This is a genomic window from Thiomonas delicata (genome assembly GCF_900088825.1).
Taxonomy (GTDB): domain Bacteria; phylum Pseudomonadota; class Gammaproteobacteria; order Burkholderiales; family Burkholderiaceae_C; genus Thiomonas_A; species Thiomonas_A delicata.
In genome coordinates, this window is the sequence record NZ_LT592170.1 from 165,482 (window position 1) to 221,714 (window position 56,233).

58 protein-coding genes and 1 pseudogene (1 of these 59 only partly in view) are annotated in these 56,233 nt (G+C 62.4%); 31 read left to right on the plus strand and 28 right to left on the minus strand.

All coding sequences use genetic code 11. From position 1 onward, the window contains the following. The first annotated feature begins 110 nt into the window (after positions 1–110). The 8 genes from THIARS_RS18490 to THIARS_RS00985 all read left to right on the plus strand — a co-directional run bounded on the left by THIARS_RS18490 (position 111) and on the right by THIARS_RS00985 (position 6,050). Positions 111–257 (plus strand): hypothetical protein, encoded by a 147-nt coding sequence (locus tag THIARS_RS18490; protein WP_186436634.1) that lies wholly within the window; start codon positions 111–113, stop codon positions 255–257. Between the two features lie 234 nt (positions 258–491). Next, positions 492–749, plus strand: coding sequence for an AbrB/MazE/SpoVT family DNA-binding domain-containing protein (locus THIARS_RS00955; RefSeq protein ID WP_094159098.1), 258 nt, complete (start codon positions 492–494; stop codon positions 747–749). After that, entirely contained in the window at positions 746–1,072 is a 327-nt protein-coding gene (locus THIARS_RS00960) for a type II toxin-antitoxin system PemK/MazF family toxin (protein ID WP_094159099.1), read from the plus strand. The genes THIARS_RS00955 and THIARS_RS00960 overlap by 4 nt, the downstream gene beginning before the upstream one ends. Before the next feature lie 614 nt (positions 1,073–1,686). Beyond that, on the plus strand, positions 1,687–2,256 hold the full coding sequence (locus tag THIARS_RS00965) for an HAD domain-containing protein (protein WP_245845418.1): 570 nt from the start codon (positions 1,687–1,689) through the stop codon (positions 2,254–2,256). A gap of 288 nt (positions 2,257–2,544) precedes the next feature. Then, complete coding sequence (locus THIARS_RS00970; protein ID WP_094159100.1) at positions 2,545–2,952, plus strand: hypothetical protein; 408 nt, start codon at positions 2,545–2,547, stop codon at positions 2,950–2,952. 193 nt (positions 2,953–3,145) lie between these two features. After that, positions 3,146–4,672, plus strand: coding sequence for an IS21 family transposase (istA, locus tag THIARS_RS00975; protein ID WP_094158949.1), 1,527 nt, complete (start codon positions 3,146–3,148; stop codon positions 4,670–4,672). Next, entirely contained in the window at positions 4,665–5,480 is an 816-nt protein-coding gene (gene istB, locus THIARS_RS00980; RefSeq protein ID WP_094158948.1) for an IS21-like element helper ATPase IstB, read from the plus strand. The genes istA and istB overlap by 8 nt, the downstream gene beginning before the upstream one ends. 201 nt (positions 5,481–5,681) lie before the next feature. After that, complete coding sequence (locus THIARS_RS00985; RefSeq protein WP_094159101.1) at positions 5,682–6,050, plus strand: hypothetical protein; 369 nt, start codon at positions 5,682–5,684, stop codon at positions 6,048–6,050. A gap of 191 nt (positions 6,051–6,241) precedes the next feature. On the opposite strand, the gene THIARS_RS00990 is transcribed toward THIARS_RS00985, so the two are convergent. Beyond that, positions 6,242–6,502: a type II toxin-antitoxin system RelE/ParE family toxin gene (locus tag THIARS_RS00990; protein ID WP_094159102.1), complete on the minus strand. Its 261-nt coding sequence runs from the start codon at positions 6,500–6,502 to the stop codon at positions 6,242–6,244. After that, entirely contained in the window at positions 6,499–6,696 is a 198-nt protein-coding gene (gene relB, locus THIARS_RS00995) for a type II toxin-antitoxin system RelB family antitoxin (protein ID WP_094159103.1), read from the minus strand. The genes THIARS_RS00990 and relB overlap by 4 nt, the downstream gene beginning before the upstream one ends. Positions 6,697–7,288: 592 nt before the next feature. Between relB and THIARS_RS01000 the strand changes: the two genes are divergently transcribed. Together THIARS_RS01000 and THIARS_RS01005 are read left to right on the plus strand one after the other, a co-directional pair. Beyond that, complete coding sequence (locus THIARS_RS01000; RefSeq protein WP_094159104.1) at positions 7,289–8,086, plus strand: hypothetical protein; 798 nt, start codon at positions 7,289–7,291, stop codon at positions 8,084–8,086. A 94-nt stretch (positions 8,087–8,180) separates the two neighbouring features. Continuing rightward, positions 8,181–9,383 (plus strand): IS4 family transposase, encoded by a 1,203-nt coding sequence (locus tag THIARS_RS01005; protein WP_094159105.1) that lies wholly within the window; start codon positions 8,181–8,183, stop codon positions 9,381–9,383. Between the two features lie 737 nt (positions 9,384–10,120). Here THIARS_RS01005 and THIARS_RS01010 read toward each other — a convergent pair. From THIARS_RS01010 to petA, 6 genes are all read right to left on the minus strand, one after another. Next, the gene (locus tag THIARS_RS01010; protein WP_031406910.1) at positions 10,121–11,770 is read right to left on the minus strand and encodes a hypothetical protein; all 1,650 of its coding nucleotides are present in this window, start codon (positions 11,768–11,770) and stop codon (positions 10,121–10,123) included. Next, on the minus strand, positions 11,767–13,518 hold the full coding sequence (locus THIARS_RS01015) for a TnsD family Tn7-like transposition protein (protein WP_081857905.1): 1,752 nt from the start codon (positions 13,516–13,518) through the stop codon (positions 11,767–11,769). The genes THIARS_RS01010 and THIARS_RS01015 overlap by 4 nt, the downstream gene beginning before the upstream one ends. A gap of 11 nt (positions 13,519–13,529) precedes the next feature. Beyond that, positions 13,530–15,155: an ATP-binding protein gene (locus THIARS_RS01020; RefSeq protein WP_222423015.1), complete on the minus strand. Its 1,626-nt coding sequence runs from the start codon at positions 15,153–15,155 to the stop codon at positions 13,530–13,532. Beyond that, positions 15,139–17,313 carry a Mu transposase C-terminal domain-containing protein gene (locus THIARS_RS01025; protein ID WP_031406916.1) on the minus strand — a complete coding sequence of 725 codons (2,175 nt, stop codon included), beginning with the start codon at positions 17,311–17,313 and terminating at the stop codon, positions 15,139–15,141. Before THIARS_RS01025 ends, THIARS_RS01020 begins: the two co-directional genes overlap by 17 nt. Further along, the gene (locus THIARS_RS01030; protein ID WP_051849130.1) at positions 17,313–18,161 is read right to left on the minus strand and encodes a heteromeric transposase endonuclease subunit TnsA; all 849 of its coding nucleotides are present in this window, start codon (positions 18,159–18,161) and stop codon (positions 17,313–17,315) included. The genes THIARS_RS01025 and THIARS_RS01030 overlap by 1 nt, the downstream gene beginning before the upstream one ends. Before the next feature lie 269 nt (positions 18,162–18,430). Further along, positions 18,431–19,015, minus strand: a complete 585-nt coding sequence (gene petA, locus THIARS_RS01035; protein WP_031406920.1) for a ubiquinol-cytochrome c reductase iron-sulfur subunit — start codon at positions 19,013–19,015, stop codon at positions 18,431–18,433. Positions 19,016–19,396: 381 nt separating this feature from the next. Here petA and THIARS_RS01040 point away from each other — a divergent pair, with 381 nt between their 5' ends. The 14 genes from THIARS_RS01040 to THIARS_RS01110 all read left to right on the plus strand — a co-directional run bounded on the left by THIARS_RS01040 (position 19,397) and on the right by THIARS_RS01110 (position 31,438). Then, positions 19,397–19,936, plus strand: coding sequence for an arsenate reductase (azurin) small subunit (locus tag THIARS_RS01040; protein WP_031406922.1), 540 nt, complete (start codon positions 19,397–19,399; stop codon positions 19,934–19,936). Between the two features lie 27 nt (positions 19,937–19,963). Continuing rightward, a complete protein-coding gene (locus tag THIARS_RS01045; RefSeq protein WP_094159106.1) occupies positions 19,964–22,489 on the plus strand; it encodes an arsenate reductase (azurin) large subunit in 2,526 nt (841 codons plus the stop codon). 146 nt (positions 22,490–22,635) lie between these two features. Continuing rightward, the gene (locus tag THIARS_RS01050) at positions 22,636–22,947 is read left to right on the plus strand and encodes a c-type cytochrome (protein WP_013107015.1); all 312 of its coding nucleotides are present in this window, start codon (positions 22,636–22,638) and stop codon (positions 22,945–22,947) included. Between the two features lie 114 nt (positions 22,948–23,061). Further along, positions 23,062–23,418 (plus strand): ArsR/SmtB family transcription factor, encoded by a 357-nt coding sequence (locus tag THIARS_RS01055; protein ID WP_013107014.1) that lies wholly within the window; start codon positions 23,062–23,064, stop codon positions 23,416–23,418. A 37-nt stretch (positions 23,419–23,455) separates the two neighbouring features. After that, complete coding sequence (locus THIARS_RS19160) at positions 23,456–24,661, plus strand: nitroreductase family protein (RefSeq protein WP_342747710.1); 1,206 nt, start codon at positions 23,456–23,458, stop codon at positions 24,659–24,661. A 28-nt stretch (positions 24,662–24,689) separates the two neighbouring features. Next, on the plus strand, positions 24,690–24,986 hold the full coding sequence (locus THIARS_RS01070; RefSeq protein WP_013107011.1) for a hypothetical protein: 297 nt from the start codon (positions 24,690–24,692) through the stop codon (positions 24,984–24,986). Beyond that, positions 24,983–25,324 carry an ArsR/SmtB family transcription factor gene (locus tag THIARS_RS01075; protein WP_031406935.1) on the plus strand — a complete coding sequence of 114 codons (342 nt, stop codon included), beginning with the start codon at positions 24,983–24,985 and terminating at the stop codon, positions 25,322–25,324. Before THIARS_RS01070 ends, THIARS_RS01075 begins: the two co-directional genes overlap by 4 nt. Positions 25,325–25,365: 41 nt before the next feature. Continuing rightward, positions 25,366–26,502 carry a GTP 3',8-cyclase MoaA gene (gene moaA, locus THIARS_RS01080; protein WP_094159107.1) on the plus strand — a complete coding sequence of 379 codons (1,137 nt, stop codon included), beginning with the start codon at positions 25,366–25,368 and terminating at the stop codon, positions 26,500–26,502. Positions 26,503–26,506: 4 nt separating this feature from the next. Beyond that, positions 26,507–27,802, plus strand: a complete 1,296-nt coding sequence (gene moeA, locus THIARS_RS01085) for a molybdopterin molybdotransferase MoeA (RefSeq protein WP_031406939.1) — start codon at positions 26,507–26,509, stop codon at positions 27,800–27,802. A gap of 136 nt (positions 27,803–27,938) precedes the next feature. Beyond that, positions 27,939–28,433, plus strand: coding sequence for an Rrf2 family transcriptional regulator (locus THIARS_RS01090; RefSeq protein ID WP_031406941.1), 495 nt, complete (start codon positions 27,939–27,941; stop codon positions 28,431–28,433). Positions 28,434–28,567: 134 nt separating this feature from the next. Next, positions 28,568–29,326: a Crp/Fnr family transcriptional regulator gene (locus THIARS_RS01095; protein ID WP_186436528.1), complete on the plus strand. Its 759-nt coding sequence runs from the start codon at positions 28,568–28,570 to the stop codon at positions 29,324–29,326. A gap of 22 nt (positions 29,327–29,348) precedes the next feature. Next, a complete protein-coding gene (gene moaD / locus THIARS_RS01100) occupies positions 29,349–29,606 on the plus strand; it encodes a molybdopterin converting factor subunit 1 (RefSeq protein ID WP_031406945.1) in 258 nt (85 codons plus the stop codon). A 4-nt stretch (positions 29,607–29,610) separates the two neighbouring features. Continuing rightward, positions 29,611–30,162: a molybdenum cofactor biosynthesis protein MoaE gene (locus THIARS_RS01105; protein ID WP_051849132.1), complete on the plus strand. Its 552-nt coding sequence runs from the start codon at positions 29,611–29,613 to the stop codon at positions 30,160–30,162. 475 nt (positions 30,163–30,637) lie between these two features. Further along, positions 30,638–31,438: an oxygen-binding di-iron domain-containing protein gene (locus THIARS_RS01110; protein WP_031406949.1), complete on the plus strand. Its 801-nt coding sequence runs from the start codon at positions 30,638–30,640 to the stop codon at positions 31,436–31,438. 324 nt (positions 31,439–31,762) lie between these two features. Here THIARS_RS01110 and THIARS_RS19205 read toward each other — a convergent pair whose 3' ends face one another. The 5 genes and pseudogenes from THIARS_RS19205 to THIARS_RS18155 all read right to left on the minus strand — a co-directional run bounded on the left by THIARS_RS19205 (position 31,763) and on the right by THIARS_RS18155 (position 34,234). Beyond that, positions 31,763–32,173 (minus strand): CZB domain-containing protein, encoded by a 411-nt coding sequence (locus tag THIARS_RS19205; RefSeq protein WP_369792827.1) that lies wholly within the window; start codon positions 32,171–32,173, stop codon positions 31,763–31,765. A 48-nt stretch (positions 32,174–32,221) separates the two neighbouring features. Further along, a pseudogene (locus THIARS_RS19210) lies at positions 32,222–33,028 on the minus strand (methyl-accepting chemotaxis protein); the annotation flags it as partial. Positions 33,029–33,056: 28 nt separating this feature from the next. Continuing rightward, positions 33,057–33,428, minus strand: coding sequence for a plasmid mobilization protein (locus THIARS_RS19215; RefSeq protein WP_371412895.1), 372 nt, complete (start codon positions 33,426–33,428; stop codon positions 33,057–33,059). Then, positions 33,415–33,981, minus strand: coding sequence for a c-type cytochrome (locus THIARS_RS01125; protein ID WP_158540851.1), 567 nt, complete (start codon positions 33,979–33,981; stop codon positions 33,415–33,417). Before THIARS_RS01125 ends, THIARS_RS19215 begins: the two co-directional genes overlap by 14 nt. A gap of 40 nt (positions 33,982–34,021) precedes the next feature. Beyond that, positions 34,022–34,234, minus strand: a complete 213-nt coding sequence (locus THIARS_RS18155) for a hypothetical protein (protein ID WP_141202306.1) — start codon at positions 34,232–34,234, stop codon at positions 34,022–34,024. A gap of 660 nt (positions 34,235–34,894) precedes the next feature. On the opposite strand from THIARS_RS18155, the gene THIARS_RS01130 reads away from it, so the two are divergent. Together THIARS_RS01130 and THIARS_RS01135 are read left to right on the plus strand one after the other, a co-directional pair. Continuing rightward, positions 34,895–35,458 carry an SRPBCC family protein gene (locus tag THIARS_RS01130; RefSeq protein WP_031406958.1) on the plus strand — a complete coding sequence of 188 codons (564 nt, stop codon included), beginning with the start codon at positions 34,895–34,897 and terminating at the stop codon, positions 35,456–35,458. A 53-nt stretch (positions 35,459–35,511) separates the two neighbouring features. Then, entirely contained in the window at positions 35,512–35,850 is a 339-nt protein-coding gene (locus THIARS_RS01135) for a thioredoxin family protein (RefSeq protein ID WP_245845420.1), read from the plus strand. Between the two features lie 120 nt (positions 35,851–35,970). Here THIARS_RS01135 and THIARS_RS01140 read toward each other — a convergent pair whose 3' ends face one another. From THIARS_RS01140 to THIARS_RS01180, 9 genes are all read right to left on the minus strand, one after another. Next, positions 35,971–37,257 (minus strand): arsenic transporter, encoded by a 1,287-nt coding sequence (locus tag THIARS_RS01140; protein WP_094159108.1) that lies wholly within the window; start codon positions 37,255–37,257, stop codon positions 35,971–35,973. 4 nt (positions 37,258–37,261) lie between these two features. Continuing rightward, positions 37,262–37,744 (minus strand): CBS domain-containing protein, encoded by a 483-nt coding sequence (locus THIARS_RS01145; protein ID WP_031406964.1) that lies wholly within the window; start codon positions 37,742–37,744, stop codon positions 37,262–37,264. After that, the gene (locus tag THIARS_RS01150) at positions 37,731–39,155 is read right to left on the minus strand and encodes an FAD-dependent oxidoreductase (protein ID WP_141202307.1); all 1,425 of its coding nucleotides are present in this window, start codon (positions 39,153–39,155) and stop codon (positions 37,731–37,733) included. The genes THIARS_RS01145 and THIARS_RS01150 overlap by 14 nt, the downstream gene beginning before the upstream one ends. An 88-nt stretch (positions 39,156–39,243) precedes the next feature. Then, positions 39,244–39,756 carry an arsenate reductase ArsC gene (locus THIARS_RS01155; protein ID WP_031406968.1) on the minus strand — a complete coding sequence of 171 codons (513 nt, stop codon included), beginning with the start codon at positions 39,754–39,756 and terminating at the stop codon, positions 39,244–39,246. A gap of 1 nt (position 39,757) precedes the next feature. Beyond that, complete coding sequence (gene arsA / locus THIARS_RS01160; RefSeq protein ID WP_094159109.1) at positions 39,758–41,542, minus strand: arsenical pump-driving ATPase; 1,785 nt, start codon at positions 41,540–41,542, stop codon at positions 39,758–39,760. Positions 41,543–41,559: 17 nt separating this feature from the next. Further along, a complete protein-coding gene (gene arsD, locus THIARS_RS01165; RefSeq protein WP_094159110.1) occupies positions 41,560–41,904 on the minus strand; it encodes an arsenite efflux transporter metallochaperone ArsD in 345 nt (114 codons plus the stop codon). Next, the gene (locus THIARS_RS01170; protein ID WP_094159111.1) at positions 41,904–42,416 is read right to left on the minus strand and encodes an arsenate reductase ArsC; all 513 of its coding nucleotides are present in this window, start codon (positions 42,414–42,416) and stop codon (positions 41,904–41,906) included. The genes arsD and THIARS_RS01170 overlap by 1 nt, the downstream gene beginning before the upstream one ends. Before the next feature lie 3 nt (positions 42,417–42,419). Further along, entirely contained in the window at positions 42,420–42,791 is a 372-nt protein-coding gene (locus tag THIARS_RS01175; protein ID WP_031406976.1) for an ArsR/SmtB family transcription factor, read from the minus strand. Positions 42,792–43,103: 312 nt separating this feature from the next. Beyond that, positions 43,104–44,138, minus strand: a complete 1,035-nt coding sequence (locus THIARS_RS01180) for an IS630-like element ISCARN25 family transposase (protein WP_031406978.1) — start codon at positions 44,136–44,138, stop codon at positions 43,104–43,106. Positions 44,139–44,489: 351 nt separating this feature from the next. Between THIARS_RS01180 and THIARS_RS01185 the strand changes: the two genes are divergently transcribed. Next, positions 44,490–44,882 carry a hypothetical protein gene (locus THIARS_RS01185; protein ID WP_031406984.1) on the plus strand — a complete coding sequence of 131 codons (393 nt, stop codon included), beginning with the start codon at positions 44,490–44,492 and terminating at the stop codon, positions 44,880–44,882. Positions 44,883–45,010: 128 nt separating this feature from the next. On the opposite strand, the gene glmS is transcribed toward THIARS_RS01185, so the two are convergent. The 5 genes from glmS to THIARS_RS01210 all read right to left on the minus strand — a co-directional run bounded on the left by glmS (position 45,011) and on the right by THIARS_RS01210 (position 51,766). Next, entirely contained in the window at positions 45,011–46,819 is a 1,809-nt protein-coding gene (gene glmS / locus THIARS_RS01190) for a glutamine--fructose-6-phosphate transaminase (isomerizing) (protein WP_094159112.1), read from the minus strand. Positions 46,820–46,822: 3 nt separating this feature from the next. Next, the gene (glmU, locus tag THIARS_RS01195) at positions 46,823–48,217 is read right to left on the minus strand and encodes a bifunctional UDP-N-acetylglucosamine diphosphorylase/glucosamine-1-phosphate N-acetyltransferase GlmU (protein ID WP_094159113.1); all 1,395 of its coding nucleotides are present in this window, start codon (positions 48,215–48,217) and stop codon (positions 46,823–46,825) included. 119 nt (positions 48,218–48,336) lie between these two features. Further along, positions 48,337–49,137 (minus strand): hypothetical protein, encoded by an 801-nt coding sequence (locus THIARS_RS01200; protein ID WP_094159114.1) that lies wholly within the window; start codon positions 49,135–49,137, stop codon positions 48,337–48,339. A gap of 166 nt (positions 49,138–49,303) precedes the next feature. Next, positions 49,304–50,326 carry a cytochrome d ubiquinol oxidase subunit II gene (locus THIARS_RS01205; RefSeq protein ID WP_186436624.1) on the minus strand — a complete coding sequence of 341 codons (1,023 nt, stop codon included), beginning with the start codon at positions 50,324–50,326 and terminating at the stop codon, positions 49,304–49,306. Positions 50,327–50,368: 42 nt separating this feature from the next. After that, the gene (locus tag THIARS_RS01210; protein ID WP_094159116.1) at positions 50,369–51,766 is read right to left on the minus strand and encodes a cytochrome ubiquinol oxidase subunit I; all 1,398 of its coding nucleotides are present in this window, start codon (positions 51,764–51,766) and stop codon (positions 50,369–50,371) included. A 243-nt stretch (positions 51,767–52,009) separates the two neighbouring features. Between THIARS_RS01210 and THIARS_RS01215 the strand changes: the two genes are divergently transcribed. From THIARS_RS01215 to THIARS_RS01225, 3 genes are all read left to right on the plus strand, one after another. Continuing rightward, on the plus strand, positions 52,010–53,404 hold the full coding sequence (locus THIARS_RS01215; RefSeq protein ID WP_094159117.1) for a chloride channel protein: 1,395 nt from the start codon (positions 52,010–52,012) through the stop codon (positions 53,402–53,404). A gap of 89 nt (positions 53,405–53,493) precedes the next feature. After that, positions 53,494–54,795, plus strand: a complete 1,302-nt coding sequence (locus THIARS_RS01220) for an MFS transporter (RefSeq protein ID WP_094159118.1) — start codon at positions 53,494–53,496, stop codon at positions 54,793–54,795. A gap of 77 nt (positions 54,796–54,872) precedes the next feature. After that, positions 54,873–55,391 carry a Dps family protein gene (locus THIARS_RS01225; RefSeq protein ID WP_094159119.1) on the plus strand — a complete coding sequence of 173 codons (519 nt, stop codon included), beginning with the start codon at positions 54,873–54,875 and terminating at the stop codon, positions 55,389–55,391. A gap of 40 nt (positions 55,392–55,431) precedes the next feature. Here the strand turns inward: THIARS_RS01225 and THIARS_RS01230 are convergent, their stop codons facing one another. Continuing rightward, positions 55,432–55,824: a hypothetical protein gene (locus THIARS_RS01230; protein ID WP_094159120.1), complete on the minus strand. Its 393-nt coding sequence runs from the start codon at positions 55,822–55,824 to the stop codon at positions 55,432–55,434. Positions 55,825–55,940: 116 nt separating this feature from the next. Between THIARS_RS01230 and ubiA the strand changes: the two genes are divergently transcribed. Then, positions 55,941–56,233 carry the 5' portion of a 4-hydroxybenzoate octaprenyltransferase gene (gene ubiA, locus THIARS_RS01235; RefSeq protein WP_094160546.1) on the plus strand. 565 nt of this gene lie beyond the right edge of the window, so the window shows 293 of its 858 coding nt (coding positions 1–293); the start codon lies at positions 55,941–55,943; its stop codon lies off the right edge, out of view.

Here is a 56,233-nt window from a genome sequence, read left to right on the forward strand (position 1 = left end):
GCCCTTCGCAGCTCACCGCGCGCCGGTCGTCCCTGGAGATGGGGTGGCCATCGTGAAGTCCGGATAAGGTTGAGGTGCGACCCACCAATCCTTGTCTGAAGGAAACCACGATGACTAACGCCACTATCGCATTGACCGAGCTCGCCGAGAAGGGGGCCGATGTCGACGTGCTGCGCCAGATGGTGCAGTTCATGGCCCAGCGCCTCATGGATGTTGGCGCCGATGCCGATTTGAGCCATGCGCCGGGTTTGCAGTGAGCCGGTTAGAGCGCGACGAATTCAAGCCGGACGCCCCGCGCAGTTCGTTTTCCATGGCCTAGTCGCCGATCGGCATGTGGCTCAAATCGGCATCGGCGCCAACAGTGCAGGGGACTCATCAGCAATTCCGACCCCTCATGGCAGGTCAGCAGTGCAAACGCTGCCTGAAAGTAGATTGCAGCCTAAACAATAGGAGTTATACTTTTATATAATTCACTCCATGAGAGGTTCATCATGCACACGACGAATCTGCGCAAGGTCGGTGGTTCGATCATGCTGGCGGTGCCGCCCGCCTTCCTTGACCAACTGCATCTGCAAGCTGGTGCGACGGTCGGCCTGGCCGTCGATCATGGCTGTCTGGTGGTCGATCCCCGCCCGCGACCGCGCTACACGCTTGCCGAACTGCTGGCCGACTCGGACTATTCGCAGCCGCAACCGGCTGCGGAACGCGAATGGGTCGATGCGCCCGCCGTGGGTGGCGAGCTGCTATGAGGCGCGGTGACATCTACATGGTGTCGCTCGACCCGACAGCCGGGCACGAGCAAAGCGGCAGCCGCCCCGTCCTGGTCGTATCGCCCGTCGAGTTCAATGAAGCCACCAAGCTGCCGGTGATCCTGCCGATCACCAATGGCGGGGAGTTCGCCCGCCGCCTGGGCTTCGCTGTGCCCTTGACCGGCATCAAGACCACAGGCGTTGTGCGCTGCGACCAGCCGCGCGTGATCGACCTGACAGCCCGCCATGCCCGCAAGGTAGATACGCTGCCAGCGCCGCTCATGGATGAAGTGCTGGCGAAGGTCGCCACACTCTTCGAGTGAGCAAACCGATGAATGGGACGAACGCAGCCTCCATCAATAGGGAATAGGGCGGTCACGGAAGGTCAGGCAGACCCGACGGGCTTTGCCGAAATCCCGACGGACTTTATTACCGCCCGACGGACTTTATTTCCCACAATCATTAATGTGCGCGGGAAATAAAGTTGCTTACAGGCTACGCGCCAGCGCCTTGATTTTTCATGGCTGCGCATTGCCGCCATGCGGCCTCTCGTGAACCGCCGCATCCCAAGCATGCTCCGGGAACCTTGATCCAGGACGGTCGCGCAAACAAAGTCGCTTACTGCCATTAAGAAGGATCGGCTTGCGGCAGCATCGCGATCAGCGGACCGGAGGCCTTGCCGCGGCCGGTATGGCATGCACGCAATACCGCCGAGAGGACGCTGTCGGTGCCTCGCAGTGTTGGCGCCGATGCCGATTTGAGCCACATGCCGATCGGCGCCAACAGACTGGCCTCACTTCCATCGTCTGCGCCTCCACGTCGACTGGACGCAATGACTGTAGTTGGCTATATTCAGGGTGACAACAAAAATGGCATAACTCCTTGTTAACTAACGGTATTTTTCGATTAACAGCCAGTATCGCCTCGGTCCCGAACGATGTTTTCTGATGGGGCCAACCTCTCTCATGAAACCAGTGGGATGCAAGCTATGAAACGTCCAACTGGCCGCGGGGAGCTCGTCCTTTATCTTGATTTTGACGGCGTTTTGCATCACGAAAACGTGCATTGGCATCCCAGGAAAGGGGCCTATCTGGACGCACCGGAGGGCTACTCGCTGTTCCAGCATGCAGCGCTGCTTGAGACCCTGCTGGCTCCATACCCAGCGGTGCGCATCGTGTTGAGCACGTCGTGGGTCAGGGTGTTCAGTTACAGCCGCGCAGCAAAGCGCCTCACACCCGCGCTGCGGGCACGGGTGATAGGGGCGACGTATCACAGCATCATGAACCCCCAAGCCTTCGCGGCGATGCCGCGCGGGTACCAGGTCTGGGATGACGTCCAGCGCCGTCAACCGCGGGACTGGCTCGCGCTCGATGACGACGCGCAAGATTGGCCCGATTGGTGCCGTGACCGACTTGTTCACACGCACGAGCACGCGGGCTTGAGCGAACCCGCGGTGCACGCGGAATTGCGCGACAAGCTCGCAGCGATGTGCGCATCAACAGCTTGATGCCGCCTCAGCATTGCACACGTACACCGCACGATGTCATGAAAGTTCAAAACGCCAGCGACCTGCACTTGGAATTTCTTCAGCGCCTCAGTGCCGCCGTGGAGCCTCCAACGCCAGCACGACTCACCTCGTTCGCCGCCATCCAAAGCTAGTCATGGCCCCACACACTGACACAGCGTTGTTCCTTGACTTCGACGGCGTCCTGCACCCCGCAGTCGCAGAAGGGGAAAGGTGTCTACGAAACCGGCAGCAGCCCATATCTTAGAAAGCATGAGAGAGGAGCTTAGGATGGCAGCAGTTGATACGACCGCAGCCAACACCGCGTTTGCCAAAGTCGCGCGTGTCGGGCTTGGAAATGTTGAACTCGCCGATGTGCGTGCCGCCGCCTTGATGGTGTGGTACGGGCAGGAGGATCCGACTTTTGACGCCGTTCGCGGGCCCCACCTTGATGAGGCTTCTTGCGATGCTTTTTTTGCCCGGCACCTCGCAATATCGCGGGCACGGGATTCATCAGAGGTCATCATCATGAAGAAGCCACTGGAAACAACCCCGATTGACGGTTCCGCAAAGGCCATGACCGTGCAGCCTGTGAAGGGTTCAAACTCGAGAAGCGCAAAGCCCGCCAATTTTCCACCCAGGACACAAGCCAAGCCGGATGAAAGGCTCCCCATCAAGGAACGCCCCAAGGGGATGTGAGGGATCCGTCCGTACAACTTGCTGCCAAGCGTTGCTGCGGAGTATTTTTAATGGCGTGATCGCTTTGAACCGCCTGCTTGTTGATTCATTTCCAAAACTGGGCCATTTGGGGACGCGTTCACGTTGAAATCTGAGCCACGTTGCCGCTCTATCGTGCTGAGTTTTTCAGCACAGGGGAGCAGGAGTGATCAACGTGAGCACATTGAGCAAGTTGCGCCGCCTCGTGCTGAGGCAGGACGTGTCGGTGCGCGAGGCCAGCCGCAGGCTGGGCATCTCGCGCAACACAGCCACCAAGTGGCTCAAAGATGGTCAGATGACCGAGCCCAGATACCCTCAACGGGTGTCAGGTCCCAGCATCCTGGATCCGTACAAGGAGCAGTTGAGCCAGTGGCTCAAAGCCGATAGCCATCGCAGCAAACGCGATCGGCGCGGGATCAAGGCGATGTTTGAAGCGCTGCGGGCGCAGGGCTACAGCGGCAGCCGGGGGCCGGTGTACACATTTGCCCAGCGCTGGCAGCAAGAGCAAGGCAACGCGGCACGCGGCGCGGGGTTTATACCGCTGAGCTTCGAGTTGGGCGAGGCGTTCCAGTTCGACTGGAGCTGCGAGTACCTCTTCATCGGTGGGCTGCGTCGCCGCCTGGAGGTGGCACACACCAAGCTGGCGGCCAGTCGTGCCTTCTGCCTGGTGGCGTACTACAGCCAGGCGCACGAGATGCTGTTCGATGCGCACGCGCGCGCGTTCGCTCTCTTCGGTGGCGTGCCCCGGCGGGGCATCTACGACAACATGAAGACGGCGGTGGACAAGGTCGGCCAGGGCAAGCAGCGCAGCGTCAACGCGCGCTTTGAGGCCATGACCGGGCACTATCTGTTCGAGCCGGAGTTCTGCAACCGGGCCGCCGGCTGGGAGAAGGGGGTCGTCGAGAAGAATGTTCAGGATCGGCGCAAGGACATCTGGCGCGAGGCCAGTGAACGGCGCTGGGGATCGCTTGGCGAGTTCAACGACTGGTTGCAGCAGGCCTGTGTGAAGGCCTGGGCCGAGATGAGCCACCCTGAATGGACGCAGCTCACGGTGGCCGATGTCTGGCAGGACGAACGGGTTCGCCTCATGCCCAACCCCCGAGCGTTTGATGGCTATGTGGAGCAGCCGGTTCGGGTCTCTGCCACTTCGCTGATCCACTTCCAGCGCAACCGCTATAGCGTGCCGTGCGAATGGATCCACGCGGTGGTCAGCTTGCGGGCCTATGCCGATGGTCTGCTGGTGGTCGGGCCTGACGGGCGACAGGTGCGCCTGGCGCGCAGCTTCGAGCGGGATCAGACGCTCTACGACTGGATGCACTACATCGCGCTGATCGAGCGCAAGCCCGGCGGGCTGCGTAACGGCGCACCCTTCAAGACCATGCCCGAACCCCTGCAGGAGCTGCAGCGCCAGTTGCTGCGCCACAGCGGTGGTGACAGGGTGATGGCGCAGGTGCTCATGGGCGTGAGCCTGCACGGCTTGGAGGCCGTGTTGGTGGCGGTGGAGCTGGCGCTGCAGTCCGGGCGGGTGAGTGCCGAGCATGTGCTCAACGTGCTATCGCGCTTGCAGGAGCAGCGCATGCCCGAGCCACCTGTGGCCACGAGGCTCACGCTCAACACGCCGCCACTGGCCAACCTGCAGCGTTACGACGCACTGCGCAGCCTCCCGCTTCACGAGGCTTCACCGGAGTCCGACCATGCATGACGTCATGGATGCCTTCAAGGCGCTGGGCTTGCATGGCATGGCCAGTGCATGGCCGGAGGTGCTGGGAACCGCCCGCATGAAGTCGCTTGATCACGAGGCCGTGCTGCACCAGCTCATCAAGGCCGAGACCGCGCAGCGCGAGGTGCGCTCCATGGCTTACCAGATGCGCGTGGCGCGGTTCCCATCGCACCGCGATCTCGCTGGCTTTGACTTTGCTCACACGCCAATCGATGAGGCGTTGGTGCGCCAGCTGCACACCCTTGGCTTCGTGGACTCGGCGCACAACGTGGTGCTGGTCGGCGGCCCCGGAACGGGCAAAACCCACCTGGCCACGAGCCTGGGAATCGAGGCCATCCGCATGCATGGCAAGCGGGTGCGCTTCTTCTCCACGGTGGAGCTGGTCAATGCCCTGGAGCTGGAGAAGGCGCAGAACAAGTCTGGGCAAATGGCACACCGGCTGATGTACGTCGATCTGGTGATCCTGGATGAACTGGGCTACCTGCCGTTCACGCAATCAGGCGGCGCGATGCTGTTCCACCTGCTCTCCAAACTGTACGAGCGAACGAGCGTGGTGATCACCACCAACCTCACCTTCTCGGAATGGAGCAGCGTCTTCGGCGACGCCAAGATGACCACGGCTTTGCTCGACCGCCTCACGCACCACTGCCACATCGTGGAGACCGGCAATGAGAGCTGGCGATTCAAGCATTCCAGTGCCGCTGGCGCGGCACCACCAAAGCCACGCGGCAAAGCGCAGAAAGGAGATCGAAAAACAGCAGACCCGATAGACTTATCCACAACCGAGTAGCCAAAACATCCATCAACCCAGTGGCTCAGCATTCGACGTGATCACTGGCTCAGTTGTGCCGATGAATCAACACCCACACACTGACACAGCGTTGTTCCTTGACTTCGACGGCGTCCTGCACCCCGCAGTCGCAGAAGGGGAAAGGTGTCTACGAAACCGGCAGCAGCCCATATCTTAGAAAGCATGAGAGAGGAGCTTAGGATGGCAGCAGTTGATACGATCGCAGCCAACACCGCGTTTGCCAAAGTCGCGCGTGTCGGGCTTGGGAATGTTGAACTCGCCGATGTGCGTGCCGCCGCCTTGATGGTGTGGTACGGGCAGGAGGATCCGACGTTTGACGCCGTTCGCGGGCCCCACCTTGATGAGGCCGTAGCACTCGTCGAGCGCCTGTCGTATTACAACGTGGTCCCGCTAGCGCGCAAGAAAGCCCTCAAGCGTCTCGTGCAAAAGCTCCGAGCGGGCGTGTGCCCTGCGGACAAGGGCACTAGCTTTGAGCGAAATTTCCAAAAATACCTCGCAGAGCTGCAACCCCTGCAAAGCCGCGATTTTGAAGCCACCATGCGTTCGTGAGGTGCGCGCGTAAGCCATTGGTCACACTTAGTCAGACCGTTGAAGAACCCAATGAACGCACGCACTCCTGCTTTCGGAAGCGCATGATGGCGCTCACCCGCTGCTCAATTTCTGGGCAGGGAGCCAGATTCCGGCCAGAATTGACACCTCGCTGGCATTCGGGGCGGCCATTTCCATGGTTTTTCCACGCATCACGCGAACATCGGCCGCCTCGGCGCTTCAGCCGGATTGGCCTTGTAGACAACGATGTAGTTCGGATGGGCTATGAGCTCGCGCGTTCCAGCGACCCGGCCGGGCTTGTACAGATACGGATGATCGCCCGTGGTGGCCACGGCGCTGACGATGCAGTCACGCACTCTGCGCGCGGCGTCCGGATCGCGCTCGCTGATGTAGCGGACAATCGCGAGCAGGTCGGCGCGCGCCTGCTGCGACCAATGGATGGGCAGCGTCAACGCCGCCGGACCGACTGCCTTTGCTCGGCAGCCTGGATGATGGCCTCCGTCTCGGCCACAACTTGGTCATGTGGCACGGCTGGTCGTGTGTCGGCCATGCTTTCCAGCACACGGCTGCGAAACCAGGCGTCATGCGCCTGGGCTTCCTGCTGGGTGCCGAATTCGGACTCGATCGGGGAGAGAATCGTGTTCATGGAGGGTAGCGTAATGCAAAGTCGCCTGCGAAGCCATCTGCCTGCCGGGTGCAGGGCCTTGGGCGTGGACGTCGAACGGCCGGCCCTCATGGTCAAGGAGCCGCGAGCACACATTCCTGAGTTGGTATGTGCAACAGACACATAATGGCGCGAAGGTCGAGGCCTTGGTAAACCGGGTTTCTGCGGCAGTCGCAGGTGCAACTCCCGTCGCCAGTGTCTCGCTTGTAGCGGCCCGCTTTGTTGCACTGAACCAGGCGAGCTGTAGGACTGCTTGGGGTCGAGAGCACCAATTCGCCTGCGCTGGAAGCGGCCGCTCAGGGTACCGGTGATCTGGGCGACCGCTGCCCGCACCATTGCGGCCGCCGGCACCGGCTGCGCCCAACGCCCGCACTGGCCGATAACCCGTCAATCGGAAGACGATTCAGTCGAAATCCATCACAGATCCTCCCGGGCAACCGACAGATGTACCGCCATGATCGAGAGCACTGGCCAATCGATTCTAGGGCTGCAACCTCAGCAGTGAATACGCGGAAATGGGCTACGCGCTGGGCCTGCTATTGTTTCTCTTTCGGGCGGCGCCGCGGGGAGCATCATGAGCCGAGCAAAGAGCGTTTTCTACGGTGCCATCAGCGGCATCCTGACGGTCGCGGGGAGTGTCGTGACCTTGGAGGGCGTGAGACTCACGATTGCAGGGCATGTCGATGACGGCGTAAAGGCACTTGCGGCCGGCCTGGTCCTTCTTCTCGCGGCCAGCGTCGATCGGTTCGAGTCGCTCAAGGGGCTGTCGATGGAAGTCAAGATGCGCAAGACCATCGATGAGGCCGAGGTGTTGATCGAGCGCTTGCGCGGCTTGTCGGCGCTCACTGGGAAAACGCTCGTGTCGCTCGGGGCCAGGGTAGGGCGTTGGGATTCAGCTCTCAGCCCGCGGGAGTCCTACGCTCTCGCGTGCGAGGTTCGTCAAACGCTCGAAGATGCCGGGGTCGACCAAGCCGCGATCCGATCGGCGATCACCCCATGGGCACACGTCATGCTATTCGACCTCGCTGGCCTTGCAACCAACGCGATCCATGGTGAGCTTAACGAACTCTTGAAGCACCGCATGCCGTCGGCCGCGAGGGACGATGAGGAGCGAGCAAGGCTGACCCAGGCTCTGGAATTGCGCGATACCTTGCGCATCAACTGCCAGCCTGGTGATCCACTAACGACTTTCCCCCAGCGCCTACGATCAAATCTCGAGCGAGCGATGCCTCTCCTTCCGGGGGACGCCACGATCGCGTTGCGCGAGAGGTTGACCCCCTGGCTGGAACAGATGGACTACACCGCCAAAAATCTTGATCTTCGCGACCCCGAGCAATGGTTCGCGGGGCTGATGGGTTCGCGCCCCCAGTAGCGGCCTGCGCTACTGGGGGCTAGTGGCAATACTGTTCAGATAGCAGGCAATCAGTCATAATTCATCCTCATCGAGGTGTCGATGAGGATGAGGCATGGCCAGGACACGCAAGGCGTTACCGGCCCAGGTTGACGTGGCACACCTGATCAGCGCGGGGGTTTTGGCCAGCGTTTGTCCGCGGGCGCTGATCGAGGAGGTGCTAAGCGAGACAGGCCGAGCAAGCCAGCGCGAGCGTCTTCTTCCAGCGCCGGCGGTGGTGTACTACGTGATGGCGTTGGCGCTGTGGCGGGAGGCGCCGCTGGAGGAGGTTCTGCGCGTCGTTTGCGAGGGCCTGCAATGGCTCGGCGATAGCCGGGCTGGTGCAGTCCAGGCCAGCAAGTCGGCGATTTCGCAGGCGCGCACGCGGCTCGGTGCCGAGGTCATGCATCAACTGGCTGATCGGGTGTTGCGGCCGCTTGCAGCGCCCGGGGCACCTGGAGCTTGGTATCGCGGGCTGCGCGTGATGGCTTTGGATGGCAGCGGCATGGACGTGGCGGACGAGGCGGCCAACGCCTCTTACTTCGGCTACCCGAGTGCCACACGCGGACAGAGCGCCTTTCCACAGGCCCGGCTGCTGGGCTTGGTCGAGTGCGGCACCCACGCCGTTGTGGCCGCCGACATCGGCCCCTACAGCCAGAGCGAACGCGTCATGGCGAGCCGACTGCTGCCCCAGAAGTTGACAGCAAACATGCTCGTGCTTGCCGACCGCGGCTTCTACGGATTCAAGCTCTGGCAGATCGCGTGCGCCACCGGTGCCAAACTGGCATGGCGAGTGCCGTCTACGAGCAAACTGCCGATTGAAAAAGCGCTGCCGGACGGCTCCTATCTCAGTACGGTGTTCGACAGCGACGATCGCAGGAGCGAGCGCGTCGGGCAAACGATTCGGATCGTCGAGTACCTGTTGACCAACTCCGCCACGCCAACACAGGACAGCTACCGATTGGTCACCAACATCCTGGATCCCGAGGATGCTCCGGCGCTCGAGCTGGCGGCGCTCTACCACGAACGCTGGGAAGTCGAGAGCGTCTTCGCCGAATTCAAGACGCACCTGCGAGCCAACAGCACCGTCCTGCGAAGCAAGACACCGGAACTGGTGAGGCAGGAACTTTGGGGACTGCTTCTGGCGCACTTCGCGATTCGCCAAATCATGGCGCAAGCCGCCTGGCCACGCGGACTCGATCCGGATCGCTTGAGCTTCACCCACGCAGTGCGAGTGATCAAGCGAAAAATGCCGCAGGCCGCGGCCATTCCCCCCTGAGCGACTGCCTTGCTGGCGCGACGCCTTGTTCGAGGAAATCGCCCGCGGTCGCTGCGTGAGCAGCCGAGGTCGGACCAACCCGCGCGGCGTCAAACGCAAAATGAGCAACTACAACCTCCGACATCGCGGAGAGGTACTCCATCAACACCATCAGCCAACACCAATCCTACGTATCTGAACAGTATTGGGGCTAGTGGTTGGCGCCATCTCAGCTGAACCGCCCCGGATTTGACGGAGGCTCCAGCTCTTGACCAACGCGACCCGGCGCACGGGCCCGATGCTAGCGATGAACCGTTGCCTGCCGCATAGCGGCAATCGCCAGATGCCTTGCGCGGCGACAGCTCTGGCCGACGAGCTGACGCCCACAGACCTTCGGCGCTTCCAGGCAGCTAGCGCCCTACGCGTGGGGAAGTGGCCCTGTCGGTCCTGGCGCGGTTGGCAACGATCGGGGCCCACACCTGGCGGAGCAGCCCCGGCGACTTCTTAGGCAGTCCCGCCTTGACCACCCAGATCCGGAGACCCCGGCGTCCCACCAGGCCTCAGGTGAGACAGGTCTTATCTGCGCGGGACAGCCTTTAACTGCAATTCCACAACTGTTCGCAACAAATAAAGTCGCATCCTAAAAAGACATCAAGTTATTGATTTTATTAGACTTTAACTTGCAGTCCAAATCGAAAAGTTCTATCCTGATTTGATCAACCGGCGCCGTGCATGCGCCAAACACACAAAATAAAGTCCTATCCTGCGCCGGAAGAAACAGGCGCAACTTCCAGCCCAAGCCTGAGTAGCAGTTTCATCGCCCATAAAGCGGTTTGTCCTTCTGCATCAGCCTTGTTTCTCGGGGTCAGCATCTTGGGCATTCGCTCGCAAGCGCACACTTTGGACAATTCTTGCTCAACCTCATGATCCCAGTGACCGCTGGCATCGACCAAGCCATCCAGAGATCGTTGGACCGAAGCCTCGACGACATCAAAAGTCGTGCGATGGCGGAAGCGCAAAGCAATCAGGGACAGTGCGACATCCCCAGTGCGCTCCACATCCAGCAGCACGATAGGCGGATACCCTGGCGGCATGATTGTTACCACCAGCCCCACTCGAGGCTTGCGGTTGGCCATCGAGAACACCCGCCCCGTCTTGAGATAACACAGTGACATCCCAAACTGGATCTGAGGCTTCCTTTGCGCCATTTTCTGTACCGTACCGGCCAGCGCACTCAGGTCGCCAGCACAATCCCAACTGGCTGGCTTGAGCAGCTTGAACTCAAGCGGCGGCAACGTTGCACTGAGTCTCTGATCGCCCGAGCTGACTTTGATGGTTTTACGAACCTCAACCATCGGCCCCGTGGTGGACACGGGTTCCGTTGCCCAGTTGCCGCCCGGCCTGTCCAGCTTGATCAGTAATTTTTCAACTGTGATGCTACGGTCGAACTCAGATTGCTTGGAATAGATATCCGTCGCTTTTTCGCCGTGCGTCTTGGCTCCGTCTTGCCCATCGTCCAGTTCATAGTCGTAGACGAAGTGCTCCCTAGATACATCATCACCATTGGTGTCTGCCCCTGGCTTTCTTTCTGCGTTTTCTTTGCTGCGGATGACCTCCTTCATGGAGGGGTGCCCGTAATACAACTCGTCGCAAGGATGGTGCTTGCCAGTCAGATGCAGGAGTTCGAGCACCAACCATTGGTTGCCCTGCTGAACGCCTCGGAATTTCCATACTGAATTTCTCAGTTGTGGCGGGGTGAAGGACACATACTCCTTGCCGATGGATTGGAGGCAGACACGATCCCAAGCGCGCCGCGCACCTGGATCGAGTGCGATCCACGCAAATTCCTGTGCGAACTGATGCGACAGGCACCTCTTGGGTAGCTTTGACGTGAAGCGCAACGTCAGCACACGTTGATAGCCAGGAGCTTCGGGGTGGAAAAGCAGATTCAATGCACCGGGGCGAACGATGGCATGCGCCAGTGTGCTGTTGTGCAAGAAAAGGAAGCGAACCAGTTCAATGGTAGGAATCAGCACATCCCCTTGCGCTGTGCTGTACCGGAGCAGGCGCTGAATGCCACTGCCCCTGCGGTCGAAAGAATAGAGACCTGCTGGTATATCAGCCGAGGTGATTTCTTCGCATTCCGACGTATCCGAAATCGTCGCTTGCCCAATCAACCCACGCGCTGGCAAGGACTGTCGTTCACCCCGCGCGAAAACATGCCCAAGCGACAAAATTGGAAGCAATCCTATCGGCAACTCGACCTTGCTGTACTGACCCGACTCGACCCCCCGCATGGCAGCCCGGACGAACCAACCGCTCTCCTTCTCGACTAGGCCTGCAAGCCAATACATCTCGACATGTTCAGGGCCGAGGTTGGTAAGCTGCCTGATCAATAAACGGCTCATGCTGCAATGCGCATCATGATGGGGGCCTCATCAAGTATTGCGTGAATTCGCGCCAAGTTGTTTGAGCGTAGACCGGCTTTTCGCATGATTTGCCACGCCTTGACGGGAGCGCCACACAACTCCAATTCGGCGATCGCCCAGTGAATGCGGCGAAGCTGGAATTGCTCTACCGTTTCCACTGCTTGATCCAAGAACTCCATCGTCAACGGCATGTGATGCCGACGCTTGAGTAGCCAGTCGCGCCGGTTGGCCCGACGCTCGAGTTCGGCAACAGTGATACGCACAGGCGGCCTCTCTTGACAAACAATGTCGACCCATGCACTGAGCTTCGTGACCCAGTCACGATCGATCTCCGGCCACGCACGACGAGTCCGGCGTGCCACGTCGCGAGTCACCGGCACTGCTGGGCTGGCTTGAGCCAAAGATGCTGCGGAGTCGGCAACTGATTCCGGCGATACCAGCACCTTTTCAATATGCGGCAACGGCTTCCATGGGATTGCGATGCCCAACTCACCCGCCAAACGCACCACAGTTTTCGGATCGAGTTGTAGAAATCGACCGACCTCGCGCAGCCCTTTCCCAGCGATCACGAGTTGACGCAATGCAGGTTCCAGAAGTGGCCCGTATTGGAGAAAACGTGGTGCCCCAAGTGCGCCCGTCTTCGATTGAAGGCAGCGGGTGTAAACATAGCCACAACCACAGGAGAACACACCAACCCTGTTACCGTGGTTCCAATGCTGGGTGAAACTCTTGATCGGTGCCGATGAGCGGTGGTTTGCCAATGGGTTGATACAGGGCCACGGTCCGGCACCGAATACAGAATCGAGCCGCTCCCTTTGTGCCAGGAAATCCTGAACCAGAATGTGATGCAAAGGATGATGGGCTTTGCGATGTTTGCGCACCATTGATGCCAACCAATCGCCTGCGAAAGCGCCGTCGTCCATCACTGCGGGCAGCAGATCCAAAGCGCCGCCAAAGAAATTGCGGAAATCCCTGTCAAAGCGATGCTGGTTCATCGTCACATCCGACTTGGACAACCCGATTTCAAGCATGTGACTGCGATAAAACCCAGTCCACTGCCACAAGGTGCGCCCGTCTGGTGGGCTACACAATAAATCGGCGCTTCTCCGAGCTACACGTTGCAGGTGCGCCAAACTTACATGCTCCATCAAGGGGGCGACTGATCGAGCATGTGATGGGCAGTTATCTGGTGTTGCCGCAACGAACTCGTGTCGGCTAACTTTCGCTAGGCGGACTGTGCTTCCTTGTAGAGGGCACCCGTGTTCTGGGCAGACGAGGACGCCGGGTAGTTGGTGATCACGGCGCCACCAAAGCTCTCCATAAAGCGCCTTCATCTCCCATGCGCATGTCGGACAGAAGCGCAGTTGCTGGACCCGCCCAATACGAAAGGCAGATAGTCCGAGGCGAACATGTAGTCCATCAATGGCACCTTGCCCCATTGCTCGGCGAACTTTCTCTTGCAGTGCGGGCGGTTCGAATGCCGTGAGGTAGGGATAGAGCGTGAGCGTGTCGATGACGCGATCCACGTTCAACGCCCGATCTGGAGGAATTCGATCGGCCAACGCCTGAAGATGCCCTGGCAAGTCAAAAGTGGCGATGACTTTTCGGTTGCCAAACAGCGCATCTAGGGTATGCATTGGACTTGGCGCACCGACATGACGGTGGTAGCGAGCAAGCACGCTGTACAGGAGTTCACCAGGATAGACCGTCGGAAAATACGTGAGCATCTACGCCACCGTCACGCCGCAAGATCAAGCAATGGCGGTTTCACAAAACCAGCGGCCAGCAGCGCTTCATAGCCGGACTGACCGGCCTGCTTGCCAAGCGTCACGATGTGACGCAAGTCCTGTGCGGGCGTTGCCGAGGCCTTTGGTGGCTTGCGCGCCTGGGGCTTGCGCACCTGCACCAGGCGCTTCGCCAACCGCTCCGTGATCGCTGCCATCAGCAAAAGCGGATCGGCTGATGGATTCAGGCCGCTCGCTTCATTGATCAACACGTCCACCACATCGTCGGCGACGCCGAGTGATCTCAGGGCCGCACGAGTCGTGTCAATGCCGTCATCTTGCATTAGTACGCTCGCGGGCTCTACGACAGCAGGCGATAGCACCACGTCAGGCAACTGTGTCTTGAGCGCCGAAGCCAACACTTGATCCACATGAGCGTGCAGGGGCAGTAAGTCGTCGTATTTCAGTAATGCTTTTTTGTCATTCGAGCGAAGCGCATCCAGCATCGGTCGAACCACCTGGAAGTCTTCTCGGGCGACCTTGCGAAGTAATTCGACAGTCAATCTTTCTGGCCCGCGCCGAACCTCACCAATGCCGATCACACGCAACTGCGCCAGCATGAAAAGCTTGACGACGATGTCCATGATGCCCTGGCTCTCGTCATAGAGAGCCTCACGGATCTCAGGGTTTATCTCCGTCGGCTCACATGTCCATTGATACTGCCAGAGCTGGTCAATGAAGTAGTCCCAAGCCTTGCCCTTGGGCATGCGATCCCAGACCAGTGAGCCCAGTCCACTGGCACGCCGGGCCTGACGGAAGTTCTCCTGTAACAGCGGGATCGCACTGAGCGTGCCAATCAAGATCACCGGAACGCCGATGGTGTTTACGAGCGTGACAAGAAAATTCAGCAATGCATCGGGACCGATCTTGGTCTTGTTCAGATGTTGAATTTCGTCGATGACCAGCACGCCCAAGGCGTGGAGGTTGGCGACGTGCGCCATATGCACCATCATCTCGTCCACGCTGGCACGACGGCTGCCGTACCAGTTGAAGTAGTTGGTACCAACTAATCGATCGACCGCCGAGAAGAAGTTGATACAGAGCTGCTTGGGAGACCCCTGGTGTGGGCAGTCCAGTTTCAGCCATGTGATTTGCACCAGACTAAAGGGGGCTGTGTGCTGGAAGCATTGCGGGTACTGGTGCAGGACTTTCTCGATAGCCTTGGACTTGCCGATGCCGGAGCAGCCGACCAGCGCGAAGCTGGTGGCAGTGTTCTCCACCGGCTGACGAGTCGGGATGGTCAGTGACTTCGCCTCGATCCGCTCGGCACCGCTTTGCAAATGCCGGATGTAGTCGTGGGTGAGTGGGTTGCGACCAACATAGCCTTGGCGTAGCAGCATGCCGAAGCGATCGGCCAACTGGATCTGGCGTTCCAATGGCTCGAAGTACCGCCCCAACCGCATGATGCAGTGCTTGCGCAGACTGGCTGCGTAGCCTCTCTCCCGCACATGAAATTCCGGCCTCGCCGCGAGGGCGTCAAGCAACTGCCGCTGCGACCCCAATGGCGGCAGGCGTGCGATAAAGGGATTGCCTTCGTACTCGGGCAACGAAGATGTCGGCGTTTCAGGGCTTGTCATCATGGCGTTGAGTGCTACCCAGAATTTCGGTGATGTCCGGCTCGCTGTAATCATCAGGCACAGCGTTTGGAAACTGAATGATGTCAGCACTCTTGCTGGCGTTCTGACTCGATGGTTCAGCCTGAAAGCGGAAAGTCTCGGCGCTTCGATTGACCAACTTCTCAACGGCGCGGTTGGCGCGGATGTTCTTGGTGCGTTTGGCCGCACTCTCGGTGCTGGGTTCACCCTTCAACTTCACGGCATCGGACACGATCCCTTCGATGCTGGCAGCCAAGTCGGCCGCGGCCAGTTGCTGGCGTGGTTGTCGTTTCGCCGAAATCTGCTTCTCTGCCTCTTGCAGTTGCCCGAGTTCCCATACTGATATTTGTTGATGTGCCCGGCTGCGCTCGGTTAGTTGGCAGACTTGGAATTGCATCGGCGCCTCGGGATCGTGCAGGTAGATTTCATCGAGGTTGCGTGGATCGCAGGAGATTTTCACCTTCCAGTTGCCACGCTGTCGCGCCTTGTCGAACCACCTTTCCTCCAGAGCTTTCTGGCATGTGTAGAAGATGCCTCGCAGGCGGATGCCGTTGAGCGTGACTGTGGCCTCTTCGACCGGCAGCAGGCTGAAACGAACCAGATTCTCCGGGTATTGGCGTAGGCTGCCACTGCGGTTGGCGATGCCCCAGTTCCATAGATCGATGGGCACCGCTGCAATGTTGTCGGCTGCGAGGTCACGGTCCTTGTCGTATCTCTTCAGTTCATGATGATTGTTGTAGTACAGAACACACGCGATCACGATCCGGGTGAACTGATCAAGATCAAGTACGGCATCAAGCCGATAGTCTTTGCCACCACGGGCGCGGTAATCCACATCGATATAGCCAGGCACATACGGCTTGAACTTGGCAGGGATCAGGCGGAATCGTTGCTCAACAATGCCTTTCCAGTCCGCACGGTATGCCGCAGCACTTTCAACCGTGACATTGAAGTTGTTGATTAACGTCTCGATCATGCGGCCTTCGATTTCACCCCGGTCACCCAGCAGCGTGGCTGGCAGGTGGTGGCAGGGCCAGGTCTCAGAATCAATCTCGTGGCCGCTTCGCTTGCAGAAGGACTGCTTGTCGCAGGCCGTATTGGCCAGGGCCATCATGGCTCCAACCCATGACGGGCCCTCAAGACCGACATAGATGCCGACAATCATTCGACTGAATACATCGATCACGACGTAGAGCACTGGACGGCCAATGATCTTGCTTCTGTCGATGCGCGAAACCAGATACACGTCGGCGATTGTCGCGTCGATCTGATAACGCGCACCCGGACCCCAGACCTCCGCTGTCGATGTGCCAATGAGCCCGCGTAGGTCCTTGTCATAGATTCGTGGTCGCAACCGCTCACGCTTGATGTCCAGTCGGTCGTGATCCTGCTCCAGCCAGTAATTGAACTGGCCAAAGCTTGGGAAACCGCTGGCCGAGGCGGCGCCATTTGGGGCATGGGTAACGCGGCCAGTGCCAGGATCAATCGTGCGCTCGCAGAAGAAATCCTTGATCATCTGGTCGTACGCACCACGCAGCGTGAACTTGGTCTGTGTGGTGTAGTAGCGTGCCACGGCGACGCGGAAGATCTTGCGGATGCCATCGTCGACATTGAGACCCGGTAACTCACCGAGCTTGCGGGGACGGCCGCGCTTGATGTCCGAGCTGCTGGCTGAACGCGCCTTTCCCTTGCCACCTGAGTTTGCGTAGTCGGGAAGCAATGCATTTGGCGTCTGACCGCGCTGCCAATAGCGCCGTAGATAAAGGTAGATGGTGGCTCGCGTTGCCAGTCCGGCGGCGACGCACCCGGCGACTTTTTGTGCTCGGTGCCCGGGGTAATAGATCTCGGGCTCGTCACAAATCAAATCGGCAACGATTTGCCACGCACGGTCTCGCTTGATTTTGCGCTGCTCAGGCAGGGATGCTTCCTCCACAATGGCCAGATAGGGGTCAGCAGTCAGCAACCTTGAACAACCTGCTTGCAAATCGGATTGCAGGGCCTGCAACTGCACCAGTTCCGGCGTGGCATCGTGCGCTTTGGTGTCGATCACGAACCCGACAGGCTGTGTCGGATGTAACCACAACAAACGTATCGTGCGAGCATGCGGCTCGCCGTATTCGAGCAGATCATTTCGCAACAGCATCAGGCACTCTTCCTGGTTTGTTGCGCCGCAGTATTTGGAACTACGACTTCAAGCGAATCCACTTGCATTTGCATGTCGAACTTGGTATTGAGATCGATGGTGATTCGTTTGTTGGCAGCAAGATGCCGTAAGACGGTCAGCGCTTCGCCGATGGCGAAGCCTTGCGTGCTTTCCAGAAGCCGGAAGAATTGCTTGATGGACATGCCGGTCGCCTGAGGCAAACAGGCCAAGAAGTTCCCGCATCGCTCATCCCAGTAGCTGGGTTGCGGTGCCGTCATCAGTTGCAATGACTGCATCTCATGCAACCAACGAAGATTCTTGATACGTTGGGCAGGCAGATCGAGATCGGTCACCAAGCCCCAGTCGACCCCTTTGATTTGCCAATAGCGGCGTTCGATTTCTTGCTTCTCAAGCGTACGGTCCTCATCGAGCTCAGACGCTGGTTTGACGGACCGAGCGACGAGCGCACTCGTGTTACCTGCCCCCAGGTTAATCATGAAGTCGGTTGTCATCACGATGTCGGTGCGACTTTGTGTATCGATTGGGTGCCGAACTCCCATGTCGGCAGCAATGCGTCGTGTCTCGTCCCGATCCAGTGGAAACTGCTCACGAATGTCGGTGACCGCATCTGACCAGTCAAGCAACAGGAACAACGCTGTCTCCATATCCGACAGCAGATGATGTTCGCGACCCGTCTTGCGGCTGTGAATCCGAGAAGATCGACCCCGTGAAGACACATCTTGGACGTTGAGCCAAGGTCGGTAATCCTTTCCACGCCCTTGCCCACGCCCTTCCTTCAGGAATCGAGCGATTTTGTCCTCATCGAAACCGTACCTGCGCTTGGCCACCTGGAAGTCCTGTTAGAAGCAATTTGACAAATTAAGCCCGGCTGGGCTTCATGCTTGCGTCGCTGGCGCCTCCAGAAGATCGACCATCCCAAAATCTGGCGGACAAATCCGGGACTCGAACCAAGAGAAGGTGAGCCTGGGACAGCAAGTTGAGGCGAGGCGATTGCGCTGATCTCCGGTCAATTGGCTACCGATGCCCAAGAAAAGGGGCGCCCTCGATGATGGCTTGATCACCCGCGTGCTTGATCATCCGCAGCACCGGCACGGTCCTACGAACCATGCGGCGGAACGCCAAGGATGATTTCAGTGGGCCGCACAAAATGATAATCAGGAATAGCCATATTACCTGGTGCTGGCATATTCTTGAAAACTCTGGCTGCCAGATCATAAGTCGAGCCATGACACGGGCACAGAAAACCCCCAACCCAATCTGATGGCAAGCCTGGCTGTGGTCCCGGATTGAGTCGATCTGTGGGCGAACATCCAAGGTGTGTACAGATATCGGTCCAGATGAAATATTCTGGTTTGGTGGAGCGCCACTGGTTGCGCGCCCATTCTGGCGTCGGGTATTGCGTGCTCTGGGAAAGAGGGTCGACGACCCTGGACTGTGTGACATTCAAGGAAGCCAGCATCGCAGGCGTGCGATGAAGGATTCCGATCGGCTGGCCGCGCCACAAAACTGTTTTGCGCTGCCCGGGCTCTAGGCCGGTGAAATCGACTTTGATCGGGCCACCTTCTGCCCGAGCCGCTGCCGAAGGGTCCATCGATTCGATGAACGGGACTGCCGTGGCCGCACAGCCGATGCAGCCGGTCGCGCCCGTGGCGAGCAGCCAGAAGCGTCGTTGTGGATCCATGTTGATGTCGCTTTCCCTGTTTGCGATGAGTTCGATAGGCGCTCACGTGAAAGCCACGCGACCTACCACCAACATGGATCGGGAAAGCTCCGCTCGGTTCCAGCGATTAGGGTATTGCCGAATATCATTGACTCGAATCGAGGAAACGAACAGGTCGTTCTTTGCGCGAGATTTTGACGTTCGAATGTTACGTTATCGTAACGCGACAAAATCCAACGTTACGATAACGTAACGTAAATGGAGTACTCGGCGGTCCGTGATAAACTTGCCACTGATGGGATGCGTGTTTTCACTATATCTATGGCTCTTGTTCGGATGTAAAAAGCGACTCTTCAACTGTTAGCGAGCTTTAACGAGCTTTAACTCACCCGAGGAGGCATCATGACTGAAAAAGTATCGCGCCGGATTTTCCTGAAAGTTGCCGGCACCAGCGTAGCAGGGGTCGGAGCGGCCGTCAGCCCGGTTGGCTCCGCCGTGGCGGCGGGGAATAACCAAGCCGCTATCCAGACTGCAGCCGGCGCCGCAGTACTGCCGTATCCCAAGATTTCCGTCGGCAAGGCCCAAAGCATGCAGGCCAACACACCCGTGTCGTTCAGCTATCCGGATGGCGACTCGCCTTGCGTGGCCATCAAGATGGGGCAGCGTGTCGCAGGCGGCGTTGGCCCCGACGGGGACATCGTGGCGTACAGCAATCTTTGCACCCACATGGGCTGCCCCTTGATGTACGACCCGGCCACGCAGCGCTTCAAGTGCCCCTGTCACTACAGCATGTTCGATCCCGAGAAGTCGGGTCAGATGATCTGCGGCCAGGCGACCGAAGATCTGCCGCAAATCCAACTCGAGTACGACCCGGCCTCCGACAGTGTTCGCGCCGTGGCCGTCACCGGCCTGATCTACGGCCGCCAGGCCAACGTGCTGTAAGCCCATCACCGTCAGGAGACGAACACCATGTCGCAATTCAAGGATCGTGTCGCGCTGCCGCCGGCAGATGCGCAAAAAACCAATTTGACCTGCCATTTCTGCATCGTGGGCTGTGGCTACCACGCCTACACCTGGGATGCCGACCGCGAGGGCGGGCGAGCGCCCCACCAGAACGCGCTGGGGCTTGATTTTCGCAAGCAACTTCCGCCCTTCGCCACCATCATGACCCCGGCGATGACCAATGTGCTGACCGACAAGAACGGCAAGCGTAAAGCCGTCATGATCGTGCCGGACAAGGCCTGCGTCGTCAACCAGGGGCTGAGCTCGACCCGGGGGGGCAAAATGGCTTCCTACTTCTACAACGCCGATGGCCTCGCCAAAGAGCGTCTGCTTCATCCCCGTGTCTACTATGGTGACCAGTGGATGGACACCTCCTGGGACTACGCCTCCCAAGTTTATGGCGGCATGGTCAAAAAAATTCTGGACGAAGATGGTCCGGACGAGATCGCTGTGGCCATGTTTGACCACGGGGGGGCCGGCGGAGGTTTCGAGAACACGTGGGGCACCGGCAAGCTGATCTTCACCGGTATTCAGACCCCGACGGTGCGCATCCACAACCGTCCGGCGTACAACTCCGAATGCTTCGGCAACCGTGACATGGGCATTTTCGAGCTGAACAACAGCTACGAGGATGCCGAATTGGCGGACGTCATCTGGTCCATCGGCAACAATCCTTACGAAAACCAGACGAACTACTTCCTCGTGCACTGGCTGCCCAATCTGCAGGGCGGCACGGTGGACAAGAAGAAGAAAATGTTCCCTGGCGAACCGGTCGGTCCTGGCAAATTCATCTTCGTCGACCCGCGTCGCAATCCGTCGATTTCGATTTGTGAGGATCTGGCCAAGGATCAAGTTCTGCACTTGGCGATCAATCCCGGCAGCGATGGCGCCCTGTTCAATGGCCTGCTGACCTACATCGTCGATCAAGGCTGGATCAATAAGGACTTCATTGCCAACCACACGGAAGGTTTCGAGGCGGCTGTCAAGGCCAACGCCATGTCGCTGGACGAATGCAGTCGCATCACCGGCGTTCCGGTGGCGCAGATCAAGCAGGCTGCAGAGTGGAGCTACAAACCCAAGGCTCCGGGTAAGCAGCCACGCACCATGCATGCCTTCGAGAAAGGCATCATCTGGGGCAACAACAACTACGTCACTGAACAAGCCATCGGTGCCGTTGTCGTGGCCACGCACAATGTGGGCAGCCGACGTGGGACAGGCTGGGTGCGCATGGGCGGTCACCAGGAAGGTTACACACGGCCCCCATATCCGGAACCCAAGTCCCGCTATCCGGCCGCCGACTTTCCCATTCCGCGCCATGACAAATTGATCGAGGTTGATACTTACCTCATCAATGGCAAGGGCAAGATGATGACGTTCTGGGCGTGCAACACCTTCCAGACTACCAACAATGCCCAGGCTCTGCGCGAAGCCGTCATTCGCCGCAGTCAGATCGTCAAACAGGCCATGGGCCAGGCACGTGGCGCCACGCCCAAGGAGATGGTGGACGTGATCTACAAGGCGACGCAAAAGGGCGGGTTGTTTGTCGGGATGATGGATATCTATCCCACCATGATTGCCGAGGCGGCCCATGTGATGTTTCCGGGCGCTCTGCCGGGAGAAATGAACCACACCTCGATGAACGGTGAGCGCCGCCTGCGCCTCTCCGAGAAATTCATCGACCCGCCCGGCGAGGCGCTTCCCGACTGCCTGATCGCCGCGCGCATCGCCAACACCATTCGCGTGATGTACGAGGCCGAAGGCAATGCCAAGATGGCCAAGCGCTTCGAAGGGTTCGAGTGGACAACCCCAGAAGATGCCTTCAATGATGGATTCCGCCAGGTCGGTCGACCGGGCGCGCCCAAAATCGACAGCGAGGGTTACGCCACGGGCTACATGGCCACGTATGCACTGCTGCGCAAAGCTGGCAACAACGGCGTGCAGATGCCGATCAAGCAGGTTGATGGAGACAAGCTGCTGGGTTCGCCGACGCTTTATCCCGACGACAAGTTCGACACGCCCAATGGCAAGATCCAGGTCTTTCCAGCGAAGTGGGATGGTTGGCTCAAACAGGCAGCCGAGGTCAAGGCCAAGTACAAATTCTGGATCAACAACGGCCGGTTCAACGAAGTCTGGCAGTCTTGGTACAACAACCAATACGACCCCTTCATCATGGACCGTTACCCGATGGCGGTGATCCAGATGAATCCTGCGGATATGGCGACCCTCGGCGTCAAGCCGACCGATGTGGTCGAAATCTACAACGACTACGGCACCACGATGGCCATGGCCTACCCGGAGCCGACCATCAAGCCCAACCAGTCCTTCGTCGTCTTCGGCGCTCCCAAAGGTGTCGTGGGTTCCGTGGTGACCACCGCCACAGATGTGCATTTCCTCGAATATCACAAGGGAACCTGGGCCGACATTCGCCGCGTCGGCTCGATGCCGGACTGGCAACGCACCGTCTCGACCAAGAGCCGCATGTACGGGGTTTGAATCGTTCCAATTCTCCCAGGCCACGGCGGCCTCGGGAGAACCGCTGTCCTCCTCGGGCGGCAGTTCCTTGGGCTCCTACGCTGGGGCCCTTTTTTTGAATGCGGGAGGAGGTGCATTCCATGTCAACCCATCAACCGAGAATCACGATGAAAAAGTTCTTTTTGTGCACATCTCTGGCCCTGTTCGCAGCCCAGGCCTGGGCCGCCCCTGACATGCTGGCTCTGGCCAAGCAGAAGAACTGCCTGGCCTGCCATGCAGTGGACGCCAAGATCGTCGGCCCCGCCTACAAGGCCGTGGCCGAAAAATACGCGGGCAAGCCCGGTGCCGAACAGATGCTGGTCAACGCCGTGCTGCACGGCCATGTCGGCACCTGGGGTCAGGTGCCGATGCCGGCCAACACCGATGTCACCCCGGCGCAGGCCAAGCAATTGGTGGCATGGATCCTGAGCCTGAAATAAAGCAGCAGGACAGAAAACGGAACGGCCGGTGGCGTCACCCCATGGCGCCTCCGGCTGGCATGATCCAAGCCCGCAACCTCGCAGGGAGTTCCCTTCATTCCACCCCCGGAAACCATGCACCACGAACTTCCTTTTTCCAGTGGCGCTGACCGTCGCGCACGAGCCACCGGCAAGCTCCGTAGCACGGACGAGGACGACGTCGCCGCCGTCTTCGAGGCGGCCGCCGAACTGTTCGCCGCGCTGTCATCCCCGATGCGATTGAGCATCGTCTGCCACCTGCGCGAGCAGGACATGAACGTGCAGCAGATTGCCAACCGGATCGGCAGCAGCCAGCCCAACACGTCCCTGCATTTGCGCCAACTGCACCAGATCGGCATTGTGGATCGGTCGAGGAGCGGTCAGTCGGTGACGTACCGCATCCGCAACACCTTCGTGGCCGATCTGTGCAAGATCGTTTGCCCAGGCCATTGAGGGCGCGTGCAACAGCACTTGATCAGACCTCACCGCCATGCATACCCCACCAGCCTCGCGCTCCAAACCCACACCCACGCACGAACTGCCGTTCGGGGCGACCCTGCGCAAGCTGCTCCTGATCATCCCGGCGAGCTTCGCGCTGCCCGTGATCGTCCTGCTTCTGATCGCTTCCTACCTGTCCAACACAGTGGGACCAAACCCGGATTCGTCGCCGATGTCCACCCGCGCCATCGTTCGGCGCATTGCACCAGTGGCACAACTCGTGGTCGCATCCGGCCCTCGAATGGCCGAAAAGTGGAACGCCGCCTCGCTCTCCGCGGCAGCGCCGACACCGAACGCCCAGGCCAAGACACCGGCCACCGCCCACGCACCTGTGGGCGGCACCAGCGCTTCGGCCATGCTGACCCTGGCCCGGCGGAAGAACTGCCTGACCTGCCATACCGCCGATCACAAGGTCGTCGGCCCCGCGTACGAGGCCGTGGCCGAGAAATACGCGGGCAAACCCGGTGCCGAGCAGATGCTGGTCAATGCGGTGCTGCACGGCCACGTCGGCACCTGGGGCCAGGTGCCGACGCCGGCCGAACCGGGGACCAACTCGATCGAGCTGCCCTCGGCATATTTTGACTTTCCTATGTCCAACGCCATGACTCTCGCGGAACCGATCGACTACGCCGAACTCATTTGCGAGCTCGTGCGCAAACGCCAGCAGACCTCACCCAAGCGGCTGGGCGAACCCGGCCCAGATGCCGGGCAGGTTCGCGAACTCTTCACCGCCGCTGCACAGGCGCCCGACCACGGTTTGATCCTGCCCTGGCGCTTCGTGCATGTCTCGGACGCCGGGCGCCAGCGGCTCGGCGAGGCGTTCGTGCAAGCCCTGCTCGAACGCGACCCCGACGCCACCGCGCAGCAACGCTCCGAGGCACGGGCCAAGGCTGCGCGCGCGCCCTTCCTGGCGCTGGCCATCGCCCGCCCGCACGACGATGCCAGCCCCGAGATCCCGCCGCGCGAGCGCCTGGTCTCGCTCGGCTGTGCACTGCAAAACATGCTGCTGCTGGCGCACGCCCATGGCTTCGGCGCCGGGCTGGTCAGCGGGCAGGCGATGGAGTCGAGAGCCTTGCGCGACTTGTTCAGGCTTGCCGACAACGAACAAGCGGTTTGCTTCATCGCTGTCGGCACGGTGGCCAAAGCCAAGACCAGCCGGGTGCGCCCGTCGCCTGTCGATTTCGTCGAGACGTTGTGAAACTTTCAGTCGACGCACGGAGATTTCGATGCAGACATCGCCCCGAAAAACCACCCACCAAGTCGTGTATTTCGCCCAGAGTTTTCACCGCGGCGAGCCGGAGCAGCGCAGCATGATGCTGGCCATCGGCTCCCAAGGCTATGTCGAAGCGGCAGCGCGCGCGCACCGTGATTTGCATCCCGAGGACGGCGTTGCCGTCTATCGGGCACTCATGGACGAGCCCACACCGATGAGCTATCGCCTTGTGGACTACTTCAGTTCCGAGCTCGGCGAAGCCTGGCATGAGGGTTTCGCCCCGCACTACCAGCATGGATTGCTCGAGTGACGCACGCCCCGCAGATTTTTGCCAACACCCTCGCGACGACCGACCAGGCCCAAGAAGGTGACGCACTGGAGGCGGTGTTCCAGGAGGCCGCCGAACTCTTCGCCGCACTCGCCTGCCCGACGCGGTTGCAGATCGTCTGCCAGTTGCGCCACGGCGACCAGACCGTGCATGGACTGGTTGACTGCATCGACAGTTCCCAACCCAATATCTCGGGCCATCTGCGCCTGCTCAGACAGGCCGGCATCGTGCGCCGCGAGCGTAGCGGGCGACAGGTCACGTACCGCCTGAGCAGCACACTGGCCGACGCCTTGTGCGCAGCAGTCTGCATCGTCAACTGAGATGCCGCACGCGCTGCATCCATCCCGCCCTCAGCCCCTGTATGTCCGAGCGAACCATTCCCATCGTCGATCACCGCTACGCCTCCAGCGTGCCGGCCGTTCCCGCGCACTCCCTCGCGCCCGGTGCGCTGCTGGCCGACAAGTTGGGCCGGCCGCTGCACGATCTGCGCATCTCCATCACCGATCGCTGCAATTTCCGCTGCACCTATTGCATGCCCAAAGAGGTGTTCGACGCGCATTACGAATTCCTGCGCCACGCCGATCTGCTGCGCTTCGAGGAAATCGAGCGCCTGGCGCGCGTGTTCGTCGGCTTGGGCGTGCGCAAGCTGCGCATCACCGGCGGTGAGCCGCTGCTGCGCAAGGGCGTGGAGGACCTGGTGGCCATGCTCGCCGCCATCCGCACGCCGGACGGCGAGCCGGTGGAACTGACCATGACCACCAACGCCTCCATCCTCGCGCGCAAGGCCGAAGCACTGGCGCGGGCCGGTTTGCACCGCGTGACCGTGAGCCTGGACGCCATTGACGACGCCGTCTTCCGCCGCATGAACGATATGGACTTTCCGGTGCAAACCGTGCTGGAAGGCATCGCCGCGGCGCAGGCCGCCGGACTGCATCCGGTGAAGGTGAACATGGTGGTGCAGCGCGGTGTGAACGACGACCAGATTCTGCCCATGATCGAGCATTTCCGCGGCAGCGGCGTCGTGCTGCGCTTCATCGAATTCATGGACGTGGGCAACACCAACGGCTGGCGCATGGATCAGGTGCTGCCCTCGGCCGAGTTGCTGGCGCGCATTGCCCAGCGCCACCCGCTGCACGCGCTCGACCCCACCGTGCTGGGCGAAACCGCCGAGCGCTGGCTGCTGGACGACGGCAGCCTTGAAATTGGCGCCATCTCCAGCGTCACCCAGGCCTTTTGCCACGACTGCAACCGCGCCCGCTTGTCGATGGAAGGCAAGCTCTACCTTTGCCTCTTCGCCAGCCACGGCCACGACCTGCGCGCCCTGCTGCGCGGCGACGCGCAGCAGGGCATACAACAGGCGAGCGACGCCGACTTGCAGGCCGCCCTCGCCCAAGTCTGGAGCCGGCGTGACGATCGCTATTCCGAGTTGCGCGGGTTTGATGGCGCAGGCTTGCTGCAGGCCGTGCGCAAGCCCGAGATGTTTGCCATCGGAGGGTGAGCGCATGTCCGCAAGCCTGACGTTTCCTGATCTCGCCGCCGTCGTCTGTTGCGTCGGCAGCTACGACCCCGACGCCCTGCGCGTCGATCAGGTGCAGGACATCATCGCCTGTTTTGTACGCTCCGTGCGCACCGCCGAGCGCGTCGATATTCGCGCCGCGCTCGGGCGCGTGCTCGCCGCAGACGTCATCGCTCCGTTCGACGTGCCCTCGCACGACAACGCCGGCATGGACGGCTACGCGCTGCGCGGCGCCGATCTGGCGGCCGGCGGCGCGGCGGCGCCCACAGTTGTCGGCAAAGGTTTGGCCGGCCATGCCTACACCGGCGCCGTGCCGAGCGGCGCCTGCGTGCGCATCATGACCGGCGCCGTCATGCCCGAAGGCTGCGACACCGTCGTGCCGCAGGAATTCGTGCGCTTGGAAGGCGACGTCGTGCACATCCCTGCAGGCGTGCTCAAGCCAGGCGACAACGCCCGCCAGCGTGGTGAAGACCTGCGCGCCGGTCAACCCGCACTGGCTGTGGGCAAGCTGCTGCGCCCGGCCGATATCGGGCTGGTTGCATCGCTCGGCTTACCTGAAGTAATGGTGTGGCGCAAGCTGCGCGTGGCCTTCATGTCCACTGGGGATGAACTGCGCAGCCTGGGCGAGCCACCCGCGCAAGGCAGCGTGTACGACAGCAATCGCTACACCCTCTGGGCCATGCTCACGCGCCTGGGCTGCGACGTGCTCGACCTCGGCGTGGTGCGCGACGATCCCGCGCTGCTCGAAGCCGCGCTGCGCCAGGTTTGCGAAAACGCCGACGCCGTCATCACCTCCGGCGGTGTGTCGGTAGGCGAAGCCGACCATTTGCGCGCCGTCATGGCCAAACTCGGCGACGTAGCCTTCTGGCGCATCGCGATGCGCCCGGGACGTCCAATGGCTTTCGGCCGCATCGCCAGCGGGGTGCACACAGCGGTGCTGTTCGGCCTGCCGGGCAACCCGGTGGCGGTCATGGTGACCTTTTACGCCTTCGTGCGCGAGGCGCTGCTGCGCATGATGGGCGCTAGCCCCAAGCCGCAGCCACTGCTGCCGGTGCGCGCACTGCATGCGATCCGCAAGCGCCCGGGCCGCACCGAATACCAACGCGCCGTGCTCGAGGCCCAAGCGGACGGCGGCTGGGGAGCACGCACCACTGGCGATCAGGGCTCTGGCATCCTACGCTCGATGAGCGCGGCACACGGCCTGCTGGTGCTGCCCCACGACCAGGGTGGCATCGACGCCGGGAAGATGGTCGATTTCCTGCCGTTCGAAGGGCTGGTGTGATGCGAATCTTGCAAACGCGTCGCGGCCAGCGTCTCGTGGAATCGGTGTCCGTTTGGCTGTGGGCGAGACAAGAGGGTTTCCCGCGGACAAGATCGCGCGTCGAGCGTGTCCTGGGGCAAACATGCGGAGGCGACGGATGAAACCGACCCACCAGGAACAGCTTGCACTCGAGGTGATGTTGGCTCTGGCCAGGGCGCGCAGTGGGTCCACCAGCGTGCGGGATCTCGGAGCGGCGCTGCAGATGGCCCCGTCCACCCTGAAAACCTTGTTCGAGCGCTTGATGGACGCAGGACTGCTGCGCTGCAAGTCCGCCCCTGATGATTGTTATGGGCTGGCACGCGCGCCACGTTGGATCACCGCGGCGGATATCGTCCTGGCGAGCCAACAAGGGCCTGGTGAGGCCGCCCATGGCCGGCTGATCGGAGCGCGGAACCGGGCCAGCCTGGAGGCCACCGCCTTGCGGGCACTCGAGACGGCCTTGAATCGCTGCAGCCTGGAGTTTTTACAAGCGATCACGCTGCAGGATCTTGCTCGGGGTGCGCCATGTTGCGGGAAGACGCGTTCCCATGCGCTGCAGGCTGTGCCAAGGCATCGCCGCTTTGTCGCAAGCCAACCCGGAGCGCGAACGTGATGAGCCGACAGCACGAGAGTGAGGGCGTACGCAAGGGTTGCGCCCAATGCCACCAATGCGCAATACGCGCACAGTGCATCTTCAAGCATTGGCCCCTGGAGGAGCTGAACGCTGTTGCCGAGAATATTGACGACGTGCAATACGGCCCACGGCAAGTACTCTACGAGCCTGGGAAGCGCGGCGACCATGTTTACGTGATCCGCACCGATCTCGTCACGCTGGCTTGCATCGAACCCGACGGCCAGCGCCGGATCTCCCGGGTCGCCAAACGCGGGGACGTGATCGGACTGGAGAGTCTGGTCACCCAGCCCTTTCTGCATCGGGCTTCGTCCGTCAAAACCGTGCGGGTCTGCCGCATCCCCATCACACGGCTCCAGGACAAGGACGCAGGGCGGTGCGATGGGGGTCTGGACATGATGGAGCGTTGGCATCGCGCCCTGCAGCAGGCGGACGACTGGTCCTGCCTCTACGGGGGGCAGCGCCCCGTTGTGCCCCGGATGGCGCAATTGATCTTGGCGCTGACGGATCCGCCGTGGAGCGAGACGCTGTTGCTGCCCAAGCTGGACGATCTGGCTGCCCTGCTCGGCGTGGCGATGGAGTCGGCCAGCAGAGCCTTGTCTCAACTCAGGCAGCGCGGTTGGCTTGTGCGGCTGGGGCACGGCCGCTACGCCATCGAACGCGATGCGCTGGATGCCTATGTGCAGGTCCGAAAGCCGCTTTCGGCCCGGCAGCGCCGCGCGGGTATTGCGTCTGGCGCCAAGAGGCCGCAAGCTGAAGCGGGCTCTACTCCGGCCACGCAGGCATCATCCCTGCCCACCGTTCCTCACCGCCGGTCCGGCGGTCAATTTGTCGGCATGGATCATGCACCCGTGCAGAACCGGCATCTGCCTTGATTTCCTTATCCTGGAGGTTCCCATGAACATCACGGTTCGATACTTTGCCCATGTGCGCGAGTGCCTCGGCACGGGCCGGGAAGACCATGAACTGCCGGAGCAGATTCGCACCCTGGGTGAGATGCGCGCCTGGCTGATGACACGCAGTGAGCGCCACGCAGAGGCGCTGGATTCCGCGCGGCCCTTGCGCATGGCCTGCAACCAGACGATGGGGGATACTCAGACCGAGCTGCAGGCCGGATGCGAAGTGGCATTTTTCCCGCCGGTCACCGGGGGGTGAGGCCGTGAACACCCTTCGCATCCAGTCTGAAGTCTTCGATGCCGGCGCTGAGCTGCGCGCATTGCGCGAGACCCGACGCGACATCGGCGCGGTGGTCTGCTTCGAGGGCGTGTGCCGCGACAGTCATCCGGAACAGGGTGCAGCGTCGGCCGACGTGCAGGCGATGGAACTCGAGCACTATCCGGGAATGACCGAGCAATCCATCGCGGCGATGGTGGCCGAGGCGCAAAGCCGCTGGTCCTTGCTCGGCGTCACCGTGATCCATCGCGTCGGCCGTTTGTTGCCTGGGGACCCGATCGTCCTCGTGCTGGTGGCCAGCGTGCATCGCGCTGCGGCATTTTGCGCCGGGGAATTCTTGATGGACTATGTCAAAACGCAAGCCCCGTTCTGGAAAAAGGAAACCACAACGCTGGGCCCGGCTTGGGTCGATGCCCGCGAAAGCGATGACACGGCACTGCAACGCTGGGGGATCGACGCGCGGAATGCATCGACAGGTCACCGTGCCAATGCGCAAAATATCGAGCAGGGCGCAGCGCCTGGATCACGACATGAGTGACGCAAATGGCCCTCGATCTTGTCCTGAAGCGTCGTGAAAGATGTTTGACCGGTTTCCGATGCGATCGGCCCTGAGCATTCTTCGACTCGATCCGTCTCGCCAAGCTACGGGATCGACCCGATTGTCGATTGGGCCGAGAAACCAGCCGAGCGATGATGGCCCGGCAGCTTGGAACGTCGAAACACCGGGGGGCGTGTGATGTGCAGGAAGAAGCGCAGCGATATCGACGAAACATTGGATCGCGCTCTTCGGCGCAGCACTTGGTCGCCCGACCACCCGGAAGCCGTTGATCCCGACCATTCGGGAGGGCGTCACCGGTGGGCCCGATGGGCGCATGGCCTGATGCGCTGGCTCCGTACCCGGCATGCTTCCAGCGGCCGTGTTGCAAGCCGAAAATGAAATGCACCCATTCGCCCGCCTTGCCATTCCAATGATGAAGGACGCGCAGCCTCCCGTTCTCCACTCGCGGTGATCCATGTCCATCGAACTCTACAAAGATCCGAACCACGCCTGCGTGATGTTCACCGACCTCGTGCCCGAAGAGGCCGAGGCGGTGCAGGCCAACCAGTTCCTGATCGTCGACCATGGTGAGGGCGTCATTCTCGACCCCGGCGGCAACATGACGTACAACGAGCTGAGCCTGGCCATGCGCAAGACCATCGCGCCGCACAAGCTCGACTACATCCTGGCCTCGCACGCCGACCCCGACATCATCGCCTCGCTGGACCGCTGGATGACCTCGACCCAGGCCAAGCTGGTCATCTCCAGGCTGTGGGCGCGCTTCGCGCCGCATTTCTGCAAGCTCGGCAAGACGGACGACCGCGTCATCGCCGTTCCCGACGAGGGCGGACGGCTGCGCTTCGGTCGTACCGAACTCTGGCTGCTGCCAGCGCATTTCATGCATGCCGAAGGCAATTTCCAGTTCTACGATCCGGTGAGCAAGATCCTATTCTCGGGCGACCTGGGCGTATCGCTCGTCAGCGGGGAGAAAGCTTCGCACTTCCTGGAAAGTCTGACCCCCATGCCGCCGGGCATGGAAGCCTTCCACCGCCGCTATATGGTGAGCAACAAGATTCTGAAGCTGTGGGTGCGTATGGTGCGCGAACTCGACATCGGCATGATCGTGCCGCAGCACGGCGCGCCGATGAAGGGAGCCGCGATCGTCCAGTTGCTGGACTGGCTGGACGAACTGGCTTGCGGCATCGACCTGATGAGTGCCGCTCACTACCAGATTCCTAAACTGGAATTGAGCCCCTTGATTCGTCTGGGTTCATAGGCAAAATCAGAGAGCGAAGACGTCGAACTTGGGTGCACACATTCCTCGACGCGTTGGCCTATCACGGGAGGTCATTGCACCATCGACCTCGCTAACAGCCCCTCTGAGCCATTTCATCGTCGCGGGATCTGCAGGACAGCAAACTGGCGTTCTGGCATGCACGCGTACATGGGGGAGGGGCAGGATGCCGCGAGCAAGGAACTGACACGGCTGTTGGTTGAACAGGTGGGTTTTGAGGCAGTCGATGGAGGTCGAGGACCCACTCAAGGATCCGACTGATCCAGTCTTGAGCTTCATTGGGCTCATTGCTGAGCGGGTCATTCCTCAGGCATGTTCACCAGCAATCTGCTTGGAATGGGTCGTCGTTTGACGACCAATGTCGCTGCCCAGGATATGGAGCTTTTCCAGAACGTCTGCTTGAGCGTCCAACAGCGTGGTCGACAATCGGATCACCTCGGCGCGGTGATTGCTTTGGGCCGATTGCAAGATCTGGCGCGCTACGGTATGGAGCTGGGCATGGATGGGCTCGATTGCGCGGAAGGCCGCGAGATCTCCGAACGTCGCCTTGCCTTGCGCGTCATACCATTGACCAAACGCACACTGGTGATGATTGGACACGTCCTCTGTTGGCATGGTGGACGGGCTCCGATCGGCTTCGGCCAGAATCTTGACAACGAAGTTTTTGTGATCATCCTCCGCAGCCTTGAGCAGCATTTGCGTGGCGAGCCTTTGCATGTCTCGGACCTGACCCTGCAACTTGGACACGATGACATCAACGGCCGCCAGCTCCTTCCTGGACTGGCTGCTGGCGCTTCCGATGCGGTGTACCTGCCCGGCCATGGTTTCGGTGTTGGTTTCAATGCGGACGGTGGCATCCTGCACCTGGCGCGCGAGGTTGCGAACCTCATCAGCCACCACTGCAAAGCCGCGTCCGGCCTCGCCGGCGCGTGCTGCCTCGATAGCGGCGTTCAATGCCAGCAGATTGGTCTGATAGGAAATTTTGCGAATATCGTGAACCAAAAGAGCGATGGACTTCATCTGGTCGTTCAGCTCGGTGACCGAGCGCTCGTTGTCCATCATCACCGCATCCACCTTGCGGATGGCTTGGTCGACCGCTTGCATCGACTCACCAACTTCCGACTCGGCACGGGAGAGCGCTCCCAAGGTTGCCTTGAGTCGCTCGTTGAGCTGCACGGCTTCACGTCGGGCAGAGATATTGCGCAAACTGGCATGCAGGCAGCAGACTTGGCTCTGCGGGTCGCGAACGACCGCAATCACGACGGAAAACAGGAAAGTCCCGATTTCCACTTGCTGGCGAAGAGCGTCACGAGTTCCGCTGGCCACGTCCCGCAAGGCCATGCGCATCTCATCTCCCCTGCCGCAGATCGGCCACAAAGGGGCGCCGATGACCTGACGCGGTTCAATCCCACCGAGTGCGGGTTTGAACATGTCGGCGAAACGCTCGAATGTGCTTTGCGCCGTGGGATTGGCATAGAAAATGGGAAAGTCCCCTTCGGCATCGGCCAGAAGATCCAGCGTTTCCAGGCTCTGCAAGGCTTGTTCGAGAAAATGGCGTGTGGTGTGATCCATGACAAAGATTTCGGGGGCAGTGGTCGAATCAATCGGGGACGATATTCTCGGCCGTCGATCGGCCCACCCACCCCGCCGTCTCTCGGTGTCCGGTGGCCGCAGCGGTCGCACGCGCAAGATCGCGCAGTCTGTCCAGACTCGCCAGAAACCTCATCCACACATCATGGTGACAGCCCCCTGAGTTGGCATGTAGGCCTCTCAACATGTCTGCCTGCTGTCTGAGTTCGCTGACGGCTTCAATCAGGGGCAAGGTGTCGATCTCGCAGCCTAGAGAGGCATGCCGGATGTACTCGCTGACGGTCAGGCTGTGAGACGAGGCGAGATTGATCAGTCTCTGGTGATCGGAGGCTTCCAGTTGGATCGTAAATCGGCGTGGTCGCCGCACATCACCTCGAGACACGATTGTTCTTGTACCTGTCCTCTGGCTTGCCCGTCAGATTCTTGGAGGGTCGATTTTGTGGCGGAGCCAACGACGCAAGCATGAAGTCCACGGCAGCCTTCACATCGGCGTCGCTGGCATGGGATCCGCCGCGTGGCGGCATCACGCCCGCACTGCCGGAGTAGCCGTGGATGGCGTGCTCATCAAGAACATCGATACCCTTGGCGAGATGCGGTTGCCAACTCCATGCGTCCCCAAGCTTGGGAGCGCCGGAGTGCTGGGCAAATTGGATGGCCTGTTGCAAAGACGTCAATTTCGAATCGACCCATGGCCGATCCGACGCCACGGGGCCGTGGCAGGCGCTACACACCTGTTTGTACAAAGCCGCGCCGCGCGCAAGGACCTTTTCGCTCGCGTTGACATGAATCGTGACCGACGCTGTACTCGCCGACTTGGAGGGGACTTGGGTCGCCGGTTCCCCTGCCGCAGATGCCTGCATCAGAGCGAGCAGGGAAACGGCAGCCACAGCAAACGAAGACGAAAAACAAACTCTCATCCTGAAGACATCGCGCAATGATGGACTCATTGGGTTTGCAGACGGTTTTGCCGTGATCTCAATTTTGTGCGCTGGATGTTTTGGGCGACATTTTCGGAGTGGCTGTGAAAAATGCAAATGCCGCGATGAATAATGAAAAACCAAGTGCCAGGAATGGAAGATTGTGGGTCATTCCGTGCATCCATCCCCCAGACCAACTCAGAGTCGCACCTAAAAAGATGGCAAACCCGACGAGAAGACTGATCATTCCATAAAGATGATGTTTTTTCAAAATAAATCTCCTTGAACAAGTTTCAAAAAGGTTTTCCCTGCCCCTGGGATAAACCGGCGAATTGAGCCCGTGGTGGTCCCGCCTTCGCCCTGGCCTTTGCCGAAGATTCCATGGACTCGACGCAAGGAAGCGCTCTGGGCCACGCAACCTGGCGCGCCTGTGGCAACCCACCCCATACGTCGTTGAGGATTCATGGCTTGCCCTCATGCATCCTCGTGCAAGACTTTATTGGGCCACACCGACTCCAGCTATTAGGGAAAGTCTGCATAAGCCGTGGCTGATATTGGGGCAACATACACGGTTGATCTTGCTGCGTCACAAACGCATGGGAAAGGGGGCGGCCTCAAATCTGAAGTGCAACACCCCAAGCCTGGGTGGCTTCAAGAGCGCAAAAACCACGTCGTACCCGTGCGCCTGCGACGGACTCGTTTACTCAGACAAGTATCGGAACGATGCATCATGGAGTTTGCCCGGACAAACGATGGGATTTTCCAGCCGGGCTGATCGTGCCGAACACATATTCTTGACTTGAATCAAGATCGCTGCATTTGAAAATACTTAGCGTGGAAAATGGAAACGCGTCGGTCGTTTGCCATAGTTGGTCAGATCCCTCCGAACAATCGATCCCGCTTCCCCGTCAATCATGTCGAGACATCACCCATGGACGTCCAAGGCAAACGCCACATTCCCCTGACTCCTGCGCAAACCTGGGAGGCGCTCAACGCGACCCGGATGCTGAAGGCGTGCATTCCAGGTTGCGAGTGGGTGACGCAGACTGGCGAGGGGCAGTTCGAAGTCGTGCAGGTGCTCGATATCGCCGGCTACAAGACGCGTTTCTCCAGTACGCTGACGCTCGAGGACGTGAACCCGCCGCACAGCTATGTGCTGCGCTTCGAAGGCAATGGCGGCAATGCCGGTTTCGGCATCGGCCGCGCGCTCATCGCGCTGCAGCCCAGCGACGGCGGGACGCGGATGAACTATCAGGCCAGCGCCGAGGTGGGCGGCGCCATCGCGCAGATGGGACAGAGTGCGGTGGATCAGGCCGTCAAGGGCTTGATCGAGGAGTTCTTCAACCGCTTCGAGCGCAATGTGCGCGGCGAGGCGGCCGGCCAGACCCCGGGCAGCATGGTCGAGCGCCTGTGGTTCATGATGCCGCCCTGGGCCTGGGCCATTTCCACGCTGGTGGCCGTGTTCATCCTCTACTGGGGCGTCATGCAGTCGTGAACGCGCAGGCGATATCCGCCGCAGACCGCGAGCCAACCTCTGGACCCTTGATCGTGGCCTGCCTGTGTGCGCAGTGGTGCGTCGCGTGCAACCTGTGGCAGGCCAATTTCCGGGCATTGGCGCAGCGCATCCCACGAGCCAGGATGCTGTGGGTGGATGTGGAGGATGCGCATGCCGTGCTGGGCGACTACGAGGTGGAGAACTTTCCCACCCTCATCGTGCAGCGGGGCCCTTGGCTGCTGCATGGAGGCCCGCTGCCACCGCAGATTGGAGTGTGGATGCGTCTGGTCGAGGAATTCGTCCGCCTGTCCGCGGATGAGGCAGCGGCAGTGGCGGCCAAGCTGGCACAAACGCAACCCGAGCTGCCCGATCTTCGAGCTTTCGCGGAATAGGTTTCGCGCGTGGCAATGTCACTGTTCTCGGCATCGCCGATCGATGATGAGAACGGGTCTGGCTGTGCAACGCATGTTGCCATGGACCCGCTTCGTATCCTGGCACGTGCGATGAACGCTTCAAGCCAGACTCAGACGCAGTGCGAGCGCGGTCAGCGTGATCAGCAGGACGGGCACGGTCAGCAGGACACCCACCTTGAAGTAGTACCCCCAACCGATGGTCATGCCCTTGCGCGCGAGCACGTGCAGCCAGAGCAAGGTGGCCAGACTGCCGATGGGCGTGAACTTCGGCCCCAGATCACAGCCGATGACATTGGCATAGATCATGGCCTCGCGCACCGTGCCAGTGGCGTTCGTCGTCGCAACGGAGAGCGCACCCACAAGGACCGTTGGCATGTTGTTCATCACCGAGGAGAGGAATGCCGTCAGCACGCCCGTGCCAAACGCCGCGCCCCAGACACCATAGTTGGCGAAAACATTCAGCAGGTCCGCCAGATACCCAGTGATTCCGGCGTTGCGCAGGCCATACACCACCAGATACATCCCCAGCGAGAAAATGACGATCTGCCAGGGTGCTTCGCGCAACACCTTCCGGGTGCTGATGACATGGCCGCGCGCAGCCACGCCGAGGAGCAGCAGCGCACCGAAGACCGCGACGGCGCTGACCGGCACACCTAGCGGTTCAAGACCAAAGTACCCGAGCAGCAGGAGCGCCAGCACCACCCACCCGATGCGGAACGTGGCCGGATCGTGAATGGCCTCATGCGGCTGTTTGAGCTGCGCCATGTCGTATTGGGCGGGGATGCTGGGCCGGAAATAGAGCAGCAGCACGACCAAGCTGGCGGCGATCGCGGCGATATCCACCGGGACCATGATCGCGGCGTATGCGTTGAAGCCGATGTTGAAGAAATTGGCCGAGACGATATTGACCAGGTTGGACACCATCAACGGCAGGCTGGATGTATCGGCGATGAAGCCGGCGGCCATGACGAAAGCCAGTGTTGCCGCCGGACTGAACCCGAGCGCCAGCAGCATCGCCATCACGATCGGCGTCAGAATCAGCGCTGCGCCGTCATTGGCGAACAAGGCCGCCACGGCTGCGCCCAGCAGGACCAGGAAGGCGAAGAGTCCGCGCCCGTTGCCGCGCCCCCAACGTGCCACACGCAGCGCCGCCCACTCGAAAAAGCCGGCTTCATCGAGCAACAGGCTGATGATGATGGTGGCGACGAAAGTAATGGTGGCGTTCCAAACGATGTGCCAAACCGCCGGAATATCGGCGAGATGAATCACGCCGGTCAGAAGGGCGGCAATGGCGCCGAAAGTCGCGCTCCAGCCGATGCCCAGCCCGCGCGGTTGCCAGATCACCAAGACGAGCGTGGCGATGAAGATCAGCAGTGCGATCAGCATCGGCTCAGTTCTTGCGCATGGGGTTGAAGGCATCCGGGCCGCTGTTGGCCAGGCGCTTGACCAGATCGAAGCGCGAGATCATGCCGACCAGCCGTTCGTGCTCGATCACCGGCAGGGACTTGATGCTGTGATCCACCAGCAGACGCGCGGCCACGGTGACATGGTCTTCGGGTGCCACGGTGAGGACTTCCCGCGTCATGACCTGCGCGGCCGTGCGGCCCTCGGCCTTGTCCGGCTCCGGCGTACGCCGGCGAAACACGGAGCGGTAGAAGTTCTCCTTCCAGACCGATTCGCGCGGCTCCAACCGCTCGTCGGCCGCACGATGCACCAGGTCGCCCTCGGTCACGAGGCCGAGCAGGTGTCCCTCGGCATCGGTCACCGGAACGCCGTTGATGCGGTGCTCGATCAAGATGCGGGCGATCTCCGCCACGGGCGTCTCCGGTGCGATCCGGATCGGGTTCGGGGTCATCAGGTCACGGACTTTCATGCTGTGTTCCTTTCTCAAGATTTGTGGGTCGATCGGCGGTGAACGACTTGTCAGCACCGGTTTTCACCGCGCTCATCCAGGCCTGCGCCCCCATCTGCACCGGGTCCCAGGGGCTGCTGAACGGAGGTGTGTAGCTGAGATCGAGATCGTTCAAGTCTTCGACGCCCATGCCGTGGAACAGGGCTGCTGCGAACACGTCGATGCGTTTCGACACCTCCGAACGCCAGTGGCCGAGGATCTGCGCGCCGAGGAGACGACCAGTGCGGCGATCGCCGGTCACCCGGATGCGGAGCTTATGCGCGCCTGGGTAATAGGCCTTGTGATCCCAGGTTTCGATCTCGAGGGTGACGGGATCGAAGCCGGCCGTGCGCGCCTCAGCTTCGCACAAGCCCGTCCGTGCGATCGCCAACTCGAACACCTTCACGGTCTGGCTGCCGACCGAGCCCGCGAAAGAGCGCTCTCCGCCCACCGCGTTCTCGCCGGCCACACGGCCCTGTTTGTGCGCGGTCGTCCCAAGCGGCAGGTACACCGGTCGCTGGAGGATCCGATGCCAGGTCTCGACGCAGTCGCCGGCGGCCCCGATGCCGGGGATCGTGGTTTCCATGCGCTGCGTGACGCGGATGGCGCCCGAGGGCCCCAGTGCAATCCCAGCCGTGGCGGCAAGGGTGGTGTCAGGGCGCACGCCGGTGGCGACCAGCACCAGATCGGCAGTGGCGGCAAACCCGCCCGAACCCGACACCGTAAGACCGCGCCGGTTGCCGGCGGCTTCGATGCGCTCGACGGTGCAACCGGCTACGACCCGCACGCCATGGCGTGACAACTCCTCCCCGATCAGTCTGCCGAACGACGGATCGACGCTTGGGAACACGGGATCGGTATGGCTCACGAGTGTGACATCGATCCCCCGATGCCGCAGCGCGTCGGCCATCTCCACGCCGATATAGCCCGCGCCGACGATGAGGGCCGAACGCGCTTCGCCCGTCGTGAGATGGTGATGGACCGCGAAGCTGTCCGCCATGGTGTGCAGGCCATAAACGCCGGGGAGATCGAGGCCGGGTAACCCTTGGGGACGGACTGGGACGGCACCGGTGGCGATGATCAGGTGGTCATAGCGCATCGTCTCCGCACGGCCGTTCGCCCCGCGCACGACATCGACCCTCTTTCCCACAGGATGAATGACTACGGCCCGATGGTTCGTCAGGATGTCGATGCCGTCGAACGCGGTGCGATGGGCGAGTTGCCGGTGATCCGGCGTCTCGCCGCTGAGGTAGAAGGGCAGGCCGCAGATGCTGTAGTTCGGGTACGCGTCGGCCAACAGGACGGATATCTCGGCTCGGGGATCGATCTCGTGAGCCCGCAATGCCGCGCTGATGCCCGCATCGCTGCCGCCGATGATGAGCAGGCGCGTCATACTTGTTCCTTTTCCAGGTTTGGCGCCGGAGAGAATCGCCTCGTGCTCCGCCGCTGGCGATCCGGAGCGATGCATACGCGATGAGGGGTCACGCCCTGTTTTCTGTACGTTGTTGGCCCAGATCACGCAACTGGGTTTGCAGCGACATGCGGTCGATCTTGTCGATAGGCAGGGCGAGGAGCGGACGGATGCGAGAGGCGATTTGGAAGTGCACGTTGGCGAAGGCCTTGAGTTGACGCTCACGATCCCCGACAACCGCGGCTGGATCAGCGAAACCCCAGTGGGCGGTGATGGGTTGACCCGGCCATGCGGGACAGGCTTCGCCAGCCGCCTGATTGCAGACTGTAAAAATGAAATCCATCGACGGCGCATCCGGCGCCGCAAACTCCGTCCAGCTCTTGCTGCGCAAGCCGTGAAGGTCATAGTGCTGACCGGCGAGCACTTCGAGCGTGAGCGGATGCACTTCGCCGCGAGGATGACTACCCGCGCTGTACGCCTTGAACCGATCTCGACCGAGATGGTTCAAGATGACTTCCGCCATGATGCTGCGCGCGGAATTGCCGGTGCAGATGAACAGCGCGTTGTAGATTTTTGCGGCCATGTCAAGCTCTTTCGGTGATGAGGCTGGGGCGGGCAGTCAGTTCCAGCAGGCGATCGACGCCGACGGGCTCTTCTTTCAGCAGCGGCACGACCGCGTAGCGCCGGGCATGGCGGGTCGCGACGGCGTCGATTTCCCGCAGTTCGTGGCTGGCACGCTGACGCAGCAAGGGCGAGTTCGGCGCGGCCGCCGCGATGCTGTTGTTGATGATCCAGGCCCAGGGCTCGATCCCGGCGCGGCGCAGGTCGGCCTGCAGGTTTGCCGCCTCCAGCACCGGGGTGGTTTCGGCCAACGCCACGATCAGCACCTTGGTCTGCCTGGGGTCCTGCAACTGCATCATCGGGGTGGTGTAGTGCAGCCCGGTGCCGGCCATCTGGCGGGCGATTTCTCGGTGATAGGCGCCTGTCGCGTCGAGCAGCAGCAAGGTGTGGCCGGTCGGTGCCGTGTCCATCACCACGAACTTCCTGCCTGCCTCGCGGATGATGTGCGAGAAGGCCTGGAACACCGCGATTTCCTCGGTGCAGGGCGAGCGCAGGTCCTCGTCCAGCAGCGCCCGGCCTTCCGCATCGAGCCGCGCGCCCTTGGTGGCCAATATGTGCTGCCGGTAGCGCTCGGTTTCGATGTGCGGGTCGATCCGGCTGACCGTGAGGTTGTCCAGCGCGCCGCTCAGCGTCTCAGACAAATGCGCTGCCGGGTCGGACGTGGTGAGATGAACCGGCAGGCCGCGATGGGACAGTTCGGCCGCGATGGCGGCGGCCAGGGTGGTCTTGCCTACGCCGCCCTTGCCCATCAGCATCACCAGGCCGCGGCCGTCTTCGGCGATGCCATCGACCAAGGCGGACAGACTGGGGGCATCAAGTACGAGTACGGCCGGAGCCGCATGGGTGCTGGGCGCTTGCGAGGCCGTCGTGACCAGCAACTGGCGCAAGGCATCCAGGCCGACCAGGTTGAAGGGCTTGAGTGCGACCCGATCGCGGGGCAGAGTTTTGAGCACCTCAGGGATTGCGTCCAATGCGGTCCGTTCGTGCGCGCAGATGGCTGCGGCCAGAGGGTCGTGCGCGGCTTCTTCCGGCGGCAGGACGCCGTTGATCACCAGATACTGCTGCGACAGGCCAATGCCGGCGAGTTCCTCATGGGTGCGTGCAACCTCCCGCAAGGCGGCTGGCTGGGCGCGGGCCACCAGAATCAAGCGGGTACGCTGGGCATCGGCCAAAGCCTCCACGGCCGCCTTGTATTGGGCGCGCTGCTTGCCCAGTCCGGCCAATGGGCCGAGGCAGGAGGCATCGCCCTTGTCCGCTTCAAGGAAATCACTCCATGCGCCGGGCAATTGCAACAGCCGGATGGTATGGCCGGTCGGGGCCGTATCAAAAATGATGTGGTCGTAGTCAGCGGTCAGAGCCGAGTCGGTGAGCAACGCGGTGAATTCGTCGAAGGCGGCGATTTCGGTGGTGCAGGCGCCGGAGAGCTGTTCCTCGATGCCGTTGACGATGTCGTCCGGCAGCGTCCCGCGCACCGGGCCGACGATGCGCTCCCGGTACTGCTGTGCCGCTTGCTGCGGGTCGATTTCCAGAGCCGACAGACCGGGCACACCATTGATGTGGGTGATCGTGTTGCCGATGGCCTGGCCGAACACCTGGCCAATGTTGGACGCTGGATCGGTACTGACCAGCAGCACCCGTATGCCTTGTCCGGCAAGTTGCATGGCGGTGGCGCAGGACAGCGATGTCTTGCCCACGCCGCCTTTGCCGGTGAAAAAGAAAAAGCGCGGCGGCTGTTCGAGAAATTTCATGACGGTATTTCCCGCGTTCAGCAGCAGTCTTGCGCGGCTTTCGACTCTGCTGCCGGTTGTGAAATGCCTGCCCAGCGAGCCAGCTCCATGCGGTTGGGGTAGCGGCCCGCCAATGCCACTGCACCGTCCACCAGAACCAGGGGCAGGGCTTCCTGGCCGGAGCGTTCCAGGAATGCTTTGACCGTCGGGTTTTCGGCGAATGCCAGCGGTTGCCGGGCCAGATTGAAACGCTCGATCTGCGCACCGTTTTGCTTGGCCCAATCGGCGTCCGCCGAAAAGCTGACCAGACTTTGATCGACCTCCACGCCGCACACGCCAGTGCTGCAGCACAGGGCCGGGTCATAGATTTGAATGGCTTTCATTATGAATCTCCATCAATGGTTGAATTTTTGTCACAAAAAAAAGGCGTACCGATCCGATCCAGATGCGTCTTCAAGCATGCAGGATCGCTCTTCAACTCCGTCAGCGGCAGGGAGAGGAAGGCCTCGATGCGGGTGCGCAGGATGCGATAGGCTGTCATGAAGGCAGCATTGATGGCCTCGTCGTCCCCAGTTGCATGCGCAGGGTCTTCGACACCCCAATGCGCGCGCAGGACCGGGCCAAGATAGGCCGGGCAGGCTTCGCCTGCGGCGCTGGAGCAGACGGTGATCACGATGTCCGGGGTTTTGGGCAAGTCGTCCCAGGACTTGCTGGAGAGTCCAACGGCCGGGATGCCTTCCCGCTCCAGCAAGGCCAGCGAGCGCGGATGCACCTGCCCGGTTGGATGGTTGCCCGCGCTCATCGCCATCCAGCCGGCGGGAGCCAGGTGGTTGAACGTGGCTTCGGCCAGAATCGAGCGGCAGGAGTTCCCTGTGCAGAGAAAGAGGATGTTCATGGCTCAGGTTTCGACTAGGGTTGGCGAAGCTGTCGGCAGTGCCGTGTCGCAGTAGGTTGAAGCGCTGCTCAAGCCCGGACATTGCCCCGGGCGCCCGGAGCAGCACTCCTCGGTGAGATAGGCGATCAGATCCAGCATCAATGGAATGTTCGCCCGATAGCGCAGGTAGCGCCCCTCCTGTTCCACAGTGAGAAGGCGGGCCTGGGTCAGGGCCTTCAAATGGAAGGAGAGGTTGGTCGGCGGCACGTCAAGGGTGATCGCGATCTCGCCAGCCACCAAGCCCTCAGGCCCCTTTTTGACAAGCAGCCGATACACGTCCAACCGCACACCTGACGAGAGCGATTCGAAGATTGAAGTTGCGGATATTTTTTCCATTTTTCAAGTCTACAACAATGATTGAATTCATGCCTTGTGCTGTACGCATGCAGACATATGAATGACATGCAGTTGCTTTAGCAAGAGTCAACAATCACGAAATTGTCACATCGTGAGCCTAGTGTGAAAGGCCCTGCTGCATTGCATAACAGGGGCCGAGACTTTCCTGTGCCGTCCTTCGACCCGACCGTTGCGATGGTGCCGAGCGTTTCTGGCCAATTCGTAGCGCGCGTGCCAAAATCCATCCACGCCAAGCTCTCTCGTGCCCAAGCCGAGGGCGTGCCTTATTGAGCCGGCATCAACGAACTTGAATCAAGCCGCATAACGAACCGGTCCATGTTCGAAGTATTTGCGAATCCGCTCAGGCTGACGTTGCACGCTGCGCAGGTGGCGTGCGGTGGCCTTGACCAGTTGCAGCTTCGTGCGCGCCGGGGCCAGAGTCGTCACCGCTTGCTTGATGTCGGCGTTGGCCATCTCGTCGGGGTTGAGTTCGGGGCTGTAGCTGGGCAGGTAGAACACCTCGATCGCATCGGCGTGCTCGGCCAGCCAAGCTTTCACGGGCTTGGCGTGATGCACCCGCAGGTTGTCCAGGATCAGGAACAACTTCTTGCTCGCCCTTTTGATCAGCCGGCGCAGGAAGTCGATCAGGATGTCCGTGTTGAGCGCGCCGTCGAAAATGCGCCAGCGCATCTGCCCCTTGTTGGTCACGGTGGAGATCACCGACAGGCCGTGGCGCTTGTTGTTGACGCGGATCACCGGCGTTTGCCCCTTGGGCGCGAAGCCGCGACCCCGTACGTCGTCGCTGCGCAGCCCGCTCTCGTCGCCCCAGTGAATCTCCGCACCTTCGGACTTGGCCTTCGCGGCGATGACCGGGTAGTCCTCCTCGAGCCACTTCTTGACCGCCGCGGGCGACTGCTCGTACGCCTTTTTCATCGGCTTTTGCGGCGTGAAGCCCCAGCGCGCCAGGTACAGGCCCATCGTGCGCACCGCCAACCGGATGCCAAAGCGCTGCTCGATGAGCTGCGCGACCGCCGTGCGGGTCCACAGCGCGTAGGGCATCTTCAACGGGTCAGGCGTCTTGTCGGTGATGAGCTTGCGCACCGTCGCCTCCTGTGCCGCGTCCAGCAGCCGGCCATCGCCGCTCTTGCGCCCACTGGGTGCGTCGCGCAAGGCCTTCGCGCCCGCCGCTTCGTGGCGCTTGCAGATGTCGAACACACCGGTGCGGCTCAACCCAGTCTGCGCCGCAATCTCGTCGTAGGTCCGGCCCGCTTTGCGTAGGCGGATGACCTGCACGCGTCTCTCGTGTCGCGCGTCGCGCGACAGCGATCTCATGTCAGTTGCTTCCATCACACCAACATGATGGCGCATGCGAATACTTCAAGTTAAATACTTCCGAATCAATAATGCGTTGGCCTTGGTCGCGGAGGGCCTGGGGACGCGTGATCCTCATCCCTGAACGCTGTCTGTTCCCGGCGGTCCGCTTGGGATCGTCTCAGAAACGGATCGCAAAGTGCGTTCAGCGTATGTCCTCTTTCCCTGCCCTACCCTGGGCTCATCCCCGTACCCCACCCGTCTGCCTCCACTTCAGCTTCCACTGTCGAATCTTCCAAATCTGCATCCCTGGACGCTGCGCTGGCCCAAACCCGGGCGTTCAACCGCCTGCGTAACCTCGCGGAGAAAGCCGCCAAGGATGCCGGATTGCAGGTTCTGCGCCCGGTGGCGCAGACCTATCTGGCCGGCTTGCCGGTGCTGAAACTGCAAGCGGCTGAGGATGACCAGCCCGGTCGTGCGCCCTATTTGCTGCCGTTGGCGGCGGACATTCACACCCAGTTCGCGCGGTGGATGCGCGCCCAGCCTGCAAGCCAAACCCTCTCGGGCACGGCTTTGCATCCGTTGTCCAAGCAACTGCTGTATCCGCATCTCTCCTCGCCAGCGTACAGGCGGGTGGTTTGGGTGCGCACCTGCGGGTCAACCTGGATGGCTCGCCCGCAGGGGCCATCACCCCGGGGCGCCGGGACGCGGCCCGGCAACGCCTGGCCCGCCAGCCTTGAGTCCGCCATGACGTTCAGCACCCGAGTCGGTAACGACTGAAAAATCCGTAAACAGTCCAGTAGTTCCTTAACGCGACAGGATAGAACTTTATTTTTCAGGATAGTACTTTATTTGTTAGGATAGAATTTCATTTGGCGTCAACAACAACACCGGAACATCAAACTTCTCTACTCCACCGTGACGCTCTTGGCCAGGTTGCGGGGTTTGTCGACGTCGGTGCCGCGGGCGACGGCGGTGTGGTAGGCGAGGAGTTGCAGGGGCACCACGTGCACGATGGGCGACAGCAGGCCGTAGTGCTCGGGCAGGCGGATGGCGTGCACGCCGGGGCTGGCCTCGATGCGCGTGCCGGCATCGGTGAACACGTAGAGCTCGCCGCCCCGCGCGCGCACCTCCTGAAGGTTGCTCTTGAGCTTGTCGAGCAGGACGTCGTTGGGGGCCACGGTGACCACGGGCATTTCGTCGGTCACGAGGGCGAGCGGGCCGTGCTTGAGTTCGCCGGCGGGGTAGGCCTCGGCGTGGATGTAGGAAATTTCCTTGAGCTTGAGCGCGCCTTCCTGGGCGATGGGAAAGTGCATGCCGCGGCCGAGGAACAGGGCGTTGTTCTTGCGCGTGAAGGCTTCGGCCCAGGCGATGATCTGCGGCTCGGTGGCGAGCGCCGCCTGCAGGGCCACCGGGAGATGGCGCAGGGCCTGGAGATGGTCGCGCTCGGCCTGCGCGTCGAGCCGGCCGCGCTGCTTGGCCAGCACCAGCGCGAGCAGGAACAGCGCGACCAATTGCGTGGTGAAGGCCTTGGTGGAGGCCACGCCGATTTCGACCCCGGCGTGGGTGAGAAAGCGCAGCGAGGCCTCGCGCATCATGGCGCTGCCGGCGACGTTGCAGATGGCCAGCTGGCGCGTCATGCCCAGGGCGCGGGCGTGACGCAGCGCGGAGAGGGTGTCGGCCGTCTCGCCTGACTGGGAGACGCCGATCACCAGGGTTTCGGGGTCGGGCACGCTGTCGCGGGTGCGGTATTCGCTGGCCGTTTCCACGTCCACGGGAATGCGGGCCAGGGCCTCGATCCAGTGGCGGGCGACGGCCCCGGCGTAGCTGCTGGTGCCGCAGGCCAGGATGAGCACGCGGCGCACGCCGGCCAGCGTCCCCGCGGAGTCGCCGAACAGCGCCGGATCGATGTGCTCGATGCCGCCGAGGGTATCGGCCACCGCGCGCGGCTGTTCGAAGATTTCCTTCTGCATGTAATGGCGGTAGGGACCGAGTTCGGTGGCGCCGCTGTAGGCCTCCAGCGGACGCCAGTCGCGCAGCGCGGGCTGGTCGGCGGCGTCCACCAGGCGGAAGGCGCCGGCGGTGATGCACACCACGTCGCCCTCTTCCAGATAGGCCACCTGATGCGCGGCGCCGGCCAGGGCCAGCGCGTCGGAAGCGATGTAGAAACCGTCGCTCCCCTGACCGAGAACCAGCGGATTGCCGGCGCGGGCGCCGACCACCACGCCCGGCTCGCCGGCGTGCAGCACGGCAATGGCGTAGGCGCCGCGCAGACGGCGCACCGCCTGGCGCACGGCGGCGAACAAATCGCCCGCGTAGAGGCTGTGGATGAGGTGGGCAATGACTTCGGTGTCGGTCTGGCTGTCGAACGCGTAGCCTGCGGCGCGCAGCTCGGCGCGCAGTTCGTCGTGGTTCTCGATGATGCCGTTGTGCACCAGCGCGACCTGGTCGCGCGAAATCATGGGGTGCGCATTGTGCGTGGCCGGCGCGCCGTGCGTGGCCCAGCGGGTGTGGCAGATGCCGGTGACGGCCTGGAGGCCCTCGGCCTGCACGCGTAGGTCGGCCACGCGCTGGGTGGTGCGCAGGCGCGAGATGCCGCCGTCTTTCTGCACCGCCAGCCCGCAGGAGTCGTAGCCCCGGTACTCAAGCCGCTGCAGGCCTTCCAGCAGGGTCGGCACGATGTCGTGTTGCGCTGCTGCGCCGACGATTCCGCACATGGGTCAGCTTCCTTCGCTATTTTTGGTCGGCCGCTTCCAGCCTTCCAGGGTGACGGCGCGGGCGCGCGCCACGGTGAGCTTACCGGCCGGGACGGCGCGGGTCACGGTGGACCCCGCGCCGATGGTGGCGCCGGCGCCCACGGTGATGGGCGCCACCAGCACCGAGTTCGAGCCGGTGTGGGCATCGTCCCCGATGACGGTGCGGTGTTTGTTGGCGCCGTCGTAATTGGCGACGATGGTGCCGGCGCCGATGTTCACCCGCGCGCCCACCTCGGCGTCGCCGACGTAGGAGAGATGGTTGGCCTTTGCGCCTTGGCCCATGCTGGCGTTCTTCACCTCGACGAAGTTGCCGATGTGCACGCCGTCGCCCAGCGTGGCCTGGGGCCGCAGGCGGGCGAAGGGACCGATCTGGGCCTGCGCGCCGATGGTGGCGCCGTCAAGGTGGCAAAACGGCTGCACGACGCTGCCGCGGCCGACGCGCACGTCGCGCAGCACGGCGTAGGGGCCGACGTGCACGCCGTCGGCCAGTTCCACCTGGCCCTCGAACACGCAGCCCACGTCGATGAACACGTCCTGTCCGCAAGTGACCGCGCCGCGGATGTCAATGCGCGCCGGATCGGCCAGGGTCACACCGGCCTGCAGCAGGACCTGGGCCTGCCGGGCCTGCACGATGCGCTCGAGTTGCGCCAGCTGGGCGCGGTCGTTCACGCCCAGGGTTTCGTCCGGGTCGGCGCTCGCGAAGGCCTGCACGCCCACGCCCTGGGCGATCGCCTGCGCGACGACGTCGGTGAGGTAGTACTCACCCTGGGCGTTGTCGTTGCGCAGGGCCGCCACCCAGCGCTTGAGCAGCGCGGCCGGCGCGGCGAGGATGCCGGTGTTGACCTCGGCAATCGTTCGCTCGGCCTCGTTCGCATCCTTGTGCTCGACGATGCGCAGCACCTGCCCCGCCGCGTCGCGCACGATGCGGCCATAGCCGCCGGGGTCGGGCAGGGTCACGGTCAGCAAGGCCAGGCTTCCAGCGCGCGCCGCATCGATGAGCGGCCGCAGCGTGGCCGCGCGCACCAGGGGCACGTCGCCATACAGCACGAGGACCACCGCCGCGTCGTCCAGCCATGGGGCTGCTTGCAACACGGCGTGCCCGGTGCCGAGTTGGGGACTTTGCTCGCAGAACTGCGCATCGGCCTGGGCGAAGCGTTCGCGCACCTGCGCGGCGCCATGGCCGACGACCACGACGCGCCGCTGCGCCTGCAGCTGCGCGGCGGTGTCGAGCACATGGGCCAGCAACGGCCTTCCGGCCAGCGGCTGGAGCACCTTGGGATGGGCGGAGCGCATGCGCGTGCCGCGGCCTGCGGCGAGCACGACGACCTGCAGGGCGGGAGTTGAGATGGGTTCGGGCATGGGTGGATTCTAGGGTTCGGTGCCGGCCCGCGGCCCCCTGCAGTGCGGGGATGGCGGGCACAAAAAAAGGCCGGTGCTGGCACCGGCCTTCGGAAGTCGGCAGAGACCGCGGACCCGATTCAGGTCGGCTGCGGCTGCTGGGAAGAGCGCGAACCGGGCGGCAATTCGGCCACGACGCGCTGCTGCAGGAAGCCGGGCAGGCCGATCCACATATCGATCAGCGACACGCCCATCTCCAGCATCGCGATCGGGCAGGACAGCGCCCCGCCCACCAGCACCATCCAGGCGAAGTCGGGGTTCATGTGGGTGAGGAACCAACCGGAATAATCGAGCAGCATGGCCAGGAAGGGCGCGATCACCGAAATGGCCTTGATCTGGTTGTTCACCCGCGTCTGCAGGAAGATCCAGCCGGCGATCCAGAAAATGACCCCGAGCATGGTCAGGTGCACCATGCCGCCCATGAGCATGCTGCTGTACGACATGCCGGTGTTGACCGCGGCGACCTTCTTCACGTCGTCGTAAGAGGCCAGGGGCGGATTGTGCAACTGCTTGCTCATCGCCACGCTGTGGCACATCATGCAATGCTGATCGATGATGGGCTTGATCTGCGATTCATACTCGGCCTTGCTCTGGCCGCCGACCACCCAATGGTCGATGGTCTGCGTGATCTTGGGCCACTGGTCCTTGGGCACGCCGGCGTTCGTGAGCATCGTCGGCAAAACGGTCTGCAATTTGCTCGACGAGCGGTCGCCGTAATAGGAAATTTGAATGTCTTTGAGCGTCACGCCCGACTTGCCGTCGAGCCCGGTGTGGGTCACGTAGAGGTAGGCCTCGGCAGCGAGCAGGCCAACACAGACCATGATGATGAAACCTGTATGCAACAGTTTTTCGGATAGAGAGAGTTTGTTCAGAAGGCGCATGATGGAGCTGCCGGCGGTTGCAAACGAGAAATGACAAGGATCAAAAATTGCTGTTTTTCGAGCATCCTACTCCGTAAAAACCCTAGTCATCAAGGCTGACATGGCGCCGGCGCGTATCAGCTTATTTCACAAAACCGGCGCAACACGGTTTGGGCATCCGGCCGGTTCAAGGCGCGGAGGTGGGTCGCGAGGGGGCATCCGCCATGCGCTCGGCCCCCTCGTGCACGACGATCCTGCCGCGGAACACCAGGTACTGATAGGCGTTATAGCCGATCATCACCGGCAGCAGCATGCCGATGCCGACGAGCATGAACAGCAGCGTCGGCGCACTCGACGCGGCCTGCAGGATGGTGACGTGCCCGGGCACCATGGCCGGGTAGATGCTCAGCGCCAGGCCGCCGAACGACACGGCGAACAGCAGCACCGAGGCGCGGAACGGGCCGCGCACACCCCGGCGCAGCGCGTGGAGGATGTAGCCGAAAGCCGACACGGCCAGCAGCCCGAGCACCCCCAGAATCGGCATGCGATGCGGATCGAGCCAAGCGTTGCGCACCTCGACGCTGGCGAACGGCGTGGCGAGGGTCAGGACGGCGGCCATGCCCACCGTCGTCCAGAGGCTGACGCGGGCATGCCGGCGCGACGCCTGCCCGAGGCCCCCGCTGGTTCGCATGACGAGGTAGCTGGCCCCCAGCAGGGAGTAGCCGGCCACGACGCCCAGCGCGGCAACGGCCGAGAAGGCCCACCCCACCCAACCCTCGCGCAGCCCCGAAACGAGTTGACCGAGGATGGCGCCCTGCGCCAATGCCGCCAACAGGCTTCCGGCGCCGAAAACGCGGTCCCAACCGCGCTTGTCGCGTGCCGCATGGCGAAACTCGAAGGCGGCGCCGCGCAGGATGAGTCCGCCGATCATCACCATCACCGGCCCGTACAGCGCGTGCAGCACCATGGCGTACACGGCGGGGAAAGCGCCGAACAGCGCGCCGCCCAAGACCACCAGCCAGGTTTCGTTCGCGTCCCACACGTGGCCGATGGATTCGAGCATCGCGCTGCGGTGGGTTTCGCGCCGCGTGGCGAGGGACAGAATGCCGATGCCCAGGTCGAAGCCGTCGGTGATGACGTAGAACGCCAGGATCAGCCCCAAGATGAGGAACCATGCATTGGCAAGCAAGGGCTGCAAACTGTTGTCGATCATGATGGTCGTGCGCGATGCGTCGCTTGGCTCGGCACCGGATCAATGCTCATAAATGCCGCCCTTGACGTCGAGCACCCGTCGCGGGTCCTGCGGCGGCTGCAAGCTCAAGTCGGACCCGGCACGCAACCAGCGCCGCGCGAAGATGAAAAAGGTGACGAGCAGGACCACGTAGAACACCGCGAACATGGCCATGCTGGCCGACACGGTATAGGGCGAGAGCGCCGACGCGCCCTGCTGCGTGCGCAATAGTCCATAGACGATCCACGGCTGACGCCCAACCTCGCGCACCAGCCAGCCCATTTCCACCGCGACGTAGGGCAGCGGGACCGTCAGCACCCAGGCCCACAACAGTTTGCGATGCGCCAGCAGGGCGTCGACCTTGCCGCGCGCCTTGCGCCAGGCCCAGAGCGTCCAGAACGCCAGGAACACGAACCAGAAACCGATGCCCGCCATGATGCGGAAGGCGTAGAACAACAGCGGCACCATGGGCGGCTGGTCGGCGCGCGGCATGTCGGCCAGGCCGATGACCCGGCCGCTCAGGCTGTGCGTGGCCAGCACGCTGAGCATGTCCGGCAGTTCGATCGCCCAGTCGTTTTTCTGCGCGGCCTGGTCGGGCCATGCCAGCAGCGCCCAGGGCGCGCCCACGCCCGGTCCGTTGGTGTGCCAATGTCCCTCGATGGCCGCGCCCTTGGCCGGCTGCTCCCGGAACACCTCCACGCCGCTGGAGTCGCCGATCCAGACCTGCAGCGGCGCCAGCACCACCAGCGCCAGCAAGGCGATCTTGAACGACTTGAAGAAGAACTCCGGGTGGCGCCTGCGCAGCAGGTAGTAGGCCGAGGCTCCGGCCACGACGAACGCCCCGGTCTCCAGCGCGGCCACGTACATATGCGCCACGCCCCAGGGCATGTCGGGGTTGAAGATGGCGGCCATGTAGTCGGTGACCACCAGCCTGCCGTTGTCCAGCGTCACGCCGGCCGGGGTCTGCATCCAGGAATTGGCCACCATGATCCAGAACGCCGACAGGCTGGCGCCGAGCGCGACCATGACGGTGGCGAACAGGTGCGCGCCCCTGCTCACCCTGCCCCAGCCGAACAACATGATGCCGATGAAGCCGGCTTCCAGCATGAAGGCCATCGCGCCCTCGAAGCCCAGGATGTTGCCGAAGAACTCGCCGGCGACGTTGGAAAAACCCGCCCAGTTGGTGCCGAACTGGAACTCCAGCGGTATGCCGCTGACCACGCCGACCGTGAAATTCAGCACCAGCAACTTGCTCCAGAAACGGGCGTGACGGTAGTAGGCGACGTCGCGCGTCTTGAGCCAGAGGGCCTCCACCGCGACGAGGAAAACCGCCAGGCCGATGCTGAGGATGGGCCAGAGGATGTGGAACATGGCGGTCATCGCGAACTGGCCGCGCGACAGATCGATGGCGGTTTGCATGACGGACCTTGCTCGGGGTCGAGGCGGCAGGGGCAAGATCGCCCGCCCTTGCATGCGGTTTGCAGCCAGAGCCGCCCACGCACCCTGAAATGGGATGAATCTAGGGTTTGTACGGATTATGGTTCCGCGCCGTTTTTGGCGTGGATACGTTTTGGAGTATCCATGCGCGCATCAAGCCGATGAGCCCGCCACCGGCCCGAAACGCGCCGCCGCGCGGGCAAGGCGGGCCACTATCATGGCCGCATGGCGCATGAGTCCGAACCGCCCGCATCCGCAGAGACGTCGCCCCGGCTTGGAACCTCGCGGCGCCGCGCCCTGACCCGGCTGATCCGCAGCCGCTCGCGCCGTCTCCTGCTCCAATTCGGCCTCCCCTGGGGCGGCGCCTTGCTCGTCGGCCTGGCCGCCGTGCTGTACGCGAACTGGAGCACCGCCGCCTACAACCAGTTCGTCGCCTGGATCGCCGGGCGGCCCTGGCTGGCCTTCCTCATCACGCCGGCCTTCACGGTGCTGGCGGTGTTCCTCACCCGCCGCTGGTTCTCCGGCAGCGAAGGCAGCGGCATCCCGCAGGTGATCGCCGCCTTGCACGCGCCGCGCGACGAAACCCTGATGAAGCGCTTGTTCGGCCTGCGCGTCATTTTCGGCAAACTGTTCATTTCGCTGCTGGGATTCCTCGGCGGCATGACCATCGGCCGCGAGGGGCCCACCGTGCACATCGGCGCGGCCATCATGGCCGAGACGCGGCGCTTCTATCCGCACCCCGGGCCCAGGCTGGAGCGCCAGCTGCTGCTGGCCGGCGCGGCGGCCGGGCTGTCCGGCGCCTTCAACACCCCGCTGGCCGGCATCATCTTCGCCATCGAGGAAATCGCGCGCGACTTCGAGAACCGCACCAACGGCACCATGATCACCGCCGTGGTGTTCTCCGGCCTGACCTCGCTGGCCCTGGCCGGCAATTACCTGTATTTCGGCCAGCTCAACGTGCCGCACAGCTTCAGCATCCACTTCGTCCTGCCCGTGCTGCTCACGGCCCTGCTCTGCGGCCTGCTCGGCGCGGCGTTCAACTGGGCCCTGCTGCGCTGGGAGGTCTGGATGCCCAGGCCGCTGCAGCTCTGGCGCGCCGACAAGCCGCTGCTCTACGCCCTGATCATCGGCCTCGCCATCGCGGCGCTCGGGGTGTCCACCGGGGGCGAAACCTGGGGCAGCGGCTACGAGCAGGCGCGTCGGCTGCTCGAAGGCACGGCCCCACTTAGCCAGGGCTACGCCATCACCAAATGGGCCTCGATGATCATCAGCTACATGGCCGGCATTCCCGGCGGCCTGTTCTCGCCCTCGCTGTCCATCGGCGCCGGTCTGGCGCAATGGGTGCATGCCGTCTTCGCCTGGGCACCGTTGCCGGCGCTGATCGCGCTGTGCATGACGGGGTATCTCGCGGCCGTGACGCAATCGCCGCTGACCTCCTTCGTCATCGTCATGGAAATGACCAACGGCAGCGGCATGGTCATCCCGATGATGGCCACCGCCCTGCTGGCCACGCGCGTGTCGGCCCTGTTCACGCCGCCGCTGTACGAGGCGTTGGCGCAGAAGAACTACTTCCCCAAGGCGCCGGCGCCGCAGCCGGCGCCCGAAGCCAGGGCCGACTGAACCGCGCCGGCCCGGGCGGTGATGCGCAAGACAAGCCGGCGCGGCGGCGCTAGGCTTGCAGGCACAACGACACCCCTGGAGGAGACACCATGCAGGCAACCCAAGCCGCCGCCGGCGATACCGCAACGCTCGAGGCCGCCACCTACCGCAAGGTCGGCTGGCGGCTCATTCCCTTCCTGATGCTGTGCTACTTCGTCGCCTACCTGGACCGCGTCAACGTCGGCTTCGCGCAATTGCAGATGAAGTCGGACCTGCAGTTTTCCGATGCGGTCTACGGCTTCGGCGCGGGCATCTTCTTCCTCGGCTATTTCCTGTTCGAGGTGCCGAGCAATCTGGTGCTGCACCGCGTCGGCGCCCGCATCTGGATCGCCCGCATCATGATCACCTGGGGGCTGATCTCCGCCCTCACCATGTTCATCCAGACGCCCGCCATGTTCTACGTAGCGCGCTTCCTGCTGGGCCTGGCCGAAGCGGGATTCTTCCCCGGCATCATCCTCTACCTCACCTACTGGTACCCGGCGGCCCGGCGCAGCCAGATGACGGCCTGGTTCATGTCGGCCGTGGCGCTCTCGGGCTTGATCGGCGGGCCGGTGTCGGGCTGGATCCTGCACACCTTCCACGGTCACGCCGGCCTGGCCGGCTGGCAGTGGCTGTTCCTGCTCGAAGGCCTGCCGGCGGTGGTTCTCGGCGTGGTGGTGCTGCTCTATCTGGATAACGGCATCGCCCAGGCGCGATGGCTGACCGACGCCGAAAAGACCCTGCTGCAGGAGCGCATCGCCAGCGAAGCCCAGACCAAGACCCATGCCTCGGCGCTGCAAGCCATGGCAAGCCCGCGCGTATGGCTGCTGGCGCTGGTGTATTTCTCGGTGGTGATGGGCTTGTACGGACTGGGCTTCTGGCTGCCGCTGCTGTTCAAGACCACGGGCGTGAGCGACCCGCTCGTCATCGGCTGGCTGGTGGCCATTCCCTACGGCGTGTCCATCCTCGCCATGATTCTGGTGGGCCGCCGCTCGGACGCCAAGCGCGAGCGACGCTGGCATGTCGCCATTCCCGCGCTGCTCGGGGCCGCGGGGCTGCTGCTGTCCACGCTGTGGACCGACAACACCCTGGGCGCGGTGCTCACGCTGACCCTCGCCACCTGCGGCATCATGACCGTGCTGCCGCTGTTCTGGAGCCTGCCGACCGCGTTTCTCACCGGCACGGCGGCCGCGGCGGGCATCGCCTTGATCAACGCCCTGGGCAACCTGGCCGGCTTCTTCGGCCCCAGCATCGTCGGCTGGGTCAAGCAGGCCACGCACAGCACCAACGGCGGCATCCTCGTGCTGGCCGCCTTCATGGTACTGTGCGCGCTGCTGGTGCTGAGCCTGCCGGGCCGCGACATCGACCGATAGCCCCATGCACGCGGCCCGTCCCCGGCATAAGCCGGACGCCGCGCTGGATTGTTTCTCAACGACCGGGAGAACCACCGATGAGCAAGACCAAGACCTCAGGCCCCAAGCTGCACGCCACCTCCAGCAATGTGCAGATCGGCATCGCCGACAAGGACCGCGCCGCCATTGCGCAAGGGCTTTCGCACCTGCTGGCCGACACCTACACGCTCTACCTGACGACCCACAATTTCCACTGGAACGTCACCGGCCCGATGTTCAACACCCTGCACATGATGTTCATGACCCAGTACACGGAGTTGTGGAACGCGGTGGACCCGGTGGCCGAGCGCATCCGGGCGCTGGGCTATGCGGCCCCCGGCTCCTACACCGCCTACGGCCAGCTCACCAAGCTGGGCGACGTGCCGCTGATTCCGCCCAAGGCCGAGGACATGGTGCGCATTCTGGTGAAAGGCAACGAGGCGGTGGCTGCCACCGCGCGCGAACTGCTGCCGCTGACCGAAAAGGCCGGCGACCAGCCCACCACCGACCTGCTGTCGGCGCGCATGGACATCCATGAGAAATCGGCCTGGATGCTGAGATCCCTGCTCGAAGGTTAAAGCTCCGCGCGGGGACGACGCGCCCCGCGGCGGGGCCCGGTCAGTCGCGGCCATGACCGTGGCCATGGCCATGCTCTTCCCGATCCCTCTCCCGCATGCCCCGCTCGGGGCCGTATTCGGGCGTGCGGACGAAGTACACCGGCACGCCGCAAGCGTTGTAGCGGCGGCAGTACTTGGCCCATTTCCTGGCCTGGCCCGGGGGCACGTGCATGTACACGGGGGCCGGCGCCACGACCGTGGGCGGGGGTGGCGCGATGATGACCGGCTGCGCGTACACCACGGGAGGCGGCGTGTTGCCGATGTCGACCCTGCCGTAGACGCCCGGCGCAAGCTGGCCGCCCACGCTCAAGGACACGCTTTGCGCCTGGGCAGGGGTTGCCGGCAGGCTTGCCGCGGCGAGCAGGGCCATGGCGGCGATGCGAACTGGGTTCATCGGAATGCCTCCTGAACATTGGGATGTGAGAACGTGCGACGCTCGAACCATAACGCAGGCCACGCCTGGCTGTTGACAGGCGCAGCCGCGGCTCGGCGCCGGAGATAATGCGCCGCATGGCATCACGACTTCGCCTCTGGCTCGACCTCATCCGCTGGAACCGGCCCGCCGGCTGGCTGCTGCTGCTGTGGCCCACCCTCTCGGCCCTGTGGATGGCGGCGGGAGGCTTTCCCGGCGCGACCCTGCTGGCGGTGTTCGTGCTCGGCACCATCCTCATGCGCTCGGCCGGCTGCACCGTGAACGACGTGGCCGACCGCGATTTCGACCGCCACGTGCGCCGCACCGCGCACCGGCCCGTCACCTCCGGCGCGGTGTCGCCGCGCGAGGCGCTGGCGGTGGGCGCGGCGCT

Excerpts from the sequence above, each read along its gene's own strand:
- THIARS_RS18490 (WP_186436634.1), top strand. The coding sequence starts at position 111 with ATGACTAACGCCACTATCGCATTGACCGAGCTCGCCGAGAAGGGGGCC.
- THIARS_RS00955 (WP_094159098.1), top strand. The coding sequence starts at position 492 with ATGCACACGACGAATCTGCGCAAGGTCGGTGGTTCGATCATGCTGGCG.
- THIARS_RS00960 (WP_094159099.1), top strand. The coding sequence starts at position 746 with ATGAGGCGCGGTGACATCTACATGGTGTCGCTCGACCCGACAGCCGGG.
- THIARS_RS00965 (WP_245845418.1), top strand. The coding sequence starts at position 1,687 with ATGTTTTCTGATGGGGCCAACCTCTCTCATGAAACCAGTGGGATGCAA.
- THIARS_RS00970 (WP_094159100.1), top strand. The coding sequence starts at position 2,545 with ATGGCAGCAGTTGATACGACCGCAGCCAACACCGCGTTTGCCAAAGTC.
- istB (WP_094158948.1), top strand. The coding sequence starts at position 4,665 with ATGCATGACGTCATGGATGCCTTCAAGGCGCTGGGCTTGCATGGCATG.
- THIARS_RS00985 (WP_094159101.1), top strand. The coding sequence starts at position 5,682 with ATGGCAGCAGTTGATACGATCGCAGCCAACACCGCGTTTGCCAAAGTC.
- relB (WP_094159103.1), bottom strand. The coding sequence starts at position 6,696 with ATGAACACGATTCTCTCCCCGATCGAGTCCGAATTCGGCACCCAGCAG.
- THIARS_RS01000 (WP_094159104.1), top strand. The coding sequence starts at position 7,289 with ATGAGCCGAGCAAAGAGCGTTTTCTACGGTGCCATCAGCGGCATCCTG.
- THIARS_RS01005 (WP_094159105.1), top strand. The coding sequence starts at position 8,181 with ATGGCCAGGACACGCAAGGCGTTACCGGCCCAGGTTGACGTGGCACAC.
- THIARS_RS01010 (WP_031406910.1), bottom strand. The coding sequence starts at position 11,770 with ATGAGCCGTTTATTGATCAGGCAGCTTACCAACCTCGGCCCTGAACAT.
- THIARS_RS01015 (WP_081857905.1), bottom strand. The coding sequence starts at position 13,518 with ATGCTCACGTATTTTCCGACGGTCTATCCTGGTGAACTCCTGTACAGC.
- THIARS_RS01020 (WP_222423015.1), bottom strand. The coding sequence starts at position 15,155 with ATGATGACAAGCCCTGAAACGCCGACATCTTCGTTGCCCGAGTACGAA.
- THIARS_RS01025 (WP_031406916.1), bottom strand. The coding sequence starts at position 17,313 with ATGCTGTTGCGAAATGATCTGCTCGAATACGGCGAGCCGCATGCTCGC.
- petA (WP_031406920.1), bottom strand. The coding sequence starts at position 19,015 with ATGGATCCACAACGACGCTTCTGGCTGCTCGCCACGGGCGCGACCGGC.
- THIARS_RS01040 (WP_031406922.1), top strand. The coding sequence starts at position 19,397 with ATGACTGAAAAAGTATCGCGCCGGATTTTCCTGAAAGTTGCCGGCACC.
- THIARS_RS01045 (WP_094159106.1), top strand. The coding sequence starts at position 19,964 with ATGTCGCAATTCAAGGATCGTGTCGCGCTGCCGCCGGCAGATGCGCAA.
- THIARS_RS01050 (WP_013107015.1), top strand. The coding sequence starts at position 22,636 with ATGAAAAAGTTCTTTTTGTGCACATCTCTGGCCCTGTTCGCAGCCCAG.
- THIARS_RS01055 (WP_013107014.1), top strand. The coding sequence starts at position 23,062 with ATGCACCACGAACTTCCTTTTTCCAGTGGCGCTGACCGTCGCGCACGA.
- THIARS_RS19160 (WP_342747710.1), top strand. The coding sequence starts at position 23,456 with ATGCATACCCCACCAGCCTCGCGCTCCAAACCCACACCCACGCACGAA.
- THIARS_RS01070 (WP_013107011.1), top strand. The coding sequence starts at position 24,690 with ATGCAGACATCGCCCCGAAAAACCACCCACCAAGTCGTGTATTTCGCC.
- moaA (WP_094159107.1), top strand. The coding sequence starts at position 25,366 with ATGTCCGAGCGAACCATTCCCATCGTCGATCACCGCTACGCCTCCAGC.
- moeA (WP_031406939.1), top strand. The coding sequence starts at position 26,507 with ATGTCCGCAAGCCTGACGTTTCCTGATCTCGCCGCCGTCGTCTGTTGC.
- THIARS_RS01090 (WP_031406941.1), top strand. The coding sequence starts at position 27,939 with ATGAAACCGACCCACCAGGAACAGCTTGCACTCGAGGTGATGTTGGCT.
- moaD (WP_031406945.1), top strand. The coding sequence starts at position 29,349 with ATGAACATCACGGTTCGATACTTTGCCCATGTGCGCGAGTGCCTCGGC.
- THIARS_RS01110 (WP_031406949.1), top strand. The coding sequence starts at position 30,638 with ATGTCCATCGAACTCTACAAAGATCCGAACCACGCCTGCGTGATGTTC.
- THIARS_RS19205 (WP_369792827.1), bottom strand. The coding sequence starts at position 32,173 with ATGCAAAGGCTCGCCACGCAAATGCTGCTCAAGGCTGCGGAGGATGAT.
- THIARS_RS01130 (WP_031406958.1), top strand. The coding sequence starts at position 34,895 with ATGGACGTCCAAGGCAAACGCCACATTCCCCTGACTCCTGCGCAAACC.
- THIARS_RS01140 (WP_094159108.1), bottom strand. The coding sequence starts at position 37,257 with ATGCTGATCGCACTGCTGATCTTCATCGCCACGCTCGTCTTGGTGATC.
- THIARS_RS01145 (WP_031406964.1), bottom strand. The coding sequence starts at position 37,744 with ATGAAAGTCCGTGACCTGATGACCCCGAACCCGATCCGGATCGCACCG.
- THIARS_RS01150 (WP_141202307.1), bottom strand. The coding sequence starts at position 39,155 with ATGACGCGCCTGCTCATCATCGGCGGCAGCGATGCGGGCATCAGCGCG.
- THIARS_RS01155 (WP_031406968.1), bottom strand. The coding sequence starts at position 39,756 with ATGGCCGCAAAAATCTACAACGCGCTGTTCATCTGCACCGGCAATTCC.
- arsA (WP_094159109.1), bottom strand. The coding sequence starts at position 41,542 with ATGAAATTTCTCGAACAGCCGCCGCGCTTTTTCTTTTTCACCGGCAAA.
- arsD (WP_094159110.1), bottom strand. The coding sequence starts at position 41,904 with ATGAAAGCCATTCAAATCTATGACCCGGCCCTGTGCTGCAGCACTGGC.
- THIARS_RS01170 (WP_094159111.1), bottom strand. The coding sequence starts at position 42,416 with ATGAACATCCTCTTTCTCTGCACAGGGAACTCCTGCCGCTCGATTCTG.
- THIARS_RS01175 (WP_031406976.1), bottom strand. The coding sequence starts at position 42,791 with ATGGAAAAAATATCCGCAACTTCAATCTTCGAATCGCTCTCGTCAGGT.
- THIARS_RS01180 (WP_031406978.1), bottom strand. The coding sequence starts at position 44,138 with ATGGAAGCAACTGACATGAGATCGCTGTCGCGCGACGCGCGACACGAG.
- glmS (WP_094159112.1), bottom strand. The coding sequence starts at position 46,819 with ATGTGCGGAATCGTCGGCGCAGCAGCGCAACACGACATCGTGCCGACC.
- glmU (WP_094159113.1), bottom strand. The coding sequence starts at position 48,217 with ATGCCCGAACCCATCTCAACTCCCGCCCTGCAGGTCGTCGTGCTCGCC.
- THIARS_RS01200 (WP_094159114.1), bottom strand. The coding sequence starts at position 49,137 with ATGCGCCTTCTGAACAAACTCTCTCTATCCGAAAAACTGTTGCATACA.
- THIARS_RS01210 (WP_094159116.1), bottom strand. The coding sequence starts at position 51,766 with ATGCAAACCGCCATCGATCTGTCGCGCGGCCAGTTCGCGATGACCGCC.
- THIARS_RS01215 (WP_094159117.1), top strand. The coding sequence starts at position 52,010 with ATGGCGCATGAGTCCGAACCGCCCGCATCCGCAGAGACGTCGCCCCGG.
- THIARS_RS01220 (WP_094159118.1), top strand. The coding sequence starts at position 53,494 with ATGCAGGCAACCCAAGCCGCCGCCGGCGATACCGCAACGCTCGAGGCC.
- THIARS_RS01225 (WP_094159119.1), top strand. The coding sequence starts at position 54,873 with ATGAGCAAGACCAAGACCTCAGGCCCCAAGCTGCACGCCACCTCCAGC.
- THIARS_RS01230 (WP_094159120.1), bottom strand. The coding sequence starts at position 55,824 with ATGAACCCAGTTCGCATCGCCGCCATGGCCCTGCTCGCCGCGGCAAGC.